The sequence below is a fragment of the Brevundimonas pondensis genome, from assembly GCF_017487345.1.
GTDB classification, from domain to species: Bacteria; Pseudomonadota; Alphaproteobacteria; order Caulobacterales; family Caulobacteraceae; genus Brevundimonas; species Brevundimonas pondensis.
This window is the reverse complement of the sequence record NZ_CP062006.1, coordinates 3,485,900-3,541,288: the sequence shown is the minus strand read 5'-3', so window position 1 is coordinate 3,541,288 and position 55,389 is coordinate 3,485,900. Positions and strand designations below refer to the sequence as shown.

The 55,389-nt window shown below is 68.0% G+C and carries 53 protein-coding genes and 2 pseudogenes (2 of these 55 only partly in view); 31 read left to right on the top strand and 24 right to left on the bottom strand.

What is annotated here, in order from left to right:
- A protein-coding gene (gene typA, locus IFE19_RS17435; RefSeq protein WP_207824537.1) for a translational GTPase TypA crosses the window boundary here: on the top strand, positions 1-636 show its final stretch. 1,197 nt of this gene lie to the left of the window's left edge; 636 of the gene's 1,833 nt are visible here — the last part of the coding sequence; the start codon falls outside the window, past its left edge; its stop codon occupies positions 634-636.
- 102 nt (positions 637-738) lie between these two features.
- Here typA and IFE19_RS17430 read toward each other — a convergent pair whose 3' ends face one another.
- The gene (locus IFE19_RS17430) at positions 739-2,403 is read right to left on the bottom strand and encodes a phosphatidylglycerol lysyltransferase domain-containing protein (protein WP_207824536.1); all 1,665 of its coding nucleotides are present in this window, start codon (positions 2,401-2,403) and stop codon (positions 739-741) included.
- A gap of 158 nt (positions 2,404-2,561) precedes the next feature.
- Between IFE19_RS17430 and IFE19_RS17425 the strand changes: the two genes are divergently transcribed.
- Positions 2,562-3,005: a superoxide dismutase gene (locus tag IFE19_RS17425; RefSeq protein WP_207824533.1), complete on the top strand. Its 444-nt coding sequence runs from the start codon at positions 2,562-2,564 to the stop codon at positions 3,003-3,005.
- A 70-nt stretch (positions 3,006-3,075) separates the two neighbouring features.
- Here IFE19_RS17425 and IFE19_RS17420 read toward each other — a convergent pair whose 3' ends face one another.
- The gene (locus IFE19_RS17420; protein WP_207824531.1) at positions 3,076-3,333 is read right to left on the bottom strand and encodes a GlsB/YeaQ/YmgE family stress response membrane protein; all 258 of its coding nucleotides are present in this window, start codon (positions 3,331-3,333) and stop codon (positions 3,076-3,078) included.
- 185 nt (positions 3,334-3,518) lie between these two features.
- Here IFE19_RS17420 and IFE19_RS17415 point away from each other — a divergent pair.
- Positions 3,519-3,791 (top strand): annotated as a pseudogene (locus tag IFE19_RS17415) (helix-turn-helix domain-containing protein); the annotation flags it as partial.
- A 67-nt stretch (positions 3,792-3,858) separates the two neighbouring features.
- On the top strand, positions 3,859-4,638 hold the full coding sequence (gene hisN / locus IFE19_RS17410) for a histidinol-phosphatase (protein ID WP_207827725.1): 780 nt from the start codon (positions 3,859-3,861) through the stop codon (positions 4,636-4,638).
- Here hisN and IFE19_RS17405 read toward each other — a convergent pair.
- The 3 genes from IFE19_RS17405 to IFE19_RS17395 form a co-directional block, all read right to left on the bottom strand.
- Positions 4,635-5,654, bottom strand: coding sequence for an alpha/beta fold hydrolase (locus IFE19_RS17405; protein ID WP_207824529.1), 1,020 nt, complete (start codon positions 5,652-5,654; stop codon positions 4,635-4,637). The genes hisN and IFE19_RS17405 overlap by 4 nt on opposite strands.
- Entirely contained in the window at positions 5,651-6,550 is a 900-nt protein-coding gene (locus tag IFE19_RS17400) for a class I SAM-dependent methyltransferase (protein ID WP_207824527.1), read from the bottom strand. The genes IFE19_RS17405 and IFE19_RS17400 overlap by 4 nt, the downstream gene beginning before the upstream one ends.
- 78 nt (positions 6,551-6,628) lie before the next feature.
- Complete coding sequence (locus IFE19_RS17395) at positions 6,629-7,429, bottom strand: class I SAM-dependent methyltransferase (RefSeq protein WP_207824524.1); 801 nt, start codon at positions 7,427-7,429, stop codon at positions 6,629-6,631.
- Between the two features lie 287 nt (positions 7,430-7,716).
- Between IFE19_RS17395 and IFE19_RS17390 the strand changes: the two genes are divergently transcribed.
- On the top strand, positions 7,717-8,205 hold the full coding sequence (locus IFE19_RS17390) for an Hsp20 family protein (protein ID WP_207824522.1): 489 nt from the start codon (positions 7,717-7,719) through the stop codon (positions 8,203-8,205).
- Positions 8,206-8,312: 107 nt separating this feature from the next.
- Here IFE19_RS17390 and IFE19_RS17385 read toward each other — a convergent pair whose 3' ends face one another.
- The 3 genes from IFE19_RS17385 to gpmA are packed head-to-tail and all read right to left on the bottom strand — an operon-like array spanning position 8,313 to position 10,990.
- Positions 8,313-9,584: a pentapeptide repeat-containing protein gene (locus IFE19_RS17385; RefSeq protein WP_207824520.1), complete on the bottom strand. Its 1,272-nt coding sequence runs from the start codon at positions 9,582-9,584 to the stop codon at positions 8,313-8,315.
- Between the two features lie 51 nt (positions 9,585-9,635).
- Entirely contained in the window at positions 9,636-10,244 is a 609-nt protein-coding gene (locus tag IFE19_RS17380) for a bifunctional diaminohydroxyphosphoribosylaminopyrimidine deaminase/5-amino-6-(5-phosphoribosylamino)uracil reductase RibD (protein ID WP_207827723.1), read from the bottom strand.
- A gap of 32 nt (positions 10,245-10,276) precedes the next feature.
- Positions 10,277-10,990, bottom strand: a complete 714-nt coding sequence (gpmA, locus tag IFE19_RS17375) for a 2,3-diphosphoglycerate-dependent phosphoglycerate mutase (RefSeq protein WP_207824518.1) — start codon at positions 10,988-10,990, stop codon at positions 10,277-10,279.
- A 191-nt stretch (positions 10,991-11,181) separates the two neighbouring features.
- On the opposite strand from gpmA, the gene IFE19_RS17370 reads away from it, so the two are divergent.
- From IFE19_RS17370 to IFE19_RS17360, 3 genes are all read left to right on the top strand, one after another.
- Entirely contained in the window at positions 11,182-12,681 is a 1,500-nt protein-coding gene (locus tag IFE19_RS17370) for a phosphomannomutase/phosphoglucomutase (protein ID WP_207824516.1), read from the top strand.
- Between the two features lie 41 nt (positions 12,682-12,722).
- A complete protein-coding gene (locus tag IFE19_RS17365) occupies positions 12,723-14,027 on the top strand; it encodes an FAD/NAD(P)-binding protein (protein ID WP_207824514.1) in 1,305 nt (434 codons plus the stop codon).
- 119 nt (positions 14,028-14,146) lie between these two features.
- Positions 14,147-15,433: a cystathionine gamma-synthase family protein gene (locus tag IFE19_RS17360; protein ID WP_207824512.1), complete on the top strand. Its 1,287-nt coding sequence runs from the start codon at positions 14,147-14,149 to the stop codon at positions 15,431-15,433.
- 39 nt (positions 15,434-15,472) lie between these two features.
- Here IFE19_RS17360 and glmM read toward each other — a convergent pair whose 3' ends face one another.
- Positions 15,473-16,825, bottom strand: coding sequence for a phosphoglucosamine mutase (gene glmM / locus IFE19_RS17355; protein ID WP_207824510.1), 1,353 nt, complete (start codon positions 16,823-16,825; stop codon positions 15,473-15,475).
- 191 nt (positions 16,826-17,016) lie between these two features.
- Between glmM and glmS the strand changes: the two genes are divergently transcribed.
- The 5 genes from glmS to IFE19_RS17330 all read left to right on the top strand — a co-directional run bounded on the left by glmS (position 17,017) and on the right by IFE19_RS17330 (position 22,624).
- Positions 17,017-18,831 carry a glutamine--fructose-6-phosphate transaminase (isomerizing) gene (gene glmS / locus IFE19_RS17350; RefSeq protein ID WP_207824509.1) on the top strand — a complete coding sequence of 605 codons (1,815 nt, stop codon included), beginning with the start codon at positions 17,017-17,019 and terminating at the stop codon, positions 18,829-18,831.
- A gap of 83 nt (positions 18,832-18,914) precedes the next feature.
- Entirely contained in the window at positions 18,915-19,793 is an 879-nt protein-coding gene (gene galU / locus IFE19_RS17345; protein ID WP_207824507.1) for a UTP--glucose-1-phosphate uridylyltransferase GalU, read from the top strand.
- Entirely contained in the window at positions 19,790-20,221 is a 432-nt protein-coding gene (locus IFE19_RS17340; protein ID WP_207824504.1) for a GNAT family N-acetyltransferase, read from the top strand. The genes galU and IFE19_RS17340 overlap by 4 nt, the downstream gene beginning before the upstream one ends.
- A gap of 293 nt (positions 20,222-20,514) precedes the next feature.
- Positions 20,515-21,738: an NAD-dependent epimerase/dehydratase family protein gene (locus tag IFE19_RS17335; RefSeq protein ID WP_207824502.1), complete on the top strand. Its 1,224-nt coding sequence runs from the start codon at positions 20,515-20,517 to the stop codon at positions 21,736-21,738.
- Between the two features lie 10 nt (positions 21,739-21,748).
- The gene (locus IFE19_RS17330) at positions 21,749-22,624 is read left to right on the top strand and encodes an NAD-dependent epimerase/dehydratase family protein (protein ID WP_207824501.1); all 876 of its coding nucleotides are present in this window, start codon (positions 21,749-21,751) and stop codon (positions 22,622-22,624) included.
- Here the strand turns inward: IFE19_RS17330 and fabB are convergent.
- From fabB to IFE19_RS17315, 3 genes are all read right to left on the bottom strand, one after another.
- On the bottom strand, positions 22,621-23,856 hold the full coding sequence (fabB, locus tag IFE19_RS17325; RefSeq protein WP_207824499.1) for a beta-ketoacyl-ACP synthase I: 1,236 nt from the start codon (positions 23,854-23,856) through the stop codon (positions 22,621-22,623). The genes IFE19_RS17330 and fabB overlap by 4 nt on opposite strands.
- Positions 23,857-23,916: 60 nt before the next feature.
- Entirely contained in the window at positions 23,917-24,456 is a 540-nt protein-coding gene (gene fabA / locus IFE19_RS17320) for a 3-hydroxyacyl-[acyl-carrier-protein] dehydratase FabA (RefSeq protein ID WP_207824497.1), read from the bottom strand.
- Between the two features lie 68 nt (positions 24,457-24,524).
- Positions 24,525-25,094, bottom strand: coding sequence for an SH3 domain-containing protein (locus IFE19_RS17315; protein ID WP_225910325.1), 570 nt, complete (start codon positions 25,092-25,094; stop codon positions 24,525-24,527).
- 53 nt (positions 25,095-25,147) lie between these two features.
- On the opposite strand from IFE19_RS17315, the gene IFE19_RS17310 reads away from it, so the two are divergent.
- Positions 25,148-26,134 carry a 2-hydroxyacid dehydrogenase gene (locus tag IFE19_RS17310; protein ID WP_207824496.1) on the top strand — a complete coding sequence of 329 codons (987 nt, stop codon included), beginning with the start codon at positions 25,148-25,150 and terminating at the stop codon, positions 26,132-26,134.
- Here IFE19_RS17310 and IFE19_RS17305 read toward each other — a convergent pair.
- Positions 26,131-26,904 (bottom strand): HesA/MoeB/ThiF family protein, encoded by a 774-nt coding sequence (locus tag IFE19_RS17305; protein WP_207824493.1) that lies wholly within the window; start codon positions 26,902-26,904, stop codon positions 26,131-26,133. The genes IFE19_RS17310 and IFE19_RS17305 overlap by 4 nt on opposite strands.
- A gap of 58 nt (positions 26,905-26,962) precedes the next feature.
- On the bottom strand, positions 26,963-27,373 hold the full coding sequence (locus tag IFE19_RS17300; RefSeq protein ID WP_207824492.1) for a BLUF domain-containing protein: 411 nt from the start codon (positions 27,371-27,373) through the stop codon (positions 26,963-26,965).
- Between the two features lie 142 nt (positions 27,374-27,515).
- Between IFE19_RS17300 and hslV the strand changes: the two genes are divergently transcribed.
- Both hslV and hslU read left to right on the top strand, forming a co-directional pair.
- Positions 27,516-28,070, top strand: coding sequence for an ATP-dependent protease subunit HslV (hslV, locus tag IFE19_RS17295; protein ID WP_207824490.1), 555 nt, complete (start codon positions 27,516-27,518; stop codon positions 28,068-28,070).
- Positions 28,071-28,139: 69 nt separating this feature from the next.
- Positions 28,140-29,444, top strand: a complete 1,305-nt coding sequence (gene hslU, locus IFE19_RS17290) for an ATP-dependent protease ATPase subunit HslU (RefSeq protein WP_207824488.1) — start codon at positions 28,140-28,142, stop codon at positions 29,442-29,444.
- An 18-nt stretch (positions 29,445-29,462) separates the two neighbouring features.
- Here the strand turns inward: hslU and IFE19_RS17285 are convergent, their stop codons facing one another.
- Positions 29,463-30,203, bottom strand: a complete 741-nt coding sequence (locus tag IFE19_RS17285) for an alpha/beta fold hydrolase (protein WP_207824486.1) — start codon at positions 30,201-30,203, stop codon at positions 29,463-29,465.
- A 71-nt stretch (positions 30,204-30,274) separates the two neighbouring features.
- Here IFE19_RS17285 and IFE19_RS17280 point away from each other — a divergent pair, with 71 nt between their 5' ends.
- The 13 genes and pseudogenes from IFE19_RS17280 (at position 30,275) to IFE19_RS17220 (ending at position 41,228) form a co-directional block, all read left to right on the top strand.
- Positions 30,275-31,264 carry a glycosyltransferase family 9 protein gene (locus IFE19_RS17280; RefSeq protein ID WP_207824483.1) on the top strand — a complete coding sequence of 330 codons (990 nt, stop codon included), beginning with the start codon at positions 30,275-30,277 and terminating at the stop codon, positions 31,262-31,264.
- The gene (locus tag IFE19_RS17275) at positions 31,261-32,214 is read left to right on the top strand and encodes a glycosyltransferase family 9 protein (RefSeq protein ID WP_207824481.1); all 954 of its coding nucleotides are present in this window, start codon (positions 31,261-31,263) and stop codon (positions 32,212-32,214) included. Before IFE19_RS17280 ends, IFE19_RS17275 begins: the two co-directional genes overlap by 4 nt.
- A gap of 126 nt (positions 32,215-32,340) precedes the next feature.
- The gene (infC, locus tag IFE19_RS17270) at positions 32,341-32,862 is read left to right on the top strand and encodes a translation initiation factor IF-3 (RefSeq protein WP_207824480.1); all 522 of its coding nucleotides are present in this window, start codon (positions 32,341-32,343) and stop codon (positions 32,860-32,862) included.
- Positions 32,863-32,948: 86 nt separating this feature from the next.
- Positions 32,949-34,226 (top strand): MFS transporter, encoded by a 1,278-nt coding sequence (locus IFE19_RS17265; protein ID WP_207824478.1) that lies wholly within the window; start codon positions 32,949-32,951, stop codon positions 34,224-34,226.
- A gap of 173 nt (positions 34,227-34,399) precedes the next feature.
- Entirely contained in the window at positions 34,400-34,597 is a 198-nt protein-coding gene (gene rpmI / locus IFE19_RS17260; RefSeq protein WP_003166435.1) for a 50S ribosomal protein L35, read from the top strand.
- Between the two features lie 111 nt (positions 34,598-34,708).
- On the top strand, positions 34,709-35,065 hold the full coding sequence (gene rplT, locus IFE19_RS17255; RefSeq protein WP_207824476.1) for a 50S ribosomal protein L20: 357 nt from the start codon (positions 34,709-34,711) through the stop codon (positions 35,063-35,065).
- A gap of 186 nt (positions 35,066-35,251) precedes the next feature.
- Positions 35,252-35,455 carry a dodecin family protein gene (locus IFE19_RS17250; RefSeq protein ID WP_207824474.1) on the top strand — a complete coding sequence of 68 codons (204 nt, stop codon included), beginning with the start codon at positions 35,252-35,254 and terminating at the stop codon, positions 35,453-35,455.
- 69 nt (positions 35,456-35,524) lie between these two features.
- Positions 35,525-36,601, top strand: coding sequence for a phenylalanine--tRNA ligase subunit alpha (gene pheS, locus IFE19_RS17245; protein WP_207824472.1), 1,077 nt, complete (start codon positions 35,525-35,527; stop codon positions 36,599-36,601).
- A gap of 1 nt (position 36,602) precedes the next feature.
- Positions 36,603-36,992 (top strand): hypothetical protein, encoded by a 390-nt coding sequence (locus IFE19_RS17240; RefSeq protein WP_207824470.1) that lies wholly within the window; start codon positions 36,603-36,605, stop codon positions 36,990-36,992.
- Positions 36,993-37,003: 11 nt separating this feature from the next.
- Complete coding sequence (locus IFE19_RS17235) at positions 37,004-37,408, top strand: hypothetical protein (protein WP_207824468.1); 405 nt, start codon at positions 37,004-37,006, stop codon at positions 37,406-37,408.
- Positions 37,405-39,813, top strand: coding sequence for a phenylalanine--tRNA ligase subunit beta (gene pheT, locus IFE19_RS17230; RefSeq protein WP_207824466.1), 2,409 nt, complete (start codon positions 37,405-37,407; stop codon positions 39,811-39,813). The genes IFE19_RS17235 and pheT overlap by 4 nt, the downstream gene beginning before the upstream one ends.
- 2 nt (positions 39,814-39,815) lie before the next feature.
- Positions 39,816-40,367: a TIGR00645 family protein gene (locus IFE19_RS17225; RefSeq protein WP_207824464.1), complete on the top strand. Its 552-nt coding sequence runs from the start codon at positions 39,816-39,818 to the stop codon at positions 40,365-40,367.
- A gap of 238 nt (positions 40,368-40,605) precedes the next feature.
- Positions 40,606-41,228: pseudogene (locus tag IFE19_RS17220) on the top strand (EipA family protein).
- Positions 41,229-41,695: 467 nt separating this feature from the next.
- Here the strand turns inward: IFE19_RS17220 and IFE19_RS17215 are convergent.
- Positions 41,696-42,916 (bottom strand): S1C family serine protease, encoded by a 1,221-nt coding sequence (locus IFE19_RS17215; RefSeq protein WP_225910324.1) that lies wholly within the window; start codon positions 42,914-42,916, stop codon positions 41,696-41,698.
- 82 nt (positions 42,917-42,998) lie between these two features.
- Entirely contained in the window at positions 42,999-44,189 is a 1,191-nt protein-coding gene (locus IFE19_RS17210) for an acyl-CoA dehydrogenase (protein ID WP_207824463.1), read from the bottom strand.
- A gap of 152 nt (positions 44,190-44,341) precedes the next feature.
- Here IFE19_RS17210 and IFE19_RS17205 point away from each other — a divergent pair, with 152 nt between their 5' ends.
- Positions 44,342-44,608: a DUF6356 family protein gene (locus tag IFE19_RS17205; RefSeq protein WP_207824461.1), complete on the top strand. Its 267-nt coding sequence runs from the start codon at positions 44,342-44,344 to the stop codon at positions 44,606-44,608.
- 7 nt (positions 44,609-44,615) lie between these two features.
- Here the strand turns inward: IFE19_RS17205 and IFE19_RS17200 are convergent, their stop codons facing one another.
- Positions 44,616-45,083, bottom strand: coding sequence for a hypothetical protein (locus tag IFE19_RS17200; protein WP_207824459.1), 468 nt, complete (start codon positions 45,081-45,083; stop codon positions 44,616-44,618).
- 73 nt (positions 45,084-45,156) lie between these two features.
- On the opposite strand from IFE19_RS17200, the gene IFE19_RS17195 reads away from it, so the two are divergent.
- Positions 45,157-46,350, top strand: a complete 1,194-nt coding sequence (locus IFE19_RS17195; RefSeq protein ID WP_207824457.1) for a CaiB/BaiF CoA transferase family protein — start codon at positions 45,157-45,159, stop codon at positions 46,348-46,350.
- Here IFE19_RS17195 and IFE19_RS17190 read toward each other — a convergent pair.
- The 6 genes from IFE19_RS17190 to IFE19_RS17165 form a co-directional block, all read right to left on the bottom strand.
- Complete coding sequence (locus tag IFE19_RS17190) at positions 46,334-46,771, bottom strand: putative signal transducing protein (protein WP_207824455.1); 438 nt, start codon at positions 46,769-46,771, stop codon at positions 46,334-46,336. The two genes, IFE19_RS17195 and IFE19_RS17190, sit on opposite strands and share 17 nt — an antisense overlap.
- Before the next feature lie 85 nt (positions 46,772-46,856).
- Positions 46,857-48,350 (bottom strand): 2-oxoglutarate dehydrogenase complex dihydrolipoyllysine-residue succinyltransferase, encoded by a 1,494-nt coding sequence (odhB, locus tag IFE19_RS17185; protein WP_207824454.1) that lies wholly within the window; start codon positions 48,348-48,350, stop codon positions 46,857-46,859.
- Between the two features lie 56 nt (positions 48,351-48,406).
- Positions 48,407-51,445, bottom strand: coding sequence for a 2-oxoglutarate dehydrogenase E1 component (locus IFE19_RS17180; RefSeq protein WP_207824452.1), 3,039 nt, complete (start codon positions 51,443-51,445; stop codon positions 48,407-48,409).
- A gap of 324 nt (positions 51,446-51,769) precedes the next feature.
- Entirely contained in the window at positions 51,770-52,672 is a 903-nt protein-coding gene (sucD, locus tag IFE19_RS17175) for a succinate--CoA ligase subunit alpha (RefSeq protein ID WP_105562795.1), read from the bottom strand.
- Between the two features lie 57 nt (positions 52,673-52,729).
- Positions 52,730-53,920: an ADP-forming succinate--CoA ligase subunit beta gene (gene sucC, locus IFE19_RS17170; RefSeq protein WP_207824449.1), complete on the bottom strand. Its 1,191-nt coding sequence runs from the start codon at positions 53,918-53,920 to the stop codon at positions 52,730-52,732.
- A gap of 133 nt (positions 53,921-54,053) precedes the next feature.
- On the bottom strand, positions 54,054-55,389 hold the 3' portion of the coding sequence (locus tag IFE19_RS17165) for a spinster family MFS transporter (protein ID WP_207824448.1). It continues 32 nt past the right edge of the window; the window shows 1,336 of its 1,368 coding nt (coding positions 33-1,368); its start codon lies beyond the right edge, outside the window; the stop codon is at positions 54,054-54,056.

The following is a 55,389-nucleotide window of genomic DNA, read 5'->3' as shown; positions in this document are numbered from 1 at the left end:
AACGGCGAGAAGCTGGAGCCGATCGAAGACGTCATGGTCGACGTCGACGACGAGTTCTCGGGCATCGTCATCGAGAAGCTGTCGGCCCGTAAGGCCGAAATGACCGACATGGGTCCCTCGGGCGCCGGCAAGACGCGCATCCAGCTGAAGTGCCCGTCGCGTTCGTTGATCGGCTATCAGGGCGAGTTCCTGACCGACACGCGCGGTTCGGGCGTTCTGAACCGCGTCTTCAGCCACTACGAGCCGCACAAGGGCGCCATCGACGGCCGCCTGAAGGGCGTGCTGATCTCGAACTCGGACGGTGAAACCGCCGCCTTCGCCCTGTGGAACCTGGAAGACCGCGGCATCATGTTCGTCGGCGCCGGCGAGAAGACCTATCAGGGCATGATCATCGGCGAAAACAGCCGCTGGGACGACCTGGACGTCAACCCGATCAAGGGCAAGCAACTGACCAACGTCCGCGCCGCCGGCAAGGACGAGGCCGTACGCCTGACCCCGCCGCGCCAGATGTCGCTGGAACAGGCCATCGCCTACATCGAAGAGGACGAACTGGTCGAAGTCACGCCCAAGTCGATCCGTCTGCGCAAGCAGGTGCTGAACCCCTCGTTCCGCAAGAAGCGCGTCAAGCCGGACTGAGGCTGACGACCGGATCAAATGAAGAAGGCGACCCTCAGGGGTCGCCTTTTTTGTTGGGGCCACCGCTTGTCTCCCTCTCCCGATGGGAGAGGGAGACAGCTCCTACTTCTTCAGCCCCAGCAGCCCCAGCCAGCCGCCGCTGGTCAGCAGGGCCACGTCCAGCAGCGCGAGCGCCAACGGGGTCGTGGTCGACGCGGCGATGAACTTGGGCCTCCAGACCGGCCCGAACTTGCCCTTGTAGGCTCTCAGCCCCTGAAAACCGTAGACCGCCCCGCCTTCCTCGAACACCAGGGCGCCGACACGGGCGAAGACCGGAGCCAGACGCCGGTCCTCCAGCCCCGACAAGGGCGCCATCCCCAGGTCGAAGCGCCTGAAGCCCTCGGCTCGCGCCCACTGGGCGGTGCGGGTGAACAGATAGTCCATGACGCCATGCGGTCCGTCCGGGTCATGGCGCATCAGATCGATCATGGCCTCCTCGCCGTTCGCCCCCACCAGCAGGTTGGCGAAGGCGACGATACGCCCCTCCTCCCAGACCACGGCGACCGGGGAACGATCCAGATAATCGATATCGAACCGCCCAAGGGAGAAGGCCTTTTCCGACCCGTTGTGGTGATCCAGCCAGGCGTCCGACACCGCCCGCAGTTCGGCCTCCAGCGGCCGGACGGCGCCGGGAGCCAGGACCTCGAAGGTCGCGCCTTCACGCTCGGCCCGGTTCACGGCGGTCCGCAGGTTCTGCTTGCCCTTGCCCTCGGTCGAGAAATGCTCGGCGTCGATCACCGCGGCCTCGCCCACCTTGCGCACGGCCAGCCCCAGGGTGGCCAGGTCCGCCAGCATCCCTTCGCCGACCGAATAGAAGACCGGCGTCCCGCCATAGCTGTCCGCCTCCTCGGCGAAGGCCCACAGCAGCTCCAGCCGTTCTTCTTTCAGACCCGCCGGTTCGCCCATGGCGATCCAGCGCCGTCCGCGCACGCGATAGGCGATAAAGCTGCGCCCCGAGGGGCTGAACATCAGCGCCTTGTCGCCCAGCAGAGCCAGGCCGGCCTCAGGCGTCGCCGTGTCGGCCTCCAACAGGGCGTAGCGGGCGCGTTCAATCTCGGCGGGGCCGGCCGGGCCGTGACTGCGGGCGCCGGGCGCCGTCAGCAGGGAGCGCACCGCCACCGCCAGGGTCAGGATGGCCAGGACGGCGCCCGCCCGCAGGAAGCCCGAGGCCTGCTTGTCGGTCAGGAAGGTCCACCATAGCTCGTCGGTATAGGCCGTATCGCGGTAGGCGAAGAAGCCAAGCCACAGCATGGCCAGCACCGCCGCCCCCAGCATCAGCAGCCAGCCCGGCCCCAAAGGTTCGCCCAGGCGCGAGCGGCGGTTGAAGGCGGCCCGACACGGCAGCAGAAGGGCGGCGGCCAGGGTCAGCTCCGCCGCCTCCTCCCAGTCCAGGCCCTTCATCAGTGAAAAGACCGCGCCCAGCATCAGGCCGAACAGGGCGGCGTAATAGGCGCCCCGGCGGCGTCGCCACAGACCCGCCGAAACCAGCAGCAACAGGAAGCCGGTCACGCTGGCGGCGAAGTGCGACAGGTCGATCAGGATGGGCGCGGAAATCCGGTCCAGGGCCTGCAGCCGCCCGCTGAAGGCGGGCGTCGCCGCCGACAACAACATGACGGCGCCCAGGGCGAACGACGCCACGGCGAAGATCTGGGGCGTCAGCTCATAGGCCAGCCCCCCCAGTCGCTGAAGAATGCGTCCCAGGCCGCCGGGTCGTTTCGTCGTCGTCATTCGTCCTCTCGAGGTCCTTTCGGGCCAGTCGATCTTCATAGAGCAGGAATCGGCCGTTTGGGGCGCTGAAAAGGTCATTTCTAGGCGCCTGAAACAATCTGAAATCCAGCGAGTTCACCTTTTCGCGAGCGCCAGACTCGCTCACCCGGAGAGATTTGATGATCCGCAAGACCGCCCTGCTGACCGGCATCGCCGGCGCCTTCCTCATCGCCGCCCCGGCCTTCGCCCAGGACGTCACGACGCCGCAGACGCCCGAACCGGCCCAGGCTGAGGCGGCCCCCGCCCAACCCCAGAGCCTGACCCTGACGCCCGGCGCCACGGTCAAGAGCGCCGACGGATCGGAGCTCGGCAAGCTGGTCGGCGCCCAGAACGGCGCCTCGGGCCAGGAACTGACCGTGCGCGGCGCCGACGGTTCGGTCCGTCCGGTCCCGGTGGCCGGCATCCGCCAGGACGGCGACGCCATCGTCGTCAACGCCAGCCTGTCGGACTTCCAGGCCGCCGCCCCGATCGGCGGCGAGGCTCCGGCCGAAGCCACCCCGCCGGCTGACGCCGCGGACGCCGCGGAACCGGCCCAGCCGCCGGCGGACGAACCGAACACCTGATCGGTCAGCAGGCATAAAGAAAGGGGCGGTCCCTTGGACCGCCCCTTTTGCATATCTCTATCGAGCGCCGTCAGGCCTTCTTTTTCACCAGGCCCAGCAGGAACAACAGGACCACGGCGCCCACGGTGGCGACGATGATGCCCACGATCCAGTTGCCCGAGGCGTCGATCCCCAGAAGATTATTGGCCAGGAAGCCGCCGATCAGGGCGCCGATGACGCCGACGATCAGATTGGTCAGCAGGCCGTGGCTGCGCTTCATGATCTTTTCCGCCAGCCATCCGGCGACAATGCCGATGATGATCCAGGCGATGAATCCAAACCCGCTCATTCAGTCCCTCCCATGAAATGGCGTGATGCCTTGACCATAATGCCTCGCGCCCGCTCCGGTTGCCTGCCCCGGCCAACAAGCTTCACCATTCGCGTTTCAGGCGAAATCGGCATGGCCCTTGCGGCGAAACGGTCCAGCCGTGCCGATCCGGCACAGCATGACCGAGACGAGAGGGAGGGGCCGCGATGGCCGCCGACATAGATCTTCATCTGGGCCGCCGCCTGCGTCGCCGTCGTCGTCTGCTGGGCCTGACCCAGCAACAATTGGCCGGACAGGTCGGCGTGCGTTTCCAGCAGATCCAGAAATACGAGTGCGGCGCCAACCGTATCTCCGCGGCGCGTCTGTGGGAGCTGGCTGAAGCCCTGGGAACCCCGATCAGCTACTTCTACGACGGCCTGGGCGAGATCGGCGAGCATCCGACGGCAAGCCGCGAAGCCTTCGCCCACGGCGAAGAACTGCCTCCCAGCAAGGCCGCCTGAGGCCATCGCTCTCGCGCCGCTGGATCGGGCGGTGTATCAGCCCGTCATGACCGAACTGGAAGCCTTCGCCGTCGAGCTGTCGCATGAGGCCGCACGCACGGCCCTGCCCTTCTTCCGCGGCGAGTTCGCCCAGGAGAACAAGGCCGGGCCCGGCGCCTTCGACCCCGTCACCGAGGCCGATCGCGCCGCCGAGGCCGCGATTCGCCGCCTGATCGCCGTGCGCTATCCCGATCACGGCGTCATCGGCGAAGAGTACGGCGAAGATCGGCCCGACGCCGACCATGTCTGGGTGCTGGACCCCATCGACGGCACCCGCGCCTTCATCGCCGGCCTGCCCCTGTGGACCACCCTGATCGCCCTGCGCCACGAAGACGCTCCGGTGATCGGCGCCATCGGCCAGCCCTACCTGGACGAGATCTTCCTCGGCGGCCCCTCGGGCGCCCGCCTCCTGCGCGCCGGAAGCGAAACCCCGCTGAAAACGCGCGCCTGCCCCGCCCTGTCCGAGGCCCTGATCGCCACCACCGACCCCGACATCTTCATCGGCCCCGATCGCGAAGCCTGGACGCGTCTGCGCGCCTCGGCCCAGCTGGCCCGCCTGGGCTGCGACGCCTACGCCTACGCCATGGTGGCGGCGGGCCGCATCGACCTCGTGGCCGAAACGGAGTTGAAAGTCTGGGACTGGTCGGCGCTCAAACCAATCATCGAGGCCGCTGGAGGCCGCGTCACCGGCTGGTCTGGCCAGGCGCCCGACGGCGACGGCCGCATCCTGGCCGTCGGCGACGCCGCCCTGACCGATCAGGCCCTGTCCGTTCTGAACCTGGCCTAGCTTTTCTCGGGCGCGGGCGTCGCCGCCTGACCTTCGGCCGGAGCGACATAGCCGGCCAGGGCGTCGAACTCGTCGAGAAAGACGCCACGCAGCGGGTCCGCCTCCATGATCACTTCATGCAGAGCGCCGGGAACCTCGACATAGCGACCCCGCCCCAGACGACGCGCCGCCCAGCGGTTGGTCTGTTTCCAGACCTTGTCGTCCTCGCCAGCCTGGACGACGCAGACCGGGATCTTGACCGACTTCAGCGCCCGCGGCTTCAAGGCGCGCTCGCCCGCGTCCAGGGCGAAGGCCAGCCAGCCCCAGGTCGGGCCGCCGATGGCCAGATGCGGGCAGGCGTAAAGTTGCTGACGCCACAGGTCATAGCGGTGCTGATCCGACGTCAGGCCGTCGGTCTCGAACGTATGGTCGAAGGGATCGTCCGGATTATCCAGCACATAGTCGCCCGCCTTGCCGTGACGCAGGTTCCAGCGCACCGCCAGCTTGACCGACCACATCGACCGCTTGCCGGTCTTGATGCGCAGCATGGGGCTGGACAGGACAGCGCCGGCGAAACGGCTTTCGCCCGCCTCCAGCGACAGCAGGTTCAGACAGCCCCCCATCGAATGGCCGACCATGATCCAGGGCTTGGGCGCCTTGGCCTCATAGGCGTCCAGCAAGCGGGCGTAGTCGTCCAGGAACTCCTCGACGGCGCGAGCGTGGCCGCGCAGTCGGTCGGGCAACAGCCGCGCCGACAGGCCCTGACCGCGCCAATCATGGGCCAGGACGCAGAAACCGCGCGCCAGGAAGTTGCCGATGACCTCGAAATACTTCTCGATCGGTTCGGTGCGGCCAGGGCTGAGCACCACCGTGCCGCGCGGCGTCCTGGCCTGCAGGGCCGAGGGCGTCCACAGGGCCGCTCGCAGGCGAAGCCCGCCCGCGCCGCGGAACCAGTCGCCCTCTCCGCCGGGGGGCGAGGCGGCGCCGGGAACCCCCATCAGGGGCGCATGGGCGGCGAAGGCGGTGGCGCGGTTCACTCGGGTTTCCTGAACTTCAAGGTCATGCGATCGCTCTCGCCGATCGCGTCATATTTGGTGCGGTCAAAGGCCGGGTCGGCGGGCTGCCCCATCGGCGCGGTCAGGCGCGTGGGGGCCAGGGTGTCGGCGCCGAAGGGATGGTCCTTGGTGTCCTTGGGGTTGGCGTTGATCTCGGACGCCTCGACAAAGACGAAGCCGGCCTCGGCGGCCAACTGCTTGACGAAGGCTTCCTGGACATAGCCGTTGGCCGCCGCGGGGTCCTGATCCTCGTCCGGCTGCAACCGATGCTGCTCGACGCCCAGGACGCCGCCGGGGCGCAGGGCCGCATAGGCGTCGGCGAAGGCCTTCTCGGCGATTCCAGCCGCCATCCAGGCATGGATGTAGCGCATGAACAGAACCAGATCGGCGGTCCCGGCCGGCGCCACCGGCCCCGTGCCGGCGCCGAAGGCGCTGAACTGAACCTGGCCATAGAGCTTCTTGTCGCCCTCCAGCCGTGCCTTCAAAGTGTTGTTGATGGCGATCTGAGCCGGGTCGGCGGCCGGACCTTCAGCAAAGCCCGCCAGATAGAGGGTTCCGCCGCCCTTGTTCAGATAGGGCGCCAGGATGTCGATGAACCAGCCGCTGCCGGGCCAGAAATCGACAACCGTCATCCTGGGTTGCAGACCGAAGAAGCGCAGGGTCTCGACCGGATGACGCCAGACGTCGCGCGCCTTGTCGTTCGCGGACCGCCAGGGACCGGCGACCGCCCACTCCAGCGAGCCTTCCGGGGGACCGGCGGGCGCGGCGGGGGCCTGCGGCGCCGCCTTGTCTTCCTTCTTGCCGCAGGCGGCCAAACCGGCAAAGGCGGCCATACAGGCTCCGGCCAGAACCGCGCGTCGCGTCGATCGCTCAGACATGCGCGCCTCCTTTCGCCGTTCGGACCACGCCCTTGGGCTTAAGGCGCTTCTGCGCCAGCGTCAAAACCCCAAAGGCCATCAGTTCGCGGCCTCCGGCTTGCGGAAACGCAGGGTCATGCGGTCGCTCTCGCCCACCGCATCGAGCGCGGCCCGCTCCTCGACCGTCAACGCGCGCCCGTCCCGTTCGGAGGTGCGGGTGGGCGCCAGGGTCCAGACGCCGAACGGATGATCGCGATCATCCTTCGGATTGGCGTTCAGCTCGCTGCGCGCCTCCAGTTCAAAGCCGGCGCTGCGCGCGGCATGAATGACATAGCTTTCCGGAACATAGCCGGTCGAAGCGACATCGGCGACGTTCAGACCATCGACGCTGCGGTGCTGCTCCACCGCCAGGACGCCGCCCGGCTTCAAAGCCTTGAAGAAGGCCGCCAGATAGGGGTCCGTGCGGCCGTCACGGGACCAGTTGTGGAAGGCGCGGGCCACCACGACCATATCCGCCGATCCGTCCTCCACGCCCATGCTCTCGGTCGGCCGGCCGACGGCGACATAGCGGCCCCCGGTCGCCGTCGCATAGGGCTCCAGGATATTGCGCCACCATCCGGCGCGGCCCGGCTCAATCTCAACCACGGTCAGACCGGGCTGAAGCCCCCAGAAGGTCAGGGTCTCGAACGGATGGCGCTGGCCGTCGCGAGCGCGATCGGCCTCGGGCCGCGTCGTCGAGGCGATGGCGGCCTGCAGGGCCGCATCTTCCTGGACCTGGGGCATCTCCATCGACAGGCCCTGGCGATGCGGCAGGGCCGGAGCGTCCGGCGGAACAGTCTGGGCAAGGCCGGGAGAGGCGAGGGCGGACGCCAGAAGGGCGGCAAGGACGAGAGGTCGCATGGGGGCTCCGGTCGTTCCTGAATGAAACAATCCGTAACCCAATACGGCGCTTCGCGGCCTCGGCAAGGCGCGTATGGGGTCAAGCGACGATTTCGCGCGCCCCTGCGGATCGTCCGGCGCCCCTTGCGGCGCGAAAATACGCGCCTACCTCTTCATCCGAGAGCGCCGATCCCGGGCTCTCCAGACCTGACGGGGCCGATTTCGGACCGCTGGGACTGACACCCTCCGCCGTCCGGGGCCCCAATCGCCGGGCGGCTCAACCTTGCTGAACGTCAGAAGGATGACCCATGCGTACCTATGATTTCTCGCCGCTGTACCGTTCCGCCGTCGGCTTCGACCGTCTGGCCCGTCAGCTGGAAAGCGCCGCGCGCTCCAGCCAGGAAAACGGCTGGCCCCCCTACAACATCGAGACGACCGGCGAGAACGCCTACCGCATCGAGATCGCCGTCGCCGGCTTCACGCCCGACGAGTTGAACATCGAAGCCAAGGAAAACTCTCTGACCGTCACCGGCAAGAAGGCCGCCAACGACGACAGCGCCCCGCAAAAGACCTATCTGCATCGCGGCCTGGCCGAGCGCGACTTCGAGCGCCGCTTCCAGCTCGCCGACTATGTGGTGGTCAAGGGCGCCGACCTGTCGAACGGCCTTCTGACCATCGACCTGCAACGCGAACTGCCCGAGGCCCTCAAGCCGCGCCGCATCGAGATCGCGACCGGCAAGACCCTGATCGAGGGTGAAACCGCCGGCAAGTCGGACAAGGCGAAGAAAGCTGCCTGAACGCGGCTGTCGCTAGAGTAACTGAGAAGGGGCGGCGTTCGCGTCGCCCCTTTTTCGCGCCTTTTCCAGCCCCGCGGAGGCGGGGGATGAGCGGGCAAGACAGACGCCTAGGCCGCCTTCAGATCCGCCAGATCCAGCCCGCGCGCGCCGCCCGTCTGGGCGCCGGTGAGGTCCGCCTGCCTGACCTGAGCTCCGTGAAGCACCGCCCGGCTCAGGTCGGCCCCCACAAGCACCGCCCGGCGCAGGTCGGCGCCTGACAGGTCCGCTCCGCGCAGGACAGCCCCCGACAGGTCAGCGGGCAACAACCGCTCCGGCCCCAGCATCAAGGGTCCCAGCTGGGCCTCGCGCAAGTCCGATCCGTTCAGCTTGGCCCGGCCCAGCCGCGCGCCGCGCAGGTCGGCCCGGCGTAAATTGGCCGAGCGCAGGTCGGCGCCCTCCAGTTGCGCGCCCTGAAGCTGCACGCCCTCCATGTCCAGGCCGTAGAAGACCGCCCCCTTGGCCGACAGGGCCGTCAGGTTCAGTCCGCGGATGGATTCCAGCGGGCGCAGGTCGACCCCGTCGAAGACCGAGGGCTGGCCCTCGGCCCCGCCCGTCTCACACCATTGGGCGTGCTCGCGCAGCATCTCGGCGGCGGGCATGCGGCTGACCGGTTCGCCCGCGGGACGGTTGTCGGTCAGGGTCCCTTCCATATTGGCCCCGTCGGTGCGCCACATGGCGGCCTTGACCCCGACCAGGATAGCGTCGGTCAGATCCGCGCCCGACAGGTCGGCGCCCGACAGGTCGGCCCCGGCCAGATCGGCGCCGGTGAAATTTGCCTGCTTCAGATTGGCCCGCACCAGCTTGCAGTCCTTCATGACCGCATCCGTGAAGTCGGCGGCGACGGCCACCATCCCGGTCATGCGCGAGCGTTGCAGGTTGGCCCCGACCAGGCTGGCGCCCTGGGCCTGGGTGTCGCCGCGCTTCTGGGCCTCGATGACGCGAAAACCCAGCTTGCCGTCGGCCGCCGCGATCGTGCCTTCGCGCAGGTCGGCCTCGAACAGGTCGGCGCCCGACAGGTCGGCCCCGCGCAGGCAGGCGCCGCGCAGGTCCGCGCGGCGCAGGCTGGCGTCGGTCAGGTTGATGTCCTGCATGTCCGCGCCGAAGAAGTTGGCGTTGTCCAGCTTGGCCCCGGACAGGTCGCAGTTGTGCAAACGCGCGGCGGCGAAGTCGGCATCGGCCAGGTTGCGCCCCCGCAGCGTCAGTCCTGACAGATCCATCCAGGCGAAGACCGCGCGCGCGCCGCCAGGCTTGGCCTGCCACAGGCGGTCATGCTTGGCGCAGATCAGGTCGACCTCGGCCTGGGTCAGTTTCTTGCGGACAGGATCGGCGACGTCGCTCATGCCGCCAACATGGCTTACGGCCATTAAGGAAGCTTTGCGGAAACTGGGGTTTCAGTCGCCCTGTTCGGTCAGCAGGCCCTGGTCGCGCAAGGCCTCGGCCAGGTCGCCCTCATTGGTCCAGAGCCGGGTGTAGCCCGCCTCGCCCAGCCGGTTCAGCTCGGTCGTCAGATCGGCGCGCGGGGCGGCGACGAAGCGGCCGTCGAAACCCTTGCCGTCCTCGCTGATGCGGACCATGGGCCGTCCGGTCTCCAGACGATGCAGGAAGCCTTCGCTAAGAACAGCAGCGTCTTCGGACAGCAGGCCCGTCTCGACCGTCAGGCCCGACTGGCGCAGGCGCTCCGTGCCCCGCCCCGAGGCGAAGGGCGAGGGGTCCAGGGCGGCGATCACCACCCGCTCGACCCCGGCCTCGGCCAGGAAGTGGGCGCAGGACTTGCGGCCCGACGAGCGCGCGCCGCAGGGTTCCAGCGTGACATAGGCGGTCGCGCCCTTCACGGCCTCGCCGGCGGCGGGCACGGCCTGCTCCTCGGCGTGAGGGCGTCCGCCCGGCGCGGTGGCGGCCTCGGCCAGCACGACCCCGTCCTTGACCAGGACGCAGCCGACGGCCGGATTGGGCCAGGTCTCGCCCATGCTGGCCAGCGCCAAGTCAATGGCGCGGCGCATATGGACGGCGTCGTCCTTGCCGGACGCGCTGCTCACGCAATCACCGGCAAGGTTTGCGCCCGGCTTTCGTCCAGATAGCGGGCGGCGACCGGCTTCAGGTCCGCGTCCAGATCAATCTCCAGCGGATTGCCGGTGGGAATCTCGACGCCCACGATCTGGTCGTCCGGCACGGCGAACAACAGTTTGACGATCGCCCGCAGCGAATTGCCGTGGGCGGCGATCAGCACGTCCTCGCCCGCCTTCAGGCGCGGGGCGATCTCGGCGTCCCAATAGGGCTGGACCCGGTCCAGGGTGGTCTTCAGGCTCTCGGTGTCCGGGATGGGCTTGCCAGCGTAGCGAGGGTCGGCGTCGAAATCGAACTCGCCCCCCGGGGCCAGCGGCGGCGGCGGCACGTCATAGCTGCGGCGCCAGACCTTGACCTGATCCTCGCCGTGCTTGGCCGCCGTCTCGGCCTTGTCCAGGCCCGTCAGACCACCGTAGTGACGCTCGTTCAGGCGCCAGTCCTCGACCACCGGCACATCTTTCAGACCCGCCGAATCCAGCGCCAGGGCGCCGGTGCGCTTGGCCCGCGTCAGCACCGAGGTGAACATGACGGCGGGCTTGAAGCCGGCCTCGGCGATCAGTTCGCCGCCGCGACGCGCCTGGGCCTCGCCCTCGGCGGTCAGGTCGACGTCGACCCAGCCGGTGAAGCGGTTTTCCAGGTTCCACTGGCTCTGGCCGTGGCGCAGCAGGATCAGGCGGGGCATGGGCGTCTCCGTAACGTCGTCCTTCGCCTAGGCCGTGGACGCGGGGGCGGTCAAGTTTCACGATGCGGGAAAGCGGCATGCAGCCCGAACCGTCGCGGCGCGTTGTTGGCCTCTCGGGGGACGGCCGCTATACCGCGACGCTAGGGCGCGGAGGGTTCATCCTCGCCCATCGCCTATGCTCAGGAAGACTCATGTTGAAACCGCGCCAGGACATCCGCCCCAATACGGCGGCGTACGAAACCCTTCCGCTGGTCAAGCCGACGGGCTTCCGCGAGTACGACGCGCGCTGGATTCTGGAAAAAGAGATCAACCTGCTGGGCATCCAGGCCCTGGGCCTGGGTCTGGCCACTTATGCCCACGAGATCGGCGTGCGCCCCCGCATCGCCGTGGGCCATGACTTCCGTTCCTACTCCCTGTCGGTCAAGCAGGCCCTTATCCTGGGCCTGCTGGAGGGCGGCATGGAGGTGGTCGACATCGGCCTGGCCCTGTCGCCCATGGCCTACTACGCCCAGTTCGCGCTCGACTGCCCCTGCGTGGCCATGGTCACGGCCAGCCATAACGAGAACGGCTGGACCGGGGTGAAGATGGGCGCTCAGGCGCCGCTGACCTTCGGCCCCGACGAGATCGGTCGCCTGAAGGAGATCGTCCTGAACGGCGAGGGTGTGGCCCGTCCCGGCGGCCGCGTCGAGCGGGTCGAGGGCTTCCGCGAGACCTACATCAAGGACGTGGCGTCCAAGGTGCAGCTGACCCGTCCGCTCAAGGTGGTCGCCGCCTGCGGCAACGGCACCGCCGGCGCCTTTGCGCCCGAGGCCCTGCGCCTGATGGGGGCCGAGGTGATCGAGATGGACACCGACCTCGACTGGACCTTCCCCAAATACAATCCGAACCCGGAAGACCACGTCATGCTGGTGGCGATGGCTGAAAAGGTGAAGGAAACCGGCGCCGACCTGGCCCTCGGCTTTGACGGCGACGGCGACCGCTGCGGCGTGGTGGACGACACGGGCGAGGAGATCTTCGCCGACAAGATCGGCCTGATGCTGGCCCGCGACCTGTCGGCCATCCACCCGAACGCCACCTTCGTCGTCGATGTGAAATCGACCGGCCTCTACAAGACCGACGAAGTGCTCAAGGCCAATGGCGCCGAGACCGTCTACTGGAAGACCGGCCACTCCTACATCAAGCGCAAGACCGCCGAACTGGGCGCCCTGGCCGGGTTCGAAAAGTCGGGCCACTTCTTCCTGTCGGGCGATCTGGGCCACGGCTATGACGACGGCCTGGTCGCCGCCGGCGCGGTCCTGGCCATGCTGGACCGCAACCCCGGCAAGTCGCTGTCGAAACTGAAATCCGCCCTGCCCGACGCCTGGACCAGCCTGACCATGTCGCCGCACTGCGACGACGAGCTGAAGTACGACGTCCTGGCGAAAATCGTGAAGGAATACGAGGAGCTGGCGGCCAGCGGCGGCTCGATCCTCGGCCGCAAGATCGTCGAGGCCATCACCGTCAACGGCGTGCGCGTCCACCTCGAGGACGGCTCCTGGGTCCTGGTCCGCGCCTCCAGCAACAAGCCGGAACTGGTGGTGGTGGTCGAGAGCATGCGCTCCGCCGACGACATGCGCGACCTCTTCCGCAAGGAGGTGAAGCCGCGCCTGGCCGCCCACCCCGAGATCGGCGCCTTCAATCAGGAAATCTGATCCGGATTGACGCGAGCCGCAGGCGCGGGCGAGGTGCAAGAATGAACGACGCCTCCCTCCTGCCTGTGGTCATCGTCGGCGGCGGCTTTTCGGGCGCCATGCTGGCGGCCCGGCTGGCCGAACGCGGACAGGCGTCGATCCTGATCGAACGCGGCGACGCCTTCGGTCCCGGCGTCGCCTACTCCACGACCAATGACGCCCATCGGCTGAACGTCCGCGCCGGACGGATGGGCGCCGTGGCCGACCGCCCCGACGACTTCATCGACTGGCTGGCGGCGCATCATCCCGATCAGGCCGATCCCGACGGCTTCGCCCCGCGTCGCCTCTACGGCCTCTATGTCCGTGATCGACTGACCACGACCGAGACGGCGCATCCCGGTCTGATCCGACGCCTATCCGGTGCCGTCATCGCCGTCGAAGGGCGCTCCGCCATCCTGTCCACGGGAGAGCGGGTTGAGGGTCGCGCCGTGGTCCTGGCCACCGGCAACCCGGCGCCGCGCACCACCCCGACCGGCGAAGACGGGCGCATCATCGCCACCCCCTGGACGCCCGACGCCCTGACGCCCGTCCGGCCCGGCGACGACATCCTGATCCTCGGCGCAGGCCTGACCATGGTCGATGTCCTGCTGACGCTTTCCAGCCAGGGCTGGCGCGGTCGGGCGACGGCGGTCTCGCGTCGCGGCCTCCTGCCCCGCGCCCACGGCCAACATCACGACGCGCCGATCGACCTGCCGCCCGAGGCCCTCAGCGGGCCGCTTTCCATCCGACTGGCGACAGCACGGCGACTGGCCGAGGCCCACGGCTGGCGACGGGTCATGGAGGGCTATCGCCCCATCACCCTGAAGCTGTGGCGCGCGGCGAGCGAGGCCGAACGGTCCCGCTTCCTGCGCCACCTGCGCCCCTGGTGGGATGTCCATCGCCACCGCATCGCCCCCGAGATCGCCGCCGAACTGGACCGCCTGATCGCTGAGCGCCGCCTGACCGTCCGCACCGGCCGCATCCGCAACGTCGAGGCCTCCACCAAGTTCGCCGTCCTGCATCTCTCCACGCGTGATGGTCCCCAGACCCTGTCCGCGCCCTGGCTGATCGACTGCACCGGCCCCGGCCACGACGCGACGACCGCCCCCCTGACCGCCGGCCTGATCGCCGAGTGCCGCGCCCGTCTGGCCGCCACGCGTCTCGGGCTCGATCTCGACGACGCCGGGCGCGTCCTCCACGCCGACGGAAAGCCGGACCCTGTTCTCTATGTCCTCGGCCCGCCCGCCCGCGCCGCCTTCTGGGAGACCATCGCCGTGCCCGACATCCGCCAGCGCATCGAGGCCCTGACCACCCACCTGACGGCCTGACGCAACCCGTCCCCTGGCGGTCGAAACTTCCACCAATCCACGACTTCCTCTCAACGATCCGGCGGCTGGCGGGCCCTTCCTGGGTCGGCTATCACCGGGTCAGGAGAGGAAACAAAAAAATGAACCGTCACCGCACCCGCGTCCTTGGGGACCGTACGCTTGCGCCTGAAACCCTGATGATGGGCTACGGCTATGATCCGGCCCTGTCGGAGGGGGCGATCAAGGCGCCCCTGTTCCAGTCGTCCACCTTCGTCTTCAAGTCGGCCGAAGACGGCAAGCGCTTCTTCGAGGTCGCCTACGGCCTGCGCCAGCGCGACCCGGACGAGGCGCTCGGCCTGATCTATTCGCGGATCAACAACCCCAACCTCGAGATCCTCGAGGACCGCCTGGCGGTCTGGGACAAGGCCGACAAGGCCCTGGTCTTCTCGACCGGCATGGCCGCCATCTCGACCGCCATGCTGGCGATGGTGAGGCCCGGCGACGTCATCCTCTATACGGCCCCGGCCTATGGCGGCACCGAATACCTGTTCGACCGCATCCTGCCCCGCTACGGCGTCAAGGCGATCAGCGTCCCCGCCGCCGAGGGCGCCGACGCCCTGGACGCCGCCATGATCGCGGCTGCGGCTCAGGCGAAGACGACGGGCGGACGCCTGGCCGCCGTCTATCTGGAAACCCCCGCCAACCCCACCAACCAGCTGGTCGACATCGCCCGCGCCGTCGCCGGAGCGAAAGCTGTGGATCAGGCCGAACGTCCGATCGTGGCCGTGGACAACACCTTCCTCGGCCCCCTGTGGCAGAGCCCGCTGGAGCTTGGGGCGGACCTGGTCCTCTATTCCCTGACCAAGTATGTCGGCGGCCACTCCGACCTGATCGCGGGCGGCTGCATGGGCGCCGCCGAGCTGATGGCGCGGGTCGGCGAGATGCGAACCATCTGCGGCACCAACACCGATCCGCACACGGCCTGGCTGCTGCTACGCAGCCTGGAGACCCTGCACATCCGCATGGAGCGGGCCCAGGAAAACGCCCTGATCCTGGCCGAACGCCTGCGCGCCGATCCGCGCGTCAGCGCCGTCCTGACCGCCGGCGGCCCGGACGCCTCGCCCGAGCAACAGGCCATCTTCACGGCCCAGTGCAAGGGTTCGGGCTCGACCTTCTCGCTGGAGCTGCCCGGCGGCGAGGCCGAGGCCTTCCGCATGCTGAACGCCCTGCGGCTGTTCAAGCTGGCGGTCAGCCTGGGCGGGGCCGAGAGCCTGGCCTCCCACCCGTCCAGCATGACCCACTCGGACTATACGCCCGAGGCCAAGGCGCGCAGCGGCATCGGCGACAACCTGGTGCGGCTGTCGGTCGGAATCGAGAACGTCGAGGACCTGTGGGCCGACCTGCAACAGGCCCTGGCCGCGATCTGAGGCAGTCGGCGGGCGCCCTACGCGGCGCCCGCCGAACCCCTACTGGCCCGCCGCCTTCACCGCCGCCGAGACGTCGGAGACCACGCGCTTGACCAGGGCCTCGTCGTCGCCCTCGGCCATGACGCGGATCAGTTTCTCGGTGCCGGACGGACGCACCAGCAGGCGGCCCGAACCGTTCAGCGCGGCTTCCGCCTCGGCCATGGCGGCCTTGACCTTGGCGTCTTCCAGCGGCTTGCCGGCGGTGTAGCGGACGTTCTGCAGCAGCTGCGGCACCGGCTCGAACTGGCGCGCCAGTTCGCTCATCGGCACGCCCTGCTCAACCAGAACCGCCAGCACCTGCAGCGCCGCCATCAGGCCGTCGCCGGTCGTGGCGTGGTCCTTCAGGATGATGTGGCCCGACTGCTCGCCGCCGATGTTGAAGCCGCCGGCGCGCATCCGCTCCATGACATAGCGGTCGCCGACCTTGGTCCGCTCCAGCGTCAGACCCTCGGCTTGCAGCTTCCGCTCCAGACCCAGGTTGGACATGACGGTGGCCACCACCCCCTTGCCGTTCAGGCGGCCGCGTTTGGCCCAGTCCAGGCCGATCAGGGCCATGATCTGATCGCCGTCGACCACATGGCCCTTCTCGTCGCAGATGATGACCCGGTCAGCGTCGCCGTCCAGGGCGATGCCGATGTCGCAGCGATAGCGTTTGACCGCCTCGGACACGGCCTCGGGGTGGGTCGAGCCGCACTCGGCGTTGATGTTCAGGCCGTTCGGCTCGACGCCGACAGGGAAGACCTCGGCCCCCAGTTCATAAAGGGTGGTCGGCGCCACGCGGTAGCCGGCGCCGTTGGCGCAATCGATGGCGATCCGCAGACCCTTGAGACTGAGCCGCTTGGGGAAGGCCGATTTGGCGATCTCGATATAGCGCGGCGGGGCGTCGTCGATGCGCTTGACCCGGCCCAGCTTGTTGGCGGGGGCCAGGTCCTGATCCAGGCCCTCGTCCATCATGGCTTCGATCTTCAACTCGATCTCGTCCGACAGCTTGTAGCCGTCCGGGCCGAACAGCTTGATGCCGTTATCCGCATAGTCGTTATGCGAAGCCGAGATCATGATGCCCAGATCGGCGCGCATGGAGCGCGTCATCATGGCCACGCCCGGCGTCGGCAGGGGACCAAAGGTGCGCACGTCCATGCCCACGCTGGCCAGGCCCGCCACCAGGGCCGGCTCGATCATGTAGCCGGACAGCCGCGTGTCCTTGCCGATCACCACCAGATGGCGACGATCATCGTCGGTGCGGAACAGCTTGCCCGCCGCCAGACCCACGCGCAGCGCGACCTCGGCCGTCATCGGATGGGTGTTGGCCCGGCCGCGAATGCCGTCGGTGCCGAAGTATTTTCTCTCGCCCAAGGGCGTCGTCCTTCGCTGGCGGCTCGTCGGGTTTGCAAAGAAACCTTCCGAAACCCATTTTTTGATGTCGCCGGTCCAAGCTTCCCCTAGACGAAACTCAAAGGGCGGGATGGGCGGAACCCTCTCGCTTACCTCTTACGGCGGCCTCGCGCAAAGCGCGACCGCCCGGCCCCTTCACCGGAGCAGATCCTATGTGCGGCATCATCGGCATCACGGGCGCAGGCGCCGTCGTTCCTCGTCTGATCGACAGCCTGAAGCGTCTGGAATACCGCGGCTATGATTCCGCCGGCATCGCCGCCGTCGTGGACGGCCGCATCGAACGCCGCCGCGCCAAGGGCAAGATCCGCGAGCTGGAAGCCGTTCTGGCCGCCGAGCCCCTCAGCGGGACCATCGGCATCGGCCACACCCGCTGGGCCACCCACGGCGCCCCGACCACGGCCAACGCCCACCCGCACAAGGCCGGCCGCGTCTGCCTGGTCCACAACGGCATCATCGAGAACTTCGCCGAGCTGAAGGCCGAGCTGGAGGCCGAGGGCCGCGTCTTCGAGAGCCAGACCGACACCGAGGTCGTGGCCCACCTGCTGGATCACAAGCTGGCGGCGGGCCTGACCCCGCTCGACGCCTTCAAGGCGACCCTGGACCGTCTGACAGGCGCCTATGCCCTGGCCGTCCTGATCGAAGGCGAGGACGACCTGATCCTCGGCGCCCGTCGCGGCAGTCCCCTGGTCGTCGGCTGGGGCGAGGGCGAGATGTACCTGGGCTCGGACGCCCTGGCCGTCGGCCCCTTCACTCAGAAGATCTCCTATCTGGAAGAGGGCGACTACGTCGCCATGACCCGCTCGGGCGCGCGCATGTTCGACGCCTCCGGCCATCCCGCCGACCGCCCCGTGGTCCAGGTTTCGGCCTCCTCGGCCATGGTCGAGAAGGGCGCCTATCGCCACTTCATGGAAAAGGAAGTCCACGAGCAGCCGGACAGCGTCCAGCACACCCTGTCGGAATACCTCGACCTGGTGACGGGCGCGGCCAAGCCGCAAAGCGTGGACTTCGCCGCCGTCGATCGCATCCAGATCATCGCCTGCGGCACCGCCTTCTACGCCGGTCAGATCGGCAAATACGCCTTCGAGAAGTATGCGGGCCTGCCCTGCGACGTCGAGATCGCGTCCGAGTTCCGCTACCGCTCCCCGGCCCTGACGCCCGGCACGGTGGCCGTGGCCGTCAGCCAGTCAGGCGAGACCGCCGACACCCTGGCCAGCCTGACCTGGTGCAAGGCGCAGGGGCTCAAGACCGCCGCCGTCGTCAACGTCCACACCTCCTCCATGGCGCGCGAGGCCGATGTCCTGTGGCCGACCCACGCCGGGCCTGAGATCGGCGTCGCCTCGACCAAGGCCTTCACCGCCCAGGTTTCGGCCCTGCTGGCGCTGGCCGTCGCTGCAGGCGTGGCGCGCGGCAAGATCGATGCGACGCGCGAGGCGGAACTGGTCAAGGCCCTGTTCGAGGCCCCTCGCCTGATCGCCGAAGCCCTGCAGATGGACGGCCAGATCCGCGCCATCGCCCACGACCTGGCCAAGGCGACCGACGTCCTCTTCCTGGGCCGGGGTGCCATGTTCCCCCTGGCCATGGAGGGCGCGCTGAAGCTGAAGGAGATCAGCTACATCCACGCCGAGGGCTACGCCGCCGGCGAGCTGAAGCACGGGCCGATCGCCCTGGTGGACGAAAAGACCCCGATCATCGCCCTGGCCCCGCTGGACGAGGTCTATGAGAAGACCGCGTCCAACCTGCAGGAAGTCGCCGCGCGCGGCGGCCCTGTGGTCATGATCGCCCCGGCGAGCGCGCCCGCCCCGCACGGCGCCGGCATCCGCCGCGTCGACGCCCCCGACTGCCACCCGCTGATCGCGCCCCTGGTCTACGCCGTGCCTGTGCAACTGCTGGCCTATTACACCGCCGTCCAGAAGGGCACGGACGTCGACCAGCCCCGCAACCTGGCCAAGTCGGTGACGGTGGAGTGACCCGTCCCGCGCGGGGGCATCCGTTTGGAACCGTCACGATTTCCGCCTATGAAGGCCGGCTAACGGCTGTTTCAGGACGACTGATGACGACTTCCCCCGCGCGCCTTCGCAAGGCGGTTCTCCCCGTGGCCGGCCTGGGCACCCGCGTCCTGCCCGGCACCAAGACCACGCCGAAGGAGCTGCTGAACGTCGTCGACCGGCCGATCCTGTCCTACATCGTCGAAGAGGCGCGTGAGGCGGGGATCGAACACATCGTCTTCGTCACCGGCCGCGCCAAGCAGGCCATTGAGGACTATTTCGACCACCAGATCGAGCTGGAGGCCCAACTGGCGGCCAAGGGCAAGACCGAGATCCTGGCGGCCATGAACGCCGAACTGGCCACCGCCGGCGAGATGAGCTTCACCCGCCAGATGCAGCCCAAGGGTCTGGGTCACGCCGTCTGGTGCGCCCGCGACATCATCGGTCACGAACCCTTCGCCGTCATCCTGCCCGACGTCATCGTGGATTCGCAGCCGGGCGCCCTGAAGCAGCTGGCGGACCTCTACGCCCAGGTCGGCGGCAACGTCATCGGCGTCGAGGCCGTGCCGGAATCCGAAACCCACAAGTACGGCATCGTCGATCCGTCCAGCCGCGACGGCCGCCGCTTCGCCATGAAGGGCATGGTCGAGAAGCCGAAACAGGGCACGGCCCCGTCCAACATGTCGATCTCGGGCCGCTACATCCTGCAGCCGGAAATCTTCGACCTGCTGGAGACCCAGGAAAGCGGCGCGGGCGGCGAGATCCAGCTGACCGACGCCATGGACCGGCTGATGAAGACCCAGACCTTCACCGCCTACGAATACGAAGGCGTGACCCACGACTGCGGCGACAAGATCGGCCTGCTGCGCGCCAACCTCGCCCTGGCCCTGAAACGCCCCGATCTGAAGGACGCCGCCCGCGCGGCGCTCGAAAGCCTGTTGTGATCCGACCGGCGACGCCGGCTGACGCCACGTCCCTGACCGCCGTCTGGCGGCGCGCGGTCGAGGCGACGCACCCTTTCCTGACGCCCGATGCGGTGGACGCCATCGAGATCGACGTCGCCGCCTGGCTGAACAGCGGCGACCCTAACCTCTGGGCCTGCGACCAGGACGGGGCGCCGGTCGCCTTTCTCGGCCTGTCCGGCGACGAGCTGGCGGCCCTGTTCGTGGACCCGCGCCTGCACCGTTCCGGCATCGGCCGGCGGTTGGTCGATCACGCCCTGTCGCGGGGCGCCCGGCGTCTCAGCGTCAATGAGGATAACCCCGGCGCCCGCGCCTTCTACGAACGCCTGGGCTTCCGAGCCGTGGGCCGCGCCGAGACCGACGACGCGGGCCGCCCCTATCCGCTGATCCTGATGGCCCTGAGCCGATAGAACGACGAACCGGAACGAAGAAGCGCGGCCGCCTTCACATCAAGGCCCGCCAATCCCTGAAAATCAGCGGCCTTGCGCCACGCCGCCCCCCTCCAAACGCGCCGCCCCTTCGCCTCGCTCCAAGCTCCCTTGAGCATGGCCATCTCCCTGATCCCCATCACTGAATTTCAGACCGATTGGACTCTTTGGACTCTGTTTTTCCGCCCGCCGCCGGTCCGCGCCCAAGCGCCGCGCTTTCACCCCCGCGCGCGTTCGGCTAGGCATTACAGGACGTTGATACGAGGGTTCGACTGATGCGCGTGATGATCCTGGGCGGCGACGGCTTCTGCGGCTGGCCCACGGCCCTGCACCTGTCGGCGCGCGGCTGGGAGGTGCTGATCGTCGACAACCTCAGCCGCCGCAACATCGACAATGAGCTGGAGGTCCAGTCCCTGACCCCGATCCGCACCATGGGCGAGCGTATCGCCGCGTGGAAGGAGGTCAGCGGACGCTCCATCGACTTCGTCAACCTGACGGTCGGCAAGGAATTCGACCGTCTGGTCGCCCTCATCAAGGACTGGGCCCCCGACAGCGTCGTCCACTTCGCCGAGCAGCGGGCCGCCCCCTATTCGATGAAGTCGGCGCGGCACAAGCTCTACACCGTCGACAACAATATCAACGCCACCCACCACCTGCTGGCGGCCATCGTCGAGAGCGGGCGCGACGTTCACCTGGCCCACCTGGGGACCATGGGGGTCTATGGCTACACCACGGCGGGCCTGCGCATCCCCGAGGGCTATCTGAAGGTCACGGTGGACACCGACCACGGCCCCACCGAGCAGGAAATCCTGTTCCCGCCCAATCCGGGCAGCATCTATCACATGACCAAGACGCAGGACGCCCTGCTGTTCCAGTTCTATGCCCGCAACGACGGCCTGCGTATCACCGACCTGCACCAGGGCATCGTCTGGGGCGCCCAGACCGAGGAGACAAAGCAGGACGAGCGCCTGATCAACCGTTTCGACTATGACGGCGACTACGGCACGGTGCTGAACCGCTTCCTGATGCAGGCGGCGGTCGGCTATCCGCTGACGGTGCACGGCTCGGGCGGTCAGACCCGCGCCTTCATCCACATTCAGGACACGGTGCGCTGCGTCGAACTGGCGCTGAAGAACCCGCCGAAATCGGGCGACCGCGTCAAGATCCTCAATCAGATGACCGAGAGCCGCCGCGTCCGCGATCTGGCCGCCATGGTGGCCGAGATGACCGGGGCCAAGGTCCACAACGTGCCCAACCCGCGTCAGGAAGCCGACGAGAACGAACTGGTCGTCGCCAATGACCAGTTCCGCGACCTGGGCCTGAAGCCGATCACCCTGGCCGAGGGTCTGATGGCCGACGTCACCGACATCGCCCGCCGCTACGCCGACCGCGCCGACCACGCCAGGATCCCCTGCGTCTCCAGTTGGAACGGCAAGCGCGCCCAGGCGCTGCAGTTCCAGGGGACGGACGCCGCCCCCGTCGTCGCCAAGACCGCCTGACCGGACCGCCATGACCCAGCCTGCCCCCGCCGCCCTGTCCTTGCTCGTCTTCGGCGGCGGCTATCTGGGGTTAGCGGCGGCGCGCGAAGCCATCCGACGCGGCGGTCGCGCCTTCGCCACCTCCCGCGATCCGGCGCGGCGGGCGGAACTGACGGCGGCGGGCGTCATCGCCGTCGATCCGGCCGACGCCGCCGCCTTGCAGGCCGCTGTGGCCAGCGCCTCGGCCATCCTGATCACCGCCGCCCCCGACAGCGCCGGCTGCCCCGGCCTAAAAGCCCTGATCCCGGCGATCAGCGCCGCCCAGGCCTATCCCGACTGGATCGGTTACGTCTCCTCGACCGCCGTCTACGGCGACCGGGCTGGCGGCTGGGCCTTCGAGGACGACGAACTGAACGCCGCCAGCGTCGAGGGCGCGCGCCGGGTACGCGCCGAACAGGATTGGCTGGACGCGGGGCGCGGCATGGGTCTGACGGTGCAGATCTTCCGTCTGCCCGCCATCTACGGTTCCGGCCGTTCGCCGATCGACCGCTTGCGCGACGGCAGCGCCCGGCTGGTGAAGAAGCCCGGCCAGGTGTTCAACCGCATCCATGTCGAGGACGCCGTGGCCGGCTTCTTCGCCTCCATGGCCCGCCCGCATCCCGGCCGCGCCTACACACTGGCCGACGACGAGCCAGCGGCGGCGGACGTGGTGATCAGGGGGGCGGCGACGCGCCTCGGCCTGCCCCTGCCGCCCGAGGTGTCGCTGGACGATCCGTCGGTGTCGGACGCCATGCGGCGCTTCTACAATGACTCCAAGCGCCTCTCGAACGCACGCGCCAAGGCCGAACTGGGCTGGCGGCCCAGATACCCGACCTGGCGCGAGGGGCTGGAGGCCCTGATCGCCTAGGCTGGAACCTTGGACAGGATCAGGGTGCCGTTGGTGCCGCCGAAGCCGAAGCTGTTGGACATGACGTGCTTCAGTTCGCCGTCGTGGCGCTGACGCAGGATCGGCATGCCCTCGAACTCGGGGTCCAGGTTCTCGATGTGGGCGCTCTCGGCGGCGAAGCCGTGCTTCATCATCAGCAGGCAGTAGATGGCTTCCTGGGCGCCGGCCGCGCCGAGCGAGTGGCCCGTCAGCGACTTGGTCGAGGAGATCATGGGCAGGTCGTCGCCGAAGACGTTGCGTACAGCGCCCATCTCCTTGGCGTCGCCGACCGGGGTCGAGGTGCCGTGCGGGTTCAGGTAGTCGATCTTGGGGTCGCCCGCCATCTTGAGCGCCAGCTTCATGCAGCGCTCGGCGCCCTCGCCCGAGGGAGCCACCATGTCATAGCCGTCCGAGTTGGCGGCGTAGCCGGTGACTTCGGCGTAGATGGTCGCGCCGCGCGCCACGGCGCGTTCGTATTCTTCCAGCACCACGATGCCGGCGCCGCCGGCGATAACGAAGCCGTCGCGGTCCTTGTCATAGGCGCGCGAGGCGACCGAAGGCGTCTCGTTGAAGTTGGAGGACATGGCGCCCATGGCGTCGAACATGTTCGACATGGACCAGTCGATGTCCTCGCAGCCCCCGGCGAAGACCACATCCTGCTTGCCCCAGGCGATCTGCTCGGCGGCCGCGCCGATGCAGTGAGCCGAGGTCGCGCAGGCCGAGCTGATCGAATAGTTGATGCCCTTCAGCTGGAACCAGGTGGCCAGGACCGCCGAGGGACCGCTGGCCATGGCCTTGGGCACGGCGAAGGGGCCGACGCGCTTGGGGGAGCCCTTTTCGACGGTGGTCTGGGCCGCCTGCAGGATGACCTGGGTCGAGGGACCGCCCTCGCCAACGATCAGGCCGATGCGCTCGTCCTGGATCTCCTCGGCGGTCAGGCCGCTGTCCTTGAGCGCTTCTTCAAAGGCGATGTGCGCCCAGGCCGTGCCGTTGGCCAGGAAGCGGGCGGCGCGGCGATCCACCAGCGGCGCCCAGTCCTCGGCGGTGACGCCGAGCGCCGGCGGCGCCCAGACCTGGGAGCGGAAGCCGTACTTGGCGTGGTCGGCGGCGTGCTGGACGCCCGACCTGGCTTCGCGCAGGGAGGTCGTGACCTCGTCCTGGCCGGTGCCGATGGAGGAGACGATGCCCAATCCGGTGACGACGACACGCCGCATGGTGTTTCCTAACATTCAGTCTTCAGGCGCCGCGTTGGCCGCGGTCTGCGTTAAATGGGGTCAAGCGTCCGTGGACGCCACCGTGGCCGCGCCGCCGAACAGGCCGACGCGCATGTCGGCGCAGGTGTAGATGACCTCGCCGTCGGCCTCTAGCACGCCGTCGGCGATGCCCATGACCAGCTTACGGTTGATGACGCGCTTCAGGTGGACCTTGTAGACCACCTTCTTGACGTCCGGGGTCACCTGGCCGGTGAACTTGACCTCGCCGACGCCCAGCGCCCGGCCCTTGCCGGGGCCGCCGATCCAGCCGAGGTAGAAGCCGACCAGCTGCCACATGGCGTCCAGGCCCAGGCAGCCCGGCATGACCGGATCGCCGATGAAGTGACACTGGAAGAACCAGAGGTCCGGGTTGATGTCGAGTTCCGCCTCGACATAGCCCTTGCCGTAGTCGCCGCCGTCAGCGGTGATGGTCTTGATGCGATCGAACATCAGCATCGGCGGGGCCGGCAGTTGGGCGTTGCCGGGACCGAACAGCTCGCCGCGGCCCGAGGCCAGCAAGCCTTCATGATCGAACGACGACGGATATTGGGACTGGCTCAAGGCTGACGCTCCGGAAGTGTTGCGGGCGGGTTACACGACCCGGCGCGCCCGCTCAACTGTTGTGAAGCCTACCGACGTCCGGCGCCGGCGGGGCGGGCGGCGTTGCACAGGGCGCGCTCCTGGGTTCCGAACACGGCGCGCTCGGGCAGCCAGCCGCGAATTTTGCGCGCCCGCACCCGGCACCAACCCTCTTCGCACTCGTCCAGCGAGACAATAGAACGCGGCGACAGTCGAGCCCGCACCGACGAGGTCGCGGACCGGCCGGAATGGATCAGGATTTCTTCGGCCGAGCGGTTGAAGACGCTGCGGCGGCCAGACGCCACGGTGCGATGGATCCAGGCGACGGAGCCGTCGGGGTCGCAGATCTTGCGCCATTCCCGGGTCTCGGCGATCACCTGCACGGGCAGGCCGGCGGCGCGGTACTCCCACAGGATCTGGTAGTCGAGGCCCGGTCCCTGACGCGCCCGAACCTGGGAGGATTTCAGCGTGACCCAGCGCGGCACTTCCAGTCCGGTCGGGGTGGGTCGACCATCAGGCATGGTCGCCCCGGCGCCCGCGAGGACGCCCGCTCCGAGGACGAAGGCGATGACGGCGATACGCCGGAAACTTTTGAACCTGACCACAGCTTTGCTAGACACCGGATCGACACGTCCCGCACGAACGCTTCCGCCCGTCGAAACCCAGGCTCCCTATGTCCGCTCGCAAGCTTAAGGTCGTATTAACCAGACGCCTGCCCGACGCGGTGGAAACACGCCTGCGCGAACTGTTCGACGCCGAGCTGAACCTGACCGACCGGCCGATGTCGCGCGACGACTTGGCCGTCGCCCTGCAACGGGCCGAAGTCTTGGTCCCGACCATCACCGACCACCTGGACGCAGACCTGATCGCAGGCGCGGGCGAGCAGTTGAAGATGATCGCCAACTTCGGCGCGGGGGTGGATCACATCGACATCGACGCCGCCGTGGGGCGCGGGATCATCGTCACCAACACCCCCGGCGTCCTGACCGAGGACACCGCCGACCTGACCATGAGCCTGATCATGGCCGTCAGCCGCCGCATCGTCGAAGGCGCCAATGTCGTCGCGGCGGGACAGTTCGAGGGCTGGAGCCCGACCTGGATGTGCGGCCGCAAACTGTGGGGCAAGCGCCTGGGCATCGTCGGCATGGGCCGCATCGGCCAGGCCCTGGCCCGCCGGGCCAAGGCCTTCGGCATGCAGGTCCACTACCATAATAGGAAACCTGTCTCGGACATGATCGCCGAGGAGCTGGGCGCGACCTGGTGGGATGATCTGGATCAGATGCTGGCGCGAATGGACGTCATCTCGCTGAACTGCCCGGCCACCAAGGACACCCATCACATCCTGTCGGCGGAACGCATCGCCCGGCTGCAGCCCCACGCCATCCTGGTCAACACGGCGCGCGGCGAGCTGATCGACGAGGCGGCCCTGGTCGAAGCCCTGGACCGCCGCGCCCTGTTCGGCGTGGGTCTGGATGTGTTCGAGCACGAACCGGCGGTGCACCCCGGCCTGATGGGGCGCGCGAACGTCGTCCTGCTGCCCCACCTCGGCTCGGCCACGATCGAGGCGCGTCAGGACATGGGTGATCGCGTCATCGCCAACATCATGACCTACCAGAACGGCCACCGCCCGCCGGACCGGGTCATCCCGGCCATGCTCTAGGCGTGAGCTGATCCGCAGATCGGGCAGGCGGGGTCGGCGGCGACCTTCACCACGCGGCTGCCGCCCGCCAGACCGTCATAGAGCATCAGGCGGCCGCTCAGCGGCGCGCCCGCCCCGGTGATCAGCTTGATCGCCTCCAGCGCCGCCATGGCGCCGATCACCCCCGCCAGGGCGCCGACCACCCCAACGCGAGCGCAGGTCTCGGCGTCGGGCGGGGCTTCCGACACCAGACATTGATAGCAGGGCTGGCCGGTGAAGACCCCGACCTGACCGTTCCAGCGACCCAGGGCGCCGGACACCAGGGGCCTGCCCGTCGCCACGCAGGCGGCGTTGACGGCGAACCGCGTGTCGAAGTCGTCGGTTCCATCCAGGACCACGTCGAACTGCGCGATCAGAGCGCGGGCGTTGTCGGGCGTCAGCCGCTCGGGCAAGGCTTCGACAACGACGTGAGGATTGAGGGCGGCCAGATGTCCGGCCCCCGCCTCGACCTTGGGCCGCTCGGCGTCGGCGGTGGTGAAGATGATCTGCCGCTGCAGGTTGGACAGGGCCACCGCGTCATGATCGATCAGGCCCAGGGTCCCGACACCGGCGGCGGCCAGATAGAGGGCGGCGGGGGCGCCCACCCCGCCCAGACCAATGATCAGCACCCGTGCGCGCTTCAGCGCCTGCTGGCCGGGGCCGCCGATCTCGGACAGGACCAGCTGACGCGCATAGCGCTCGACCTCCTCATCGGAGAAACGGGCAGGGGTGGGGGCAAGGGACTGGGTCACGCGACCCTGTCTAGCGCAGACGGTCTCCGCCGTCAGGTGGAGGCCGTCACAGGCGACGTCAGGCCGGAAGCGGCAAGGCGCCCGCGGCGGCGCTCAAAAGCGCCTCGGCCCGATCCGGACTCAACTGGTCCAACGTCGCACCGCTCAGGACCCGCGTGGCGTCCGGCGTCATCTCGACCAGGGTCATCGGCCATTCCCGAAACAGGCGCTCTGACACGTCCTGGTCGGACAACAGTCGCAGGTTTTCGTGGCGGGGGTCGGCGCGCAGCCGATCCATCAGCCGGTCCACGTCGGCGCGGCGCCCCTCGATGGCCTGCATGAAGCGTCCGCCGTGGCGCATCAGGACCCCCGTCAGGCCATCGCGACGGTTGTTGCGGTCCGAGGCGCCGAGGATTTCGGCCAGAACGAGAAGGCTGGTCGCCGCGCCGCCGACGGCGTCGCTGACATAGATGGCGCGGTGCAGAGGCAAGGCGGTACTCGAACAGGACGCGAAAGCTACGCAACTGCGAGGGTCCGTGTCACGGACGAGACCCGCAAGCAAGCTGCGCCGTGCATCCCTGCGGCGTGGCGGCGTCTTGCGAGGACGTCTGTTCCTCGCCATCTGATCGCCCATGACCCAGACCTCAAGCTTTCCCGACTGGCACGGCACCACCATCCTGGCGGTGCGCAAGAACGGCCGCACCGTCATCGCCGGCGACGGCCAGGTCTCGATGGGCCCCACCATTGTCAAGGGCGCGGCGCGCAAGGTGCGCACCCTGGCGGGCGGCAAGGTTCTGGCGGGCTTCGCTGGGGCCACGGCCGACGCCCTGACCCTGATCGAGCGGCTGGAAGCCAAGCTGGAGCAGTATCCCGACCAACTTGCGCGGGCCTGCGTCGAACTGGCCAAGGATTGGCGCACCGACCGCTATCTGCGTCGGCTGGAGGCCATGCTGCTGGTCGCCGACAAGGACACCATTCTGACCGTCACCGGCGTCGGCGACGTGCTGGAGCCGGAATACGGCGTGGCCGCCGTCGGCTCTGGCGGCAACTACGCCCTGGCCGCCGCCCGCGCCCTGATCGACGAGCACACCGAACTGGACGCCGAACAGATCGCCCGCAAAGCCATGAAGATCGCCGCCGACATCTGCGTCTACACCAACGGAAACCTGACCATCGAAAGCTTGTGAAGGCGCTCAAGCAGTGAGCCGCCGCGCGGCGAACGATAGCGCCGCACACAAGCCCTTCTGGAAAAAAGTATGACCGACCTTTCTCCCCGCGAAATCGTTTCCGAACTGGACCGCTATATCGTCGGCCAGGACGACGCCAAGCGCGCCGTGGCGGTGGCCCTGCGCAACCGCTGGCGCCGCAAGCGCGTGCCCGAGGATCTGCGCGACGAGGTCACGCCCAAGAACATCCTGATGATCGGCCCGACGGGCGTCGGCAAGACCGAGATCGCCCGGCGTCTGGCCAGGCTGGCGGGCTCGCCCTTCCTCAAGGTCGAGGCGACCAAGTTCACCGAGGTCGGCTATGTCGGTCGCGACGTCGATCAGATCATGCGCGATCTGGTCGAGAGCGCTCTGGTCATGGTGCGTGACAAGCGCCGCTCGGGCGTCAAGGCGCGCGCCGAAGGTCAGGCCGAGGAGCGCATTCTGGACGCCCTGGTGGGCGCAGGTTCGCAGCCCGCCACCCGCGACGCCTTCCGCAAGAAGCTGCGCGCCGGAGAACTGGACGACAAGGAGATCGAGATCGCCTTGGCCGATACGGCGTCGCCCCTGCAAGGGCTGGATATGCCGGGCGGCGGCGGCAACGTCGGTCTGCTGAACCTGTCCGACCTGCTGGGCAAGATGGGCGGCGGGCGCACCAAGACGGTCAAGCTGACGGTGGCCGAGGCCATGGCGCCCCTGACCACCGAGGAAAGCGACAAGCTGCTGGATCAGGAGAGCCTGACCAAGGAAGCCCTGCTGCTGGCCGAGAACGAAGGCATCGTCTTCCTTGACGAGATCGACAAGGTGGCCGCGCGTCAGGGCGCGTCCGGGGCCGATGTGTCGCGTGAAGGCGTGCAGCGCGACCTGCTGCCCCTGATCGAGGGCACGACGGTATCGACCAAGTACGGGCCGGTGAAGACCGACCATGTCCTGTTCATCGCCTCGGGCGCCTTCCACGTGGCCAAGCCGTCGGACCTGCTGCCCGAACTGCAGGGCCGCCTGCCGATCCGGGTCGAGTTGAAGGCCCTGACCCGCGACGACTTCAAGCGCATCCTGACCGAGCCCGAGGCCAACCTGATCCGTCAGAACCAGGCCCTGCTGGAGACCGAAGGGGTCGCGCTGGTCTTCACCGACGACGCGGTCGAGGCCATGGCCGACGCCGCCGTGGCCGCCAACTCCACCGTCGAGAACATCGGCGCGCGCCGGCTGCAGACCGTGCTGGAGCGGGTGCTGGAAGAGACCAGCTTCAAGGCCTCGGACCTGTCGGGCCAGACCCTGACCTTCGACGGCGACATGGTGCGCGAAAAGGTCGGCGAGCTGGCCAGGAACATCGACCTGAGCCGGTTCATCCTGTGATCGGACGGCGGTGCGAGGTCAGCCCCGCATCGCCTCCACCGCCTCGATCAGACGCGTCAGATCGCGCGGCGTCGACAGCCGGTGGTCGCCGCCCTCGATCAGGTCCAGACGCAGGTCGCCGCCGGTCAGGCGTTCGGCCAGCTCGACCTGATGGCGCCACGGCACCACGTCGTCGGCGCGGCCTTGCAGCACATGGATCGGCGCCGTGATCTCGATCACCCCGTCCAGCAGCAGCCAGTCGCGCGCCTCCTCGAACATCCGCCGCGTCAGGACGTAGGACCCCAGCCCCTCCTCGGTAATGACCGTCTCGCCCTCGCGCAGGATGACCTGGCGTTCGTGGTCGGCCAGACCGGGCCACATCAGCTTTTCGGTGAAGTCCTGGGCCGGATTGACCAGGACCAGGCCCTTGACCCTTTCGGGCCGCGCCAAGGTCGCCAGCAGGGCGACCCAGCCGCCCATGGATGAGCCGACCGGGATCACCGGCCCCTGAAGGCTGTCGATCAGGGCGACGGCGTCCTCGCGCCAGCGACCGATGGTGGCCTGCCTCCAGTCGCCCGAGGACTGGCCGTGGGCGAAGTGGTCGTAGCGGACGTAGTTCCACCCGCGTTCGCGCGCAGCGACGTCCAGCGCCAGAGCCTTGGTCCCCTCCATGTCCGAACGGAAGCCTCCGATCCAGATCACGGTCGGGCCGGCGCCCTTGACCGTCTTGAAGGCCAGGGTCTCGCCGTCGGGGCGGCTCAGGGTCTGGATGTCGGACATGGCTTCCTCTCTCGCGCAACGCTCCCTGGACTGGTAACGAAAAAACCTCAGGGAAGTGAAGGCTGATCCGCGTGTCCGACAACCAGCAAGCATCCGCGTCCGGCGCCCGGGTGCTGTTCATCAGCCCCAACCGTATCGGCGACAGCGTCATCGCCTCGGGCGTGGTGCGCGAGATCAACCGCCAGTGGCCCGGCGCCCGGATCACCGTCGCCGCCGGCGGCCCTCCCGCGCCCTTCTTCCGCGCCGCCCCCGGCGTCGAGCGGATCATCGTCGTCAACAAGGGCAAGTGGGCCTCGCACTGGTTCCGTCTGTGGGCTGAGGTGGTGAAGCAGCCGTGGGACGTGGTCATCGACACGCGCGGTTCGGCCCTGGGCTGGCTGATCCGGGCCGGGACGCGCCGCATCTATAATCGCGGCTGGGAAACCGGCGTCCCCAAGGTCGAGGTGGTGTCGCGCCTGATGCAGGCCCCGCATTCGCTGGAGCCCGAGCACTACATCGACGGTCGCGCCCGCGCCGAGGCGGCCGCCGTCATCGACCCGCAACTGGCCGACGGCGCCGGCCCCGGGCCGATCATCGCCCTGGCGCCCATCGCCCACCAGAAGGGCAAGAGCTGGCCTGCCGACCGCTGGGGCGCCCTGGTCGAGAAGCTGAAGGCCGAGTCCCGCTTCGACGGCTGGCGCTTCATGCTGGTCGGCGGCCCTGGCGACCACCCGCCCGCAGCCCCGGCCCTGTCGGCCGCTGGCGACCGGGGTATCGATTTTGTCGGCAAGGGCGACATCCTGGCCTCGGCCGCCGCCATCAGCCGTTCCGCCCTGTTCGTCGGCAACGACTCCGGTCTGATGCATGTGGCCGCCGCTGCGGGAACGCCGACACTGGGCCTGTTCGGGCCGACGGAATGGTGGCTGTACGGACCGCGCGGCCCGAAAACCCGCACCGTCGCCTCCAACAACACGCGCGGCCAGTTCGCACCCATCGAGGACCTGACGGTGGAGGCGGTCTTTGCGGCGACGCTGGATCTCTACGACGCCTATGTCGCTCAGCCGTCGGACGCCTCGGCATGAGCGGATCAGCGCCGCAGGTCCTGTTCGTCACCTCCGACCGGATCGGCGACTGCGTCATGTCCTCCGGCGCGATCCGTGAAATCGGACGCCAGGTTCCGGGAGCCGAAATCACCGTGGCCTGTGGCCCGACGGCGGCGGCCCTGTTCCGCGCCGCGCCCGGCGTGGTCAAGGTCATCCCCTGGCCCAAGCAGAAGGCGGCCGGTCACTGGCGCGCCCTGTGGCGGGCGACGGTCGGCACGCGCTGGGCCATGGCGGTCGATGTGCGCGGTTCGGGCCTGGCCTATCTGCTGCGCGCGGGCGAGCGCCGCATCTACAACCGCTCCTGGGAGACCGGTCTGGCCAAGGTCGAGACCTTCTCGCGCATGATGAAGGCCCAAGCGGTCATGGAACCCGAGATCTTCCTCGACGATCAGGCCCGTTCCCAGGCGGCGGCGATCATCGGCGAGGATCCGGCGCCCATCCTGGCCCTGGCGCCCATCTCGACGGCGGCGGACCGCAGCTGGCCCTCCGACCGCTGGGCCGCCCTGGTCGAACGACTGAAGGCCGAGCCCCGTTTCGACGGCTGGCGCTTCATGCTGGTCGGCGGCCCGGGCGATCACCCGGCGGCCGCCCCCGCCCTGATGGCGGCGGGCCTTCGCGGGATCGACTGCGTGGGTCGCGGCGACATCCTGGCCTCGGCAGCGGCCATCGCCCGCGCGCGCCTGTTCGTCGGCAATGATTCCGGCCTGATGCACGTGGCCGCTGCAACCGGAACGCCGACGCTTGGCCTCTTCGGTCCCAGCGAGTGGTGGCACAAGGCGCCCTGGGGGCCGAAGGGCCGGGTTCTGGCCTCTAGCCCGGCACGCGGCGAGTTCAGACCGATTACGGAATTGACCGTCGACCAGACGGTCGCGGCGGTCCTGGCGCTGCACGACGCTTTCATCAGCGGCGCAAACCCCGACCAGCCTTGAATTTCAGGGGCTCTATCGTCATATTCCGCCCGCCGGGAACGCGCCGCTCTGTCGCGCGCTGATCCCTGCGAGATTTATCGACCTCTTATCTGACCACATAAGGAAACGACGCCCATTCGCCGTCCCATGCAAGCGCCGCCCGTCAAGGACGGGCCGCCCATCAACCAGGAAATCCGCGCCACCCGCGTTCTGCTGATCGATCAGAACGGCGAAAAGCAGGGCGTCATGCCCCTGTCCGCCGCCCTGGAAGCCGCCGAAGAGGCCGGCCTGGATCTGGTCCAGATCGTCGGCAACGCCGAGACGCCTGTCTGCAAGATCCTGGACTACGGCAAGCATCGTTTCCAGGAGCAGAAGAAGAAAGCCGAGGCGCGCAAACGCCAGAAGGTCGTCGAGCTCAAGGAAATCAAACTCCGCCCGAACATCGACACCCATGACTATGAGGTGAAGGCCAAGGCCATGCACCGCTTCTTCGACGAAGGGGACAAGGTCAAGGTGACGCTGCGCTTCCGTGGTCGTGAAATGGCGCACCCGGAACTGGGCATGAAGCTGCTCAACAAGGTGCAGGCCGATTTCGACGAAGTCGCCAAGGTCGAATACGCGCCGCGTATGGAAGGCCGCCAGATGATCATGATCCTGGCGCCGCGCTGATCGCACCTCGATCGACAGATCAGGAACGCCCCGGCCGCATGGCCGGGGCGTTTGCTTTTGCGCCCTGACCCGGTAGGCGAAGCACCATGAGGTCTCCGATCATCCCTGCTCGCGCCGCCGGCACGCCGACCCTGGCGGTCTTGTTCGCCGTGGTCTTCATCAACCTGGTCGGGTTCGGCCTGGTGGTGCCCCTGCTGCCCTTCTTCGCTCGAAGCCTCCAGGCCGAGCCGTGGCAGATCACCCTGTTGTTCTCGGCCTATTCCCTTGGTCAGTTCTTCGCCGAGCCCTTCTGGGGGCGCCTGTCCGACCGGATCGGACGCAAGCCGGTTCTGCTGGCCACCCTGGCGGCCAATGCGGCCGGTTACCTGCTGCTGGCCTTCGCGCCCAATATCTGGGCGGCGGTGCTGGTGCGGCTGTTCACCGGCCTGGGGGCGGGCAATATCTCGACGGTGCAGGGCTATATCGCTGACGTCACTCCGCCGGAACGTCGCGCCGGACGCATGGGCCTGATCGGCGCCGCCTTCGGCCTGGGCTTCATCGTCGGACCGGGCATGGGCGGCCTCTTGGCGCAGCCGCAGATGGGCCATGTGGGTTACCAGCTGCCGATCTTCGCGGCCTCCGGCGCAGCTGTGCTGGCGGCCCTGGGCGTTATCTTTTTCCTGCGGGAAAGCCGGGCCAGGGCCGATCCGGCGGCGCCACGCCCCGCCTTTCTGTCGGGTCTGCATTTCGCGCGCGCCGATGCCGTGGTGTCTCGGGTTCTGATAGTCAGTCTGATCTATCTGGCCGGCTTCTCGGCCATGGAAAGCGCCTTTGGCCTGTGGGCCGAGAACCGCTACGCCTGGACGGCGCGCGAAGTCGGGTTGAGTTTCATGATCGTCGGGCTGGTCTCGGCCGTGAATCAGGGCTTGCTGGCTGGGCGACTGGCGAGACGTTTCGGCGAGGCCCGAGTTCTAGCGGCCGGCATGCTGTTGTTCGGCGCCTCCCTGGTCCTGCAGGTCATAGCGCCCCCGGCCTGGTTCCCGGCCGGGCGGATCGATCTGGGTCTGTTCGTGGTTCCGGTGTCATCCGGCTGGATCATTCCTGTCGTCATGGGCATCGGCGCCTGCGGAATGTCCCTGGCCATGCCCAATATCTCGGCTCTGATCAGTCGGGCGTCGCCGCCGGACCGGCAGGGCGCCATGCTGGGACTGAACATGGCGGCAGGGTCCATGGCGCGCATCTTCGGTCCCATGGTCGCTGGCGTCCTCTATTCTGCCGCAGGGGCGGACTGGCCCTTTCTGGTCGGCGCGGCGCTGACGGTTCCGGCGGCGGTCATGGCGATCAACGCCGGGCGCGCGGCCCGTCGCCGGGCCACCGAGGCCTGAGTCCATTTGCACGGACTCTTCTTGCCTCCAGCCCCCGATTGGCGTAGAAGCCGCGCCTTCGCGTACCGGACCGCCGGGCGAACAGGCATGCCTGGGCGGTTCGTCAACGGACGATCGAACCTGGGGCTCTCGCAGCCCGAAGGACGCCCGTCCCTCAATTAAGAGAGAGAAAAATGCCGAAGCTGAAGACGAAGTCGGGCGCCAAGAAGCGCTTCAAATTCACGGCCACGGGCAAGGTCAAGGCTGGCGTCGCCGGCAAGCGCCACCGCCTGATCAGCCACAACTCGAAGTACATCCGCCAGAACCGCGGCACTTCGGTCATGGCTGACGCCGACGCCAAGAAGATCAAGTCCTACATGCCGTACGCCTGATCGGCGCGCTGCATCACTGATCATCCTGTCACACTGAATTTGAACGACAGTCCCTCGAGCAGCGAGACCCCGCGGGTCGAGCGCTAGGGACTTCCCGAAGGAAATAAAAACATGGCTCGCGTTACTCGGGGCGTTACGTCCCACGCCAAGCACAAGAAGGTTCTGAAGCAGGCCAAGGGCTTCTACGGCCGCCGCAAGAATACGATCCGCACGGCCAAGGCCGCCGTCGACCGCGCCGGCCAGTACGCCTACCGCGACCGTCGCAACAAGAAGCGTTCGTTCCGCGCCCTGTGGATCCAGCGCATCAACGCTGCTGCTCGCGTCGAAGGCTTCACCTACTCGCAGTTCATCCATGGCCTCGACAAGGCCGGCATCGAACTGGACCGCAAGGTCCTAGCCGCCATCGCCGCTGACGAAGCCGGCTTCAAGGCCATCGCCGACAAGGTGCGCGCCGCCCTGGCCGCCTAAGTCTCGCGATCACGCTCAAGCAGCGAGGCTCCGAGAGCCGAGCGCGAGCGCAAAAGAGAAACAACGCCCGCCCCGATCGCCGGGGCGGGCGTTTTTCATGGCCGGGCCTGACCTTTTCGTCCGGTCAAGCGTTGGGGTTCGACAGCCGGTTCGAATGGCGACCCGGCGGCTGAGGAGGCTTTGCCGATGTCCATCGCCCGCGTCACCGAAATCACTGCTTCATCCACCGTCAGCTTCGACGACGCCATCGCCCAGGGCATCGCCCGCGCCGACAAGACCCTGCGTCACGTCGAAGGCGCCTGGATCCAGGAACAGAAGGTCGTGGTCCGCGACGGCAAGGTCGCCGAGTATCGGGTCAACATGAAGATCAGTTTCGTCCTGGCGGATTAGGGGCCGACAGAGCCTGATCGACGCTGAAGGCTTTGCGTGACGGCCGTGTCGGGCTAGACGCTGCGGACCATGACCGATCTCGCCCAGCTAGAACTCGACCTGATCAACGCCATCGGAGCGGCCTCCAGCGTCGCTGCGATCGAGGAGGTGCGCGTCGCCGCCCTCGGCAAGACGGGGACCGTCTCGGCCCTTCTCAAGGGGATGGGCGCGCTCAGCCCCGACGAACGCCGCGAACAGGGGCCGGTCATCAACGGCCTGCGCGATCGCGTGACCGCCGCGATCACCGCCAAGAAGGCCGAACTGGAGGCCGCCGAGCTGGACGCCCGCCTGCTGGCCGAGCGGGTCGATCTGACCCTGCCCGGGCGCCCGCGCCGCAAGGGCGGGGTGCACCCGACCATGCAGGTCATGGACGAGATGATCGCCATCTTCGCCGAGATGGGCTTCGCCGTGGCCGAGGGTCCGGACATCGAGGACGATTTCCACAACTTCACGGCCCTGAACTTCCCGCCCAAACACCCGGCGCGGGAAATGCACGACACCTTCTTCCTGAAGCCCGACCCGGCAACGGGCGAGCGCAAGGTGCTGCGCACCCACACCAGCCCGGTGCAGGTCCGCACCATGATGTCGCAGAAGCCGCCGATCCGCATCATCGCGCCCGGCCGCACCTTCCGTAAGGATTCGGACGCCACCCACACGCCGATGTTCCACCAGATCGAGGGTCTGGTGATCGACCGCGACATCCACATGGGTCATCTGAAGACGACGCTGGAAACCTTCATCGCCCGCTTCTTCGAGCTGGACGACGTCAACGCCCGCTTCCGTCCGCACCACTTCCCCTTCACCGAACCCTCGGCCGAGATGGACATCCGCTGTGACCGCTCGGGCGGCAAGCTGACCTTGAACGAGGGGGAGGACTGGCTGGAAATTCTGGGCTGCGGCATGGTCCACCCGAACGTGCTGCGCAACGCAGGCATCGACCCGGACGAATATCAGGGCTTCGCCTTCGGCATGGGCGTCGATCGCCTGGCCATGCTGAAATACGGCGTCTCCGATCTACGCCCCATGTTCGAGGCCGATACGCGCTGGCTGGCGCACTACGGCTTCTCCGCCTTCGCCGCGCCGAACCCGGCCTCGGGACTGTCCTGACATGAGCCTGCTTCCGATCAATCGCCCTGTCGCCCTGGCCACGGATTTCGGCGCGACCGTGTTCGAAAATCTCGACCTGTCGCTCCATGACGTCTTTTCCCATGCGGCGCGCAACGGCACGCCGATGATCCATGGCCGCACTTTCCGAGGCTGTCGCATCCAGGGCCCGGCGATCGCCCTGGTGTCCAGCGGCGTGACCTTCGACGACACCAATTTCGGGGACAGCCGCGGCGACATCCGCAATCTCGTCCTCAGGCCGGTTGGCGACAAGGCGGTCGGCACAGTCCCCTTGCGCGACTGCATCTTCATCGGCTGCGAATTCTACGGCGTCGGCTTCACCGGGACGGATGAGTTCATCGCCCAGGTCATCGCCCTGCCGAACTCCCTCTGAGATCAAGTTCCATGACAGACGCCCTCGCCCCCATCACCCTGCCCGCGCTCGGCCCCGGCCCTGAGTACAAGAGCCTCGCCGTTTGGCTGCCCCAGCTTTTCATGGAGACCGTGAGAGCCGGGTCGCGCACCATCGAGGGCCGCACCTTCGTCGACTGCCTGATCGAAGGTCCCGCCGTGCTCCTGGCGGTGGAAGGCTGCCACTTCGACGACTGCAATCTGGGGGACGCCGACGGCGACCCGCGGACGCTCATGCTGGCCCCCCAGGCGCCGCGCCAGGTCGTCGGTCCCATTCCCTTCCGGAACTGCCGCTTCATCGGCTGTCAGTTCCTCGGCGTCGGTTTCACCGGCAGCCCCGAATTCCTCGCCAGCATGACCCAGGCCCTGACGTCGCCGCAAACCGAGGCGGGCCAATGAAGTTCACGCTTTCCTGGCTGAAGGAACACCTCGACACCACGGCCGAGGTCGAACAGGTCGCCGCCGCCATGACCATGGCCGGGCTGGAGGTCGAGGAGGTTCACGACCCCATCGCCGCCCTGGCCCCCTTCACGGTCGCCAGGATCGTATCGGCCGAACGTCACCCCAACGCCGACCGGCTACAGGTCTGCCAGGTGGACACCGTGGACGGACGCAAGGAGATCGTCTGCGGCGCCCCGAACGCACGGCCGGGCCTGACCACCATCTACGCCCCGATCGGCGCCTATGTGCCGGGCCTTGGCGTGACCCTGGTCGAGAAGCCGGTGCGCGGCGTCGTGTCTCACGGCATGCTGTGCTCGGGCGCGGAACTGGAACTGGCGGATGACAGCGACGGCATTCTGGAGCTGAGCGACGACCTGCAGATCGGCGCCCCCGCCGCCGGGGTCTTCGGCGCCGAGCCGGTGATCGACTTCGAGGTGACGCCCAACCGGCCCGACTGGCTGGGCGTGGCGGGCATCGCCCGCGACCTGGCCGCCACGGGCCTGGGCCAGCTGACGACACCGGAAATCAAGCCGGTCGCGGGCGGCTTCACCTCGCCGATCACGGTGCGGATCGACACGCCGGACCTGTGCCCGATCTTCGCCGGGCGCGTCATTCGGGGCGTGCAGAACGGCCCGTCGCCGGCCTGGCTGCAGCACCGCCTGACGGCTGTCGGCCTGCGTTCGATCAACAGGTTGGTCGATATCACCAACCTGATCTCCTACGATCGCGCCCGCCCGCTGCACGTCTATGACCTGGCCAAGCTGTCGGGACAGACGATCGTCGTGCGCGCCGGTCTGGTCGCGGCTGATACCGGCGAGCACGAGCACCTGATCGCTCTGGACGGCAAGACCTACGCCGCCTCGCCCTCCGACTGCGTCATCGCCGACGCCGAGGGCGAGCGCCCCATCGGCCTGGGCGGCGTCATGGGCGGCGAGTCGACCGGCTGTTCGGACGAGACGGTCGACGTCTTCGTCGAGAGCGCCTGGTTCGCCCCCCTGGTCATCGCCCAGACGGGCCGGAGCCTTGGCATCAGCTCAGACGCCCAGTACCGTTTCGCGCGCGGCGTGGACACGGCCTCGGTCGTGCCGGGCCTGGAACTGGCGACCCGGTTGATCCTCGACCTGTGCGGCGGCGAGCCGTCGGAAGTCGTGGTGACTGGTCAGGCCCCGGCCGCGCCGGAGGGCTTCGCCTTTGATCCCGCCTATGTGAAACGCCTGTCGGGCCTCAGCCTGACCGAAGACCGCATCTTTGAGATCCTGACCGCCCTGGGCTTCACCGTCATGCGCGGTTCACCCTGGACCGTGGTGCCGCCGTCGTGGCGCCGCGACGTCGAAGGGCCGGCCGATCTGGTCGAGGAAGTGGCGCGCATCGAGGGCTTCGACGCCCTGCCGCACACCCCCCTGCCCGAAGTCGCCCGCGCTCCCGGCGGCGTGCTGAACCCGCGTCAGGCCCGCGTCCGCACGGCCCGTCGCGCCCTGGCCGCCCTGGGCTACGCCGAGGCCGTGACCTGGTCCTTCACCAAGCAGTCCACCGCCGCCCTGTTCGGCGGCGGCGACGAGCGTCTGGTGCTGGAGAACCCCATCGCGGCGGACCTCGACTGCATGCGGCCGTCGATCCTGCCCAACCTGATCCAGGCGGCGGCGCGCAACGCCGCGCGCGGCCATGCCGACGCCGCCCTGTTCGAGGTCGGCCCCGTCTATCTGAATGATCAGCCGGACGGCCAGCGCACCGTCATCGCCGGTCTGATCGCACCCCACCCCGACCGCCACTGGGGCGGCGCTGGCGAGGACGCCCTGTTCGGTCTCAAGGGCGACCTGTTCGCCCTGCTGGAAGAGATCGGCGCGCCCGTCGCCTCGCTGCAACTGGCGCAGGGCTCCAATCAAGGCTGGTGGCACCCCGGCCGTTCGGCCCGCCTGCAACTGGGGCCCAAGAACGTCATCGTCGAGTTCGGGGCCCTGCACCCGCGCGTGCTCAAGGCCCTGGACGCCGACGGTCCCATGCTGGCCTTCGAGATCATTCTCGATTCCGTGCCGGAACCGCGTGGAAAAGGCGGCAAGGCGCGTGGCGCGGCGGACCTGCCGAACCTGATGCCGCTGTCGCGCGACTTCGCCTTCCTGCTGGACGAGGCCAAGGCCGTGGGCGATCTGACCCGCGCGGTCGTCGGGGCCGACAAGGCCCTGATCGCCGAGGTCCGCGTCTTTGACGTCTATCGCGGCCAAGGCGTGCCGGAAGGGCAGAAGTCGGTCGCCCTGGAAGTCGAGATCCAGCCGCGCGCCGCCACCCTGACCGAGGCCGAGATCGAGGCCCTGACCGCCAAGGTCGTCGCCGCCGCCGCCAAGGCCGGCGCGGTCCTGCGGAGCTGATCATGGCTGAGAAGAAGCCCTGGGCCGAGACGACCTTCGAGCGCAACCTGTTCCGCGCCCGCTGGCTGATGGCCCCCTTCTACCTGGGCCTGGTGGCGGCCCTGGTCATGCTGCTCGTCGTCTTCGTGCGCGAGCTGATCTACTACGTGCCCCAGGCCTTCATCATCGGCGAAGGCCATATGGGGTCCGATGGCGCCATCCTGGCCATCCTCAGCCTGGTGGACCTGTCGCTGGCGGGCAACCTGCTGCTGATCGTCCTCTATTCCGGCTACGAGAACTTCGTCTCCAAGCTGGATCTGGATGAGAATCATGTGGACCGGCCGCCGTGGATGGGCTCGGTCGACTTCTCGGGCCTGAAGATGAAGCTGATCGCCTCCATCGTGGCGATATCGGCCATCTATCTGCTCAAGAGCTTCATGAACATCGGCAAGCCCGGCCATCCCCTGGACGAGGCCGGCCTGATGTGGGCGGTCATCATCCACCTGACCTTCGTGGCCTCCGGGGTGCTGCTGGCGGTCATGGACTGGGTCGCGGCCAAGACGGACAAGCACTAGGGCTTCGCCCTAGTGTTTTCTTTTTCGGGCCTACCGCGCTTACGCGCTACTTGAGGCCCGTGGTGTAGGACGCCGCCCGTAAGAAGGTTGCTGACCAAGGCTTGATCGCGCGGGGCGACCTCGAATACGGCCAAGCAAGGTTCGGTTAACCTTAAAGCCCCAAGGCTGCCGCAAAAGACACGGACGGTAGGCCAAGCCCGCGATGATGGGCGCACCGTCCCCTGTCAGGAGCCTGACCATGCATCGCCGCCAACTGATCCGCACCAGCCTTGGCCTCGCCGCCGCCGGCGCCCTTCCTGCGGGCCTCGGCGCCTGCGCCTCGACGCGCCAGCCGACCGATCCCAACTACCCCATCGCATCGGATCAGAACGCTCAGGCCTATACCTTCGAGGAACTGGTCGCCGCCGGCTCGCGCGAAATGGGCATCGCCGCCGAAGCCATGGGCGCGGCCATCGAGCGCATCTTCGCCGAACAGGGCGACCGTCCGACCGCCTATATCGCCGGCGAGGAAGCCGCCGGCGCCGCCGCCATCGGCGTGCGCTACGGCCGCGGCGCCCTGCACATGAAGGACCTGTCCGCCTCCCAGGAAGTCTTCTGGCAGGGCATCTCGATCGGCTGGGATGTCGGCGGCAACGCCAGCCGGGTCTTCACCCTGGTCTACGGCCTCTACCACCCGGACATGCTCTATCGCCGCTATCCGGGGTCGAGGGCTCGGCCTATCTGGTCGCCGGCCTGGGCGTGAACTATCAGCGCGCCGACGGCATCGTCCTGGCTCCCATTCGCACCGGCGTCGGCCTGCGCCTGGGCGCCAATGTCGGCACCATGAGCTACAGCCGCCAGCGGAATATTCTTCCTTTCTAAGAAGGAAGAAGCGCTAACGCTCGCGACGCGGTCGCTCGCTGCTTGAGCGCAGCACCGCGTTGTTGGGCACGGCGGCGCCCTGAACAAAAAACCGTTCGTTTCGGACACGAAAAGAACGCCATTCGGCCCTTCGCTCGCCCGGAAGCCCCTTCAGAAAGGCATCATCGGCCCGTTGGAGTTCGGAAAAGTCCCGGATCCTGAACAGCCCCCCCAGCCCCCAGGATTTTTCCGCTAAAGGGCTTCGACGGGCCGATGCTTCCTCCAAGCGAGACGCCCGCGGCCGCCCCCCCCCCCTCCTGGCGACGCGGGCGTTTTGCTGTCCGGCGCCCGGCGGTTCGATCAGCCCGGCAGGCTGATCGTCGTGCGTTCGCCGTCGCGCACCACCGTCAGATCAATGGCGTTCCGACTCGCGCGAAGAATCGTGGCCAGGGCCGCCATATCGGTCACGCCCGCGCCGCCCGCCTCGATCACAACATCCCCGCCTGAAGCCCCGCGGCCGCGGCCGTCGATCCGCCTTCGACCACGGTGATCTGCGCGCCTGCGCCTTCGCCGCTGCTGCGGAAGGTCAGGCCCCGGGCCATGGCGGCGATGCGGCCGACACGCACCGCCTCGACCTCGGCGGGTTGGACCGTCAGGCTGGCGGTCGCCTCGCGACCGTCGCGCAGATAGACCACCGGCAGGGTCGCGCCGGGCCGGGCGATGCCGACCGTGGCCTGGATGGACCCGGCATTGGCCACGGGACGGTTCTGGAGGCGCGTGATGACATCGCCAGGCCGCAGACCCGCCCGCTCCGCCGAGGAGCCAGGCGCAGCGTCATAGACCACGGCCCCGCGCACGATGCTGAGCCCCATCTCGCGCGCCCGCTCGGCCGTCAGAGACCCGACCGCGACGCCGATCTGACCACGTTTGACCTCGCCGGTGGCGCGCAGCTGATCGACCACGAACATCATGATCCGCGTCGGCACGGCGAAGGCGATGCCGTCGTTGCCCCCGCCCATGCCGCCGGACAGGATGGCGGTGTTGATGCCGATCAGGCGCCCCCGGCTGTCCAGCAACGGCCCGCCCGAATTGCCGGAGTTCACCGCCGCGTCGGTCTGGATATAGTCCTCGATGGCGTCGCCCATGCCCGAGCGATTCAGGCCCGAAATCACGCCCATGGTCAGGGTCTGGTCCAGACCCAGGGGATAGCCGACCGCGAAGGCCAGGTCGCCTGTACGCAGAGTGTCGGAATCGACCGTCTGGACCTGGGACAGGCCCGCCCCTTCGATCTTCAGCACGGCGATGTCGGTCGCCTTGTCAGCGCCGATCAGGGTGGCGTCGAACAGGCGGCCGTCGATCAGGTCGACCGTGAACTTCTGGCCGTTTTCGATGACGTGATGATTGGTGACGATGATGCCGTTGGCGGCGTCGATGATGACGCCCGACCCGCCCTGGGCGGGTTTGGGATCGCCGTCTGAACTGGGTCCACGCGACTGGCCCAGGGTCGTGACCTGGACCACGGCCGGCAAGGAAGCGTCGAGACCCGAGGCGAAGGTGAAGACCCCGCGTCGCGCATCATAGGGCAGGCCCTGCACGCCCGGGGTCTGCGCCGAGACGGCGGCTGCGGTGGCCGCAGCGACAGGCGCGGCGAAGGCCAGGGTCAGAACAAGAGCGGCGCCGGTCGAGGCCAGCAGGGTGTGTCGCGTCATAGAGGGTCCCTTCGCAGACGCGCAGCCTAGCGCGAGAAACCCTCCGTGACGACAGCCTCGACCGTCACAATAGACGTGAGCCCTAGAAGGCGCTCTCACCGGTGATGGCGCGGCCCAGGATGAGGGCGTGGACGTCGTGGGCGCCTTCATAGGTGTTGACGGTTTCCAGGTTCATGGCGTGGCGCATGACGTGCAGTTCGCCGGTGATGCCGGCGCCGCCGTGCATGTCGCGGGCCTCGCGCGCGACCGCCAGGGCCTTGCCGCAGTTGTTGCGCTTCATCAGGCTGATGGCCTCCGGCACCCAGGCGCCGGTGTCGAGCAGACGGCCCAGGGCGTAGGCGCCCTCGAAGCCGAGGAAGATCTCGGTCTGCATGTCGGCCAGCTTCTTCTGCACCAGCTGGCGCGACGACAGGGGACGGCCGAACAGCATCCGCTCGCCGACATAGTCGCGGCTGGCGTGGAAGCAGAACTCGGCTGCGCCCATAGCCCCCCAGGCGATGCCGAAGCGCGCCTTGTTCAGGCAGCTGAACGGCCCGCGCAAACCCTGGACGCCGGGCAGGATGTTGGCCTCCGGCACGAAGACGTCGTTCAGGCCGATGTCGCCGGTGATCGAGGCGCGCAGGCTCAGCTTGTCGCCAATCTTGTCCGTGGTGAAGCCGTCGAAGTCGCGCTCGACGATGAAGCCGCGGATCTTGTCATCCAGCTTGGCCCAGACGATGGCCAGGTCGCTGATCGGGCTATTGGTGATCCAGTACTTGGCGCCGTTCAGGCGATAGCCGCCCTCGACCTTGACAGCCCGGGTCTTCATCGAGGCCGGGTCCGACCCGCCGTCGGCCTCGGTCAGACCGAAGCAGCCGACCAGTTCGCCCGCGGCCATCTTCGGCAGGAACTTCATCTTCTGCTCTTCCGAGCCGAAGGCGTAAATCGGGTACATGGCCAGCGAAGACTGGACCGACATGGCCGAGCGATAACCGCTGTCGACGGCCTCGACCTCGCGCGCGATCAGGCCATAGGCGACGTGGCTGGCTTCCGAACCGCCGTACTGTTCCGGCAGCATGGCGCCGAGGAAGCCCATCTCGCCCATTTCGGTCATGATCGAGCGGTCAAACGTCTCATCACGGAAGGCCTCGACCACGCGCGGCAGCAGGGCTTCGCGGGCATAGGACCGCGCCGCGTCCTGGATCATCCGCTCGTCGTCCGTCAGGCGACCCCGCAGATCGAACGGGTCGTCCCAACGGAAGGTCTGTTGCGAAGCGTGCGAGCCGTCGGCCATGGCGTGTTTCCTGAGCAGTCGTGTGCGGAGTTCTGTGGTCGTCACGCACAATCTACGGGGCGTGACGATGCGACCCCTGTTCCGGCGGCGGGTTTAGGCCAAAATGCACAGTACGGGTAGAGGGAGGCGCGGAACCGCGTTAGGCTGAGGCCATGTCGAGCACGTTTTCACGTCTGTTCCGCGACCACCCGCGTGAGGTCAGCGAGACCTATATGGAGCACATGGCCGCCTCGTCGCGGTTCGGCTTCAAGCTGATCCGCCTGGCGGCCTGCGCCTTTACTCACGCCGTCGTACCGGGCGTGCACAAGAGCACGGTGTCCGACGCCATTCGCGGCATGGCCCGCGACATGGGCGGCCGCGCCGAGGAAGCCCGCGAATGCCGCATGCGCGACGCGGGGGTCTGGGACGTCGGCCTCTAGCCCTGCATCAGTCTGAATCGCCGATCCGGCGGTAGAAGCCGTCGATGTCCGACCCCAACCCGCAGAATCGACCGGCCGCGCCGCTGTCCTCGACGAACACGCCTTCTGGCCCCACCCGCACCTGGATGACCGGCGCGGTCGCCCCGATGTCGGCGGCGGTGATCACGTTCAGCTCGCCCTCGGACGGAACCAGACGCGCGGCGATGACGCCGTCCGCGTCCTGCGGGCCGAACGCCTGAAGCTCGCAGTCGGCGGCGGTCGCAGCGCCGTTCGGAACACCCCCGGCGCGGAAGGCGACACGCCAGACCGCCCCTTCCCTGGTCAGGGCCAGGCTTGCCCTGGCCGGCTCGTCGCGCTCGAACACGGCGTCGGGCGCTTTCGCCTTCATCGCCTTCGGGGACGCGCCGTCCGCCAGAGACGGTCCGGCAGCGGCGAGCCCCAGAGAAGCGGCGACGACAGTCGAAATGAAACGCATGGAAAACTCGCGAAAACCTGACCGCGCGACGGTTCAGCTTCTCCGCGTCGGCGTCAAGCGCTAAGCCTTGGCCATGACCCAGCTTCAAGGCCCCCTCTCCGGCGTTCGCGTCCTCGACCTCAGCCGCGTCCTGGCCGGCCCCTGGGCCACACAGACCCTGGCCGACCTGGGCGCCGAGGTCATCAAGATCGAGCGGCCGGGCGCGGGTGACGACACTCGCCACTGGGGCCCGCCCTTCACCACCACCACCGACGGGTCCAAGGGCGACGCCGCCTACTTCCTGTGCGCCAACCGGGGCAAGAAGTCGGTCGAACTGGACATCGCCAGCCCTGAGGGCGCCGAGGCCGTGCGCCGACTGGCGGCGACCTGCGACGTGGTGGTCGAGAACTTCAAGACCGGCGGACTGGCGAAATACGGCCTCGACTACGCGGGCCTGTCGGCGGTCAATCCGCGCCTCGTCTACTGCTCCATCACCGGCTTCGGTCAGGACGGGCCGGACGCGCACCGCGCCGGCTATGACTACATGATCCAGGCCATGGGCGGGCTGATGTCGATCACCGGCCAGCCGGACGGCGCACCAGGCGCGGAGCCGATGAAGGTCGGGGTGGCGGTCGTGGACCTATTCACCGGCCTCTACGCCTCCAACGCCATCCTGGCCGCCCTGTGGCACGCGCAGGCGACCGGCGAGGGCCAGCGGATCGACATCGCCCTGTTCGACGTCCAGGCGGCCATGCTGGCCAATCAGGCGACCAACTACTTCGTTTCCGGCAAGGCTCCGACACGGATGGGCAACGCCCACCCCAACCTGGCCCCCTATCAGCCCTTCCCCTGCTCGGATGGCATGGTGGTGATCGCGGTCGGCAACGATGGCCAGTTCCGCGCCCTGGCCAAGGCGCTGGGCGTCGAGCCCATGGGCGCCGACCCGCGCTTTGCGACCAACGCCCTCAGGGTCCAGCACCGGGCCGAACTGTCCCCCGCCTTGTCGGCCCTGACGGCCGGTTTCACCATGAAGGAGCTGATGGCGGCGCTGGAGGCGGCGGGGGTGCCCTGCGGGCCGGTCAACACCATCGATCAGGTGTTCGAGGAGCCGCAAGCGATCCACCGCGGCCTGACCGTCGAGCAGTCGCGCCCCGATCTGGCCGCGCCGATCCGCACCGTCGCCTCGCCCATCCGGCTGTCGAAGACCCCCGTCCGCTACGACGCCCCGCCGCCGAAGCTGGGGCAGGACACGGAGACGGTGCTGGCGATGCTCAATAGGACGGACTGAGAACGCCCGTCAGAGCCAGCATCAGGCTGACTGCGGCGACCACACCGATCAAAGCCACGCCGATCCAGTGCACGGGCCGGAGCCGTCGCGGCAGGCTAGTGCTGGCGAAACCGCCCGTGGCCGCCATGAACAGGGCCAGCCCCCGACCGACCGCGCGCGTCGTCGGCTTGCCTGGCGGCAGGTCGCCCGCGTCATCAGTCGCGAACTCGCCGGCCCGAACCCGCGCCAGCAGGTCGCGGGCCTGCTCCGCCTGATCGGCCCGCCCCATCAGCCGCAAGCCCAGCGCCCGCTGCATCAGAGGATCGACCGTGGTCTGGAACCGCTCGGTCACATCGACCTCGACCCCATGCGACGCCAGAAAAGCCGCCGCGAGGTCAGCCTCATAGACATCCTGAAAGCGGGCGATCTCGACCAGACTCATGCGCCGAGGCTAGCACGCCCGGCCCAATTGAAAACGGCGGGACCCTTTCGAGCCCCGCCGTCGTCAGTCTGTATTCGCCCTGACCTTACAGGTCCAGCAGGGCGCGCGCCGGGTCTTCCAGCAGTTCCTTGATGCGGACCAGGAAGGTCACGGCTTCCTTGCCGTCGACGATGCGGTGATCGTAGCTGAGGGCCAGGTACATCATCGGACGGATCTTGACCTCGCCGTTGATGGCCATCGGGCGCTGCACGATGTTGTGCATGCCCAGGATGCCCGACTGCGGCGCGTTCAGGATCGGCGTCGACATCAGCGAGCCATAGGTGCCGCCGTTGGTGATGGTGAAGGTGCCGCCCTGCATCTGGTCCATGGTCAGGGCGCCGTCACGGGCGGCCTTGCCCAGGGCGCCGATGCCCTTCTCGATGCCCGCCAGCGACAGGGTGTCAGCGTCGCGCAGGACCGGGACCACCAGACCCTTGTCGGTGCCGACGGCCACGCCGATGTCGTAGTGGTTCTTGTAGATGATGTCCGTGCCGTCGATCTCGGCGTTGACGGCCGGGATTTCGTGCAGGGCCTGAACCACGGCCTTGGTGAAGAAGGACATGAAGCCCAGCTTCACGCCGTGGCGCTTCTCGAACACTTCCTTGTACTGGGCGCGCAGGGCCATGACGTTGGTCATGTCCACCTCGTTGAAGGTGGTCAGCTGGGCGGCCGTGTTCTGGGATTCCTTCAGGCGACGGGCGATGGTCTGACGCAGGCGCGTCATCTTCACCCGCTCTTCGCGCGGCTGGTCGGCGCGAGGTGCGGCAGGCGCAGCAGCGGCCGGGGCAGCAACCGGAGCGGCGGCGCCGATGGCGGCGATGGCGTCCGCCTTGGTGATGTTGCCCTTCGGACCCGTGGCCGACAGCGAGGCCGGGTTGATGTTGTTTTCCGAAACCACGCGCTGGACGGCGGGCGACAGGTGGGCCGAGGCCGGAACCTGGGCCGAACCGGTGTTGGCCGGAGCCGCGGCGACCGGTGCGGCGGCCGGAGCCGCCACAGCGCCCGAGGCCGAAATGGAGCCGATGACCTGACCGGGGGTCACGGTCGAGCCGTTGTCGGCGGCGATGGTCAGGACGCCGGCGGCCGGGGCCGAGACTTCCACGGCCACCTTGTCGGTCTCGATCTCGACCAGCAGTTCATCCTTGGCGACGGCGTCGCCCGACTTCTTCAGCCAGGTTCCGATCGAGCCCTCGGCGACGCTCTCGCCCATGGTCGGGACGGCGATCTCGACCGAGACGCCGCCCGAAGCGGCCGGAGCGGCGGCGGGAGCCGCAGCAGCGGCGGGCGCGGCGGCCGGAGCCGAAGCGCCTTCGCTCACCGAACCCAGGACCGTGCCGGGAACGACCGTATCGCCCTCGGCGGCGTTGATCGCCGCCAGGACGCCGTCGGCCGGGGCCACGACTTCCAGCGAAACCTTGTCGGTTTCCAGCTCGACCAGGACTTCGTCCTTACGGACGGCGTCGCCGACCTTCTTGGTCCACTTGGCGATGGAGGCTTCGCTGACGGATTCACCGAGGGCGGGGGTGAGGATATCGGCCATGGTTCGGTCCAGTGTCTTTTTGTGTCTTGGCGTATCTATAGGTCAGGCGGGGCCGGTCAGGCCATGGCCTCGGCGAGGAAGGTCTCGAGTTCCTTCAGGTGGCGGCTCATCAGGCCGGCCGCCGTGGAGGCGGAGGCCGGACGCCCGACGTAACGCGCGCGCTTGGCCTTGATATCCATCTTCTCGAGGGTCAGTTCGATCCAGGGATCGACGAAGGTCCAGCCGCCCATGTTCTTGGGCTCTTCCTGACACCAGACCAGGTCGGCGTTGGGGAAGCGGGCCAGCTCGGCCGAGATCGACTTGATCGGCCACGGATAGAACTGTTCCAGACGCAGGATGTAGATGTCGTTGATCCCGGCCTTCTCGCGCGCGTCCAGCAGATCGTAATAGACCTTGCCCGAGCAGACGATGACCTTGCGGATCGCCTTGTCGGCGACCAGCGAAACGCCAGCCACTTCGGGACGCAGCTGGGCGTCGTCGCGCAGGACGCGGTGGAAGGACGAACCCTCGGCCATGTCGGCGATGGTCGAGACGGCCTTCTTGTGACGCAGCAGCGACTTGGGCGTCATCAGGATCAGCGGCTTGCGGAAGTCCCGGTGCATCTGGCGACGCAGGATGTGGAAGTAGTTGGCCGGGGTGGTGCAGTTGGCGACCTGCATGTTGTTCTCGGCGCACTGCTGCAGGAAGCGCTCGAGGCGGGCCGAGGAGTGTTCCGGGCCCTGACCTTCATAGCCGTGCGGCAGCAGCATGGTCAGGCCGCTCATGCGCAGCCACTTGCGTTCGCCGGAGCTGATGAACTGGTCGATGACCACCTGGGCGCCGTTGACGAAGTCGCCGAACTGGCCTTCCCACAGGACCAGGGTGTTCGGGTCGGCCAGGGAATAGCCGTACTCGAAGCCCAGCACCGCCTCTTCGGACAGGGCCGAGTCGATGACCTCGAAGTGGGCCTGGCCCTCGCTGAGGTGGTTCAGCGGGATGTAGCGCTGCTCGGTCGTCTGGTCGGTGATGCCCGAGTGACGCTGCGAGAAGGTGCCGCGCACCGAGTCCTGACCCGACAGGCGGACATTGTAGCCCTCCTCCAGCAGCGAGGCGAAGGCCAGGCTTTCGGCCGTGGCCCAGTCGATGTTCTGGCCGCTGTCGATGGCTTCGCGGCGGCCCTCGACGACGCGCTTCAGCGTCTTGTGGATGTCGACGTCGTTGGGGATCTGGGTCAGGCGGTGGCCATAGTCCCGCAGCTTTTCAGCCGGGACGGCGGTGTCGCCGCGCTGGGCCGCATCATCGGTCTTTTCGGCGCCCAGGCCCTGCCACTGGCCGTCCAGCCAGTCGGCCTTGTCGGCCTTGAAGATCTTGCCGGCCTCGAACTCGGCGTCGAGGAAGGCCTCGAAACGGGCGACCTCGGCGTCGACATCGGCCTGGGTCAGGACGCCCTCGGCGACCAGACGTTTGGCGTAGATCTCGCGCGTCGACGGCTGGGCGCGGATCTTCGAATACATCAGCGGCTGGGTGAAGGTGGGGTCGTCGCCTTCGTTGTGGCCGAAGCGGCGGTAGCAGAACATGTCCACCACCGCGTCCTTGTGGAACTTCTGACGGTATTCGGTCGCCACCTTGGCGGCGAAGACGACCGCTTCGGGGTCGTCGCCGTTGACGTGGAAGATCGGAGCCTGGACCATCAGCGCCACATCCGACGGATAGGGCGACGAGCGCGAGTTGCGCGGGCTGGTGGTGAAACCGATCTGGTTGTTGATGACGAAGTGCAGGGTGCCGCCGGTGCGGTAGCCCTTCAGCCCCATCAGGGCGAAGCATTCGGCCACCACGCCCTGCCCAGCGAAGGCGGCGTCGCCGTGGATCAACAGGGGCACGACCTTGGAACGGTCCAGCACCCACTCATTGTCCGGCTTGCCGATATTGACCTCGGCCTCGCGGATGTCGAAGGCCTGCTTGGCGCGCGCCTTGCCCAGGACGACCGGGTTGACGATTTCCAGGTGCGACGGGTTGGCCGTCAGCGACAGGTGGACCTTCTTGCCGTCGAACTCGCGGTCCGACGAGGCGCCCATGTGATACTTGACGTCGCCCGAGCCTTCGATGTCCGAGGGGACAGTCGAACCGCCCTGGAACTCGTGGAAGATGGCCTTGTAGGGCTTGCCCATGACGGCGGCGAGCGTGTTCAGGCGGCCGCGGTGGGCCATGCCGAAGACGATTTCATCAACGCCCAGGGCGCCGCCGCGCTTGATCACCTGCTCCAGGGCCGGGACCATGGCCTCGCCGCCGTCCAGACCGAAACGCTTGGTGCCGGGGAAGCGCTTGTGCAGGAAGCGCTCGAAGCCCTCGGCCTCGATCAGCTTGTGCAGGATGGCCAGCTTGCCTTCCTTGGTGAAGGCGTTCTGCTCGAACTTGTCCGGGCCTTCGAAGCGCTGCTGCAGCCAGGACTTCTCGTCCGGCTCGGCGATGTGCATGTACTGCACGCCGATGTTGCCGCAGTAGGTGCGCTTGAGGATCTCCAGCACCTGACGGATCGAGCCGGTCTGCAGGCCCAGGACGCCGTCCAGGAAGATCGGACGGTCCATGTCGGCGGCGCTGAAGCCGTAGAATTCGGGGGTCAGCTCGGGGTTTTCGATCGGCTGCTCGATGCCCAGCGGGTCCAGCGTCGCCTGCAGGTGGCCGCGCACGCGGTAGCTGCGGATCAGCATCAGGGCGCGGATCGAGTCATGGGCGGCGGCGCGCACGTCGGCGGCGGTCAGCGCGCCCGAGGCGTCAGCGGCCAAATTCCCAGAAGTGGGGGCGGCCGGGCGCGGGCCGGGCTTGCCGGCGGCGGCCTTGGGATCGACCTTGGGCGCGGGCCAGCGGCCGTCGAAGACGGCGGTGTCCTCGGTCGGCTCGGCGGGGCCCGAACGGCCCCAGGAACCGGCGGCGGCCGACTGCTTCACCAGGTCGGCGTTGTCCTTCAGCTGGTCGAAGAAGGTGCGCCATTCCCCCGGCACCGAGCCGGGGTCCGCGGCCCATTTTTCGTGCAGGTCCTCAATGAAGGCGGCGTTCGCGCCATAGAGGAAGCTGGTCTCGGCAAAGACCTGGTTCAGCTGACCTGCATCGTCCGCCATGTTTCTCTCGTCGTCCTACATTCCGGCCGCGCGCGCACGCCTGCGCGGTGAGCGGCGCCGCTCATATAGGCCGTGTTTCCTTACTGGTCATGACCGAAGCGGGGCGGACAGGGTGGAAATTGGTCGAATCCGCAAGAAAAAACGCCCCCGGACGATTCCGGGGGCGTTTCAAATGGTCACAGGGCGCGAAATTTCGCCCCGGAACATGGTTCGGTCGCACTCACCACCGGCGAAACGAAGAGGCCGCGTCGAAGGTGAGGCGGTGAACTCGCCCAAGCGGCGAGCGACCGCGTCGCGAGCGTAGCGACCCTGCTGAAAGGCCTCTTAGCCCTTCAGCACTTCCAGCAGCGTGTGGCCCAGGCGCGCCGGCGACGGCGAGACGCGGATGCCCGCGGCCTCCATGGCGGCGATCTTGGATTCCGCGTCGCCCTTGCCGCCCGAAACGATGGCGCCGGCGTGGCCCATGGTGCGGCCGGCCGGAGCCGTACGACCGGCGATGAAGCCGGCCATGGGCTTGGAGCGGCCCTTCTTGGCTTCGTCGATCAGGAATTGAGCGGCGTCTTCTTCGGCGCCGCCGCCGATTTCACCGATCATGATGATCGAGGTGGTTTCCGGGTCGGCCAGGAACATTTCCAGAACGTCGATGAACTCGGTGCCCTTGACCGGGTCGCCGCCGATGCCGACGGCCGTGGTCTGACCCAGGCCGGCGTTGGTGGTCTGGAACACGGCTTCATAGGTCAGGGTGCCCGAGCGCGAGACGACGCCAACCGAACCCTTGGAGAAGATGTTGCCCGGCATGATGCCGATCTTGCACTCGTTCGGGGTCAGGATGCCGGGGCAGTTCGGGCCCAGCAGGCGCGAGTTGGAACGGTCCAGGCGAGCCTTGACGCGCACCATGTCCAGCACCGGGATGCCTTCGGTGATGCAGGTGATGAAGGGGATCTCGGCCTCAATGGCCTCGATGATGGCGTCGGCGGCGCCTGCCGGCGGGACGTAGATGACCGTGGCGTCGGCGCCCGTGCGTTCCTTGGCTTCGGCGACCGAGCCGTAGATCGGCAGGGTTTCGCCGTGCGAGCCGGTCCAGTTGGTGCCGCCCTTGGTGGGGTGCACGCCGGCGACCATCTGGGTGCCGTGATAGGCCAGGGCCTGTTCGGTGTGGAAGCCGCCGGTCTTGCCGGTCAGGCCTTGCACGATGATCTTGGTGTCTTTGTTGACGAGAATGGACATGTGTCTGTGCTCTGAATTCTGGGTGTCAGCTGGGCGGTGGCGAGTAAGGCTGACGCCTTAGCCGACCGCCGCGACGATCTTCTGGGCGGCGTCGTCGAGATCGTCGGCCGCCTGGATGGTCAAGCCGCTCTCGTTCAGGATCTTCTTGCCCAGCTCGGCGTTGGTGCCTTCCAGACGCACCACCAGCGGCACCTTCAGGCCCACTTCCTTGACGGCCGCGACCACGCCTTCGGCGATAACGTCGCACTTCATGATGCCGCCGAAGATGTTGACCAGAATGCCCTGGACGGCCGGATCAGCGGTGATGATCTTGAAGGCCGCCGCGACCTTGTCCTTGCCGGCGCCGCCGCCGACGTCGCAGAAGTTGGCGGGCTCCTTGCCGTACAGCTTGATGATGTCCATGGTCGCCATGGCCAGGCCGGCGCCGTTGACCATGCAGCCGATGTTGCCGTCCAGGGCGACGTAGGCCAGATCCCATTCCGAGGCTTCGATTTCCTTGGCGTCTTCCTCGGTCTCGTCGCGCAGTTCCTTGATGTCGGGGTGACGGAACATGGCGTTGCCGTCGAACGACACCTTGGCGTCCAGAACGCGCAGGTGGCCGTTTTCCATGACGATCAGCGGGTTCACTTCCAGCATGGCCATGTCCTTCTCGACGAAGGCTTTGTACAGGGCCGGGAACAGCGACTTGCCGTCTTCACGAGCGTCGCCTTCCAGCTTCAGCGCGTCCGACAGGGTGGCGCAGTCGGCTTCGGTCACGCCGGTCGTCGGGTCGATGACGACGGTGATGATCTTTTCCGGGGTGTCGTGAGCGACAGCCTCGATGTCCATGCCGCCTTCGGTCGAGACGACGAAGGAGATGCGGCCGTAGGCGCGGTCGACCAGGATCGACAGGTAGAGCTCGCGCGAGATGTCGGCGCCGTCTTCGATATAGAGGCGGTTGACCTGCTTGCCGGCGTCCGTGGTCTGAGCGGTGACCAGGGTGTTGCCCAGCATTTCCTTGGCGTTCTTGACCACGTCCTCGATCGAGAAGGCCAGGCGCACGCCGCCCTTGGCGTCAGCCGGCAGTTCCTTGAACTTGCCCTTGCCGCGGCCGCCGGCGTGGATCTGCGACTTCACCACATAGAGCGGGCCAGGCAGTTGCTTGGCGGCGGCTTCGGCCTGGTCAGCCGAGGTGATGGCGACGCCTTCGGCGACCGGAGCGCCAAAGGCCTTGAGAACCTGCTTGGCCTGATACTCGTGAATGTTCATGTCTGATCCGCGCCGTTGGGAGGAGGGTTGTGGAAACTTTGGTCGCGCTTATAGGCGTCGCGCCTTCGCCTGCGCAACCGCCCCCCTCCTTATGGCCGTCAGAGCCTTTTCTTATGGCCCAAGCTGGACTGGATCAGTCGACCCAGTCCTTATTGAGCGTGCGCGAGGCGCCGAACAGCAGGGCCGAGGATAGCAGGTAGAAGCCCATGCCCGTATAGATGGCCCAGCGCAGGCTCTCCTCACCGAAGGTCGGGCGCAGCAGATCCGACATCCAGCCGAAGTAGTAGATGCCGACGGCGATCCCCAGCAGGTTGTTGATCAGCAGGAAGAGGGCCGAGGCTGTGGTGCGCATAGCCGGGGTTCCCAGATGCTGCACCGCCGCCGTGATCGGCCCCAGCCAGGTCAGGTTCAGGCCCGTCGGGATCAGGAAGATCAGGAAGGCCAGGGTCAGCGCCGCCGCCCCGTTCGGATTAGCGCCCGGCATGACCGCCCCGACCAGAGCGCCCGAGTTCATCGCCAGCAGGAAGCAGGGCACCGAGATCAGGAAGGCGATGGCGGGCGTCAGCGGATAGGCCCCCTTGGACTTCTTGCCCAGGCGGTCGGCCATGACCCCGCCCAGCCAGATGCCGGCCACACCGCCGACCATGACGATGGCCGAATAATACCAGGCCGTCTGCGACAGGCTCAGGCCGAAGCTGCGCATGAAGAAGCTGGGCAGCCAGGCAGCGACGCCGTAGCCGCACACCGAGGACGAGGCGGCGCCGAAGGCCAGCAGCCAGAAGCTCGGCTTGGGCGCCAGGGTCTTGAGCACTTCGCCGAAGGGCGGGGCCTTCTGCACGACCGGCGCGGCGGCGGGCGCGGCGGCGACCGGAGCGTCCAGACCGCCGCGCTTGGGGTCCTTGACCGTCAGACGCAGGATCGGCGCGACCAGGACACCCAGAACACCCACGACGATGAAGGCCGTGCGCCAGCCGTAGGTCGCCGCCAGCAGGCCGCCGACCAGGGTGCCCGCCGCCATGCCCAGCGGAATGCCGAAGGCATAGGCCGCCAGGGCCCGCGCGCGTTGCGACTTGGGGAAGTAGTCGGCGATCAGGGAATAGGCCGGCGCCACGCCGCCCGCCTCGCCGATGCCCACGCCCATGCGGCACAGGAACAACTGGCCGAAGCTGCCCGCCACGCCGCACAGGGCGGTGAAGCCGGACCAGACGGTCAGGGCCGCGGTCATGATCCACACCCGGCTGAACCGGTCGGCCAGCCAGGCGATCGGAATGGCGAGGGTCGAATAGAGCAGGGCGAAGGCCAGCCCGCCCAGCAGGCCGAACTGGCTGTCCGACAGGCCGAATTCGGCCTTCAGCGGCGCCGCCAGGATGCCGATGATCTGACGGTCCAGGAAGTTCAGCATGTAGATGAGGATCAGAATCCCCAACACGTAATAGCGATAACCGGGAGAGACGGCCTTCTCGACGGCC

Excerpts from the sequence above, each read along its gene's own strand:
- IFE19_RS17205 (WP_207824461.1), top strand. The coding sequence starts at position 44,342 with ATGTCGAGCACGTTTTCACGTCTGTTCCGCGACCACCCGCGTGAGGTC.
- IFE19_RS17420 (WP_207824531.1), bottom strand. The coding sequence starts at position 3,333 with ATGAGCGGGTTTGGATTCATCGCCTGGATCATCATCGGCATTGTCGCC.
- IFE19_RS17200 (WP_207824459.1), bottom strand. The coding sequence starts at position 45,083 with ATGCGTTTCATTTCGACTGTCGTCGCCGCTTCTCTGGGGCTCGCCGCT.
- IFE19_RS17190 (WP_207824455.1), bottom strand. The coding sequence starts at position 46,771 with ATGAGTCTGGTCGAGATCGCCCGCTTTCAGGATGTCTATGAGGCTGAC.
- pheT (WP_207824466.1), top strand. The coding sequence starts at position 37,405 with ATGAAGTTCACGCTTTCCTGGCTGAAGGAACACCTCGACACCACGGCC.
- IFE19_RS17275 (WP_207824481.1), top strand. The coding sequence starts at position 31,261 with ATGAGCGGATCAGCGCCGCAGGTCCTGTTCGTCACCTCCGACCGGATC.
- sucC (WP_207824449.1), bottom strand. The coding sequence starts at position 53,920 with ATGAACATTCACGAGTATCAGGCCAAGCAGGTTCTCAAGGCCTTTGGC.
- glmS (WP_207824509.1), top strand. The coding sequence starts at position 17,017 with ATGTGCGGCATCATCGGCATCACGGGCGCAGGCGCCGTCGTTCCTCGT.
- IFE19_RS17430 (WP_207824536.1), bottom strand. The coding sequence starts at position 2,403 with ATGACGACGACGAAACGACCCGGCGGCCTGGGACGCATTCTTCAGCGA.
- IFE19_RS17360 (WP_207824512.1), top strand. The coding sequence starts at position 14,147 with ATGAACCGTCACCGCACCCGCGTCCTTGGGGACCGTACGCTTGCGCCT.
- IFE19_RS17370 (WP_207824516.1), top strand. The coding sequence starts at position 11,182 with ATGTTGAAACCGCGCCAGGACATCCGCCCCAATACGGCGGCGTACGAA.
- IFE19_RS17265 (WP_207824478.1), top strand. The coding sequence starts at position 32,949 with ATGAGGTCTCCGATCATCCCTGCTCGCGCCGCCGGCACGCCGACCCTG.
- IFE19_RS17395 (WP_207824524.1), bottom strand. The coding sequence starts at position 7,429 with ATGCGACCTCTCGTCCTTGCCGCCCTTCTGGCGTCCGCCCTCGCCTCT.
- IFE19_RS17180 (WP_207824452.1), bottom strand. The coding sequence starts at position 51,445 with ATGGCGGACGATGCAGGTCAGCTGAACCAGGTCTTTGCCGAGACCAGC.
- IFE19_RS17365 (WP_207824514.1), top strand. The coding sequence starts at position 12,723 with ATGAACGACGCCTCCCTCCTGCCTGTGGTCATCGTCGGCGGCGGCTTT.
- hisN (WP_207827725.1), top strand. The coding sequence starts at position 3,859 with ATGACCGAACTGGAAGCCTTCGCCGTCGAGCTGTCGCATGAGGCCGCA.
- hslU (WP_207824488.1), top strand. The coding sequence starts at position 28,140 with ATGACCGACCTTTCTCCCCGCGAAATCGTTTCCGAACTGGACCGCTAT.
- IFE19_RS17225 (WP_207824464.1), top strand. The coding sequence starts at position 39,816 with ATGGCTGAGAAGAAGCCCTGGGCCGAGACGACCTTCGAGCGCAACCTG.
- rplT (WP_207824476.1), top strand. The coding sequence starts at position 34,709 with ATGGCTCGCGTTACTCGGGGCGTTACGTCCCACGCCAAGCACAAGAAG.
- sucD (WP_105562795.1), bottom strand. The coding sequence starts at position 52,672 with ATGTCCATTCTCGTCAACAAAGACACCAAGATCATCGTGCAAGGCCTG.
- IFE19_RS17385 (WP_207824520.1), bottom strand. The coding sequence starts at position 9,584 with ATGAGCGACGTCGCCGATCCTGTCCGCAAGAAACTGACCCAGGCCGAG.
- IFE19_RS17330 (WP_207824501.1), top strand. The coding sequence starts at position 21,749 with ATGACCCAGCCTGCCCCCGCCGCCCTGTCCTTGCTCGTCTTCGGCGGC.
- IFE19_RS17425 (WP_207824533.1), top strand. The coding sequence starts at position 2,562 with ATGATCCGCAAGACCGCCCTGCTGACCGGCATCGCCGGCGCCTTCCTC.
- IFE19_RS17380 (WP_207827723.1), bottom strand. The coding sequence starts at position 10,244 with ATGCGCCGCGCCATTGACTTGGCGCTGGCCAGCATGGGCGAGACCTGG.
- fabB (WP_207824499.1), bottom strand. The coding sequence starts at position 23,856 with ATGCGGCGTGTCGTCGTCACCGGATTGGGCATCGTCTCCTCCATCGGC.
- galU (WP_207824507.1), top strand. The coding sequence starts at position 18,915 with ATGACGACTTCCCCCGCGCGCCTTCGCAAGGCGGTTCTCCCCGTGGCC.
- IFE19_RS17285 (WP_207824486.1), bottom strand. The coding sequence starts at position 30,203 with ATGTCCGACATCCAGACCCTGAGCCGCCCCGACGGCGAGACCCTGGCC.
- IFE19_RS17250 (WP_207824474.1), top strand. The coding sequence starts at position 35,252 with ATGTCCATCGCCCGCGTCACCGAAATCACTGCTTCATCCACCGTCAGC.
- IFE19_RS17210 (WP_207824463.1), bottom strand. The coding sequence starts at position 44,189 with ATGGCCGACGGCTCGCACGCTTCGCAACAGACCTTCCGTTGGGACGAC.
- IFE19_RS17390 (WP_207824522.1), top strand. The coding sequence starts at position 7,717 with ATGCGTACCTATGATTTCTCGCCGCTGTACCGTTCCGCCGTCGGCTTC.
- rpmI (WP_003166435.1), top strand. The coding sequence starts at position 34,400 with ATGCCGAAGCTGAAGACGAAGTCGGGCGCCAAGAAGCGCTTCAAATTC.
- IFE19_RS17310 (WP_207824496.1), top strand. The coding sequence starts at position 25,148 with ATGTCCGCTCGCAAGCTTAAGGTCGTATTAACCAGACGCCTGCCCGAC.
- IFE19_RS17335 (WP_207824502.1), top strand. The coding sequence starts at position 20,515 with ATGCGCGTGATGATCCTGGGCGGCGACGGCTTCTGCGGCTGGCCCACG.
- IFE19_RS17240 (WP_207824470.1), top strand. The coding sequence starts at position 36,603 with ATGAGCCTGCTTCCGATCAATCGCCCTGTCGCCCTGGCCACGGATTTC.
- gpmA (WP_207824518.1), bottom strand. The coding sequence starts at position 10,990 with ATGCCCCGCCTGATCCTGCTGCGCCACGGCCAGAGCCAGTGGAACCTG.
- pheS (WP_207824472.1), top strand. The coding sequence starts at position 35,525 with ATGACCGATCTCGCCCAGCTAGAACTCGACCTGATCAACGCCATCGGA.
- odhB (WP_207824454.1), bottom strand. The coding sequence starts at position 48,350 with ATGGCCGATATCCTCACCCCCGCCCTCGGTGAATCCGTCAGCGAAGCC.
- IFE19_RS17215 (WP_225910324.1), bottom strand. The coding sequence starts at position 42,916 with ATGACGCGACACACCCTGCTGGCCTCGACCGGCGCCGCTCTTGTTCTG.
- infC (WP_207824480.1), top strand. The coding sequence starts at position 32,341 with ATGCAAGCGCCGCCCGTCAAGGACGGGCCGCCCATCAACCAGGAAATC.
- IFE19_RS17195 (WP_207824457.1), top strand. The coding sequence starts at position 45,157 with ATGACCCAGCTTCAAGGCCCCCTCTCCGGCGTTCGCGTCCTCGACCTC.
- IFE19_RS17400 (WP_207824527.1), bottom strand. The coding sequence starts at position 6,550 with ATGTCTGAGCGATCGACGCGACGCGCGGTTCTGGCCGGAGCCTGTATG.
- hslV (WP_207824490.1), top strand. The coding sequence starts at position 27,516 with ATGACCCAGACCTCAAGCTTTCCCGACTGGCACGGCACCACCATCCTG.
- IFE19_RS17235 (WP_207824468.1), top strand. The coding sequence starts at position 37,004 with ATGACAGACGCCCTCGCCCCCATCACCCTGCCCGCGCTCGGCCCCGGC.